General features: G+C 44.3%; 60 protein-coding genes (2 of these 60 running past the window's edge). All 60 read right to left on the bottom strand.

Features of this window, described 5'->3' with window-relative positions:
• Positions 1-522, bottom strand: the beginning of a protein-coding gene (locus PODO_RS17750) for a M16 family metallopeptidase (RefSeq protein WP_036688449.1). The gene continues 747 nt to the left of window position 1, outside the view; only the first 522 of its 1,269 coding nucleotides appear in the window; its start codon is at positions 520-522; its stop codon lies beyond the left edge, outside the window.
• 78 nt (positions 523-600) lie between these two features.
• Positions 601-1,584 (bottom strand): polysaccharide deacetylase family protein, encoded by a 984-nt coding sequence (locus tag PODO_RS17755; RefSeq protein ID WP_038571918.1) that lies wholly within the window; start codon positions 1,582-1,584, stop codon positions 601-603.
• 235 nt (positions 1,585-1,819) lie between these two features.
• Positions 1,820-3,922 (bottom strand): polyribonucleotide nucleotidyltransferase, encoded by a 2,103-nt coding sequence (pnp, locus tag PODO_RS17760; protein ID WP_036688453.1) that lies wholly within the window; start codon positions 3,920-3,922, stop codon positions 1,820-1,822.
• A gap of 293 nt (positions 3,923-4,215) precedes the next feature.
• Positions 4,216-4,485 (bottom strand): 30S ribosomal protein S15, encoded by a 270-nt coding sequence (rpsO, locus tag PODO_RS17765; protein ID WP_036656390.1) that lies wholly within the window; start codon positions 4,483-4,485, stop codon positions 4,216-4,218.
• Positions 4,486-4,633: 148 nt separating this feature from the next.
• On the bottom strand, positions 4,634-5,581 hold the full coding sequence (locus PODO_RS17770) for a bifunctional riboflavin kinase/FAD synthetase (protein WP_038571921.1): 948 nt from the start codon (positions 5,579-5,581) through the stop codon (positions 4,634-4,636).
• A 37-nt stretch (positions 5,582-5,618) separates the two neighbouring features.
• Complete coding sequence (truB, locus tag PODO_RS17775; RefSeq protein WP_038571924.1) at positions 5,619-6,533, bottom strand: tRNA pseudouridine(55) synthase TruB; 915 nt, start codon at positions 6,531-6,533, stop codon at positions 5,619-5,621.
• Complete coding sequence (locus tag PODO_RS17780; RefSeq protein WP_038571927.1) at positions 6,530-7,507, bottom strand: DHH family phosphoesterase; 978 nt, start codon at positions 7,505-7,507, stop codon at positions 6,530-6,532. Before PODO_RS17780 ends, truB begins: the two co-directional genes overlap by 4 nt.
• A 72-nt stretch (positions 7,508-7,579) precedes the next feature.
• Positions 7,580-7,927: a 30S ribosome-binding factor RbfA gene (rbfA, locus tag PODO_RS17785; protein WP_036688461.1), complete on the bottom strand. Its 348-nt coding sequence runs from the start codon at positions 7,925-7,927 to the stop codon at positions 7,580-7,582.
• A gap of 18 nt (positions 7,928-7,945) precedes the next feature.
• Complete coding sequence (infB, locus tag PODO_RS17790; protein ID WP_036688463.1) at positions 7,946-10,606, bottom strand: translation initiation factor IF-2; 2,661 nt, start codon at positions 10,604-10,606, stop codon at positions 7,946-7,948.
• Positions 10,599-10,889 (bottom strand): L7Ae/L30e/S12e/Gadd45 family ribosomal protein, encoded by a 291-nt coding sequence (locus tag PODO_RS17795; RefSeq protein WP_370511500.1) that lies wholly within the window; start codon positions 10,887-10,889, stop codon positions 10,599-10,601. Before PODO_RS17795 ends, infB begins: the two co-directional genes overlap by 8 nt.
• A gap of 25 nt (positions 10,890-10,914) precedes the next feature.
• Complete coding sequence (rnpM, locus tag PODO_RS17800) at positions 10,915-11,223, bottom strand: RNase P modulator RnpM (protein ID WP_036688467.1); 309 nt, start codon at positions 11,221-11,223, stop codon at positions 10,915-10,917.
• Between the two features lie 28 nt (positions 11,224-11,251).
• Positions 11,252-12,349, bottom strand: a complete 1,098-nt coding sequence (nusA, locus tag PODO_RS17805) for a transcription termination factor NusA (protein ID WP_036688470.1) — start codon at positions 12,347-12,349, stop codon at positions 11,252-11,254.
• 26 nt (positions 12,350-12,375) lie between these two features.
• A complete protein-coding gene (rimP, locus tag PODO_RS17810) occupies positions 12,376-12,843 on the bottom strand; it encodes a ribosome maturation factor RimP (RefSeq protein ID WP_036688473.1) in 468 nt (155 codons plus the stop codon).
• A gap of 199 nt (positions 12,844-13,042) precedes the next feature.
• Entirely contained in the window at positions 13,043-17,371 is a 4,329-nt protein-coding gene (locus PODO_RS17815) for a PolC-type DNA polymerase III (RefSeq protein WP_038571931.1), read from the bottom strand.
• Positions 17,372-17,640: 269 nt separating this feature from the next.
• The gene (gene proS / locus PODO_RS17820; protein ID WP_036688477.1) at positions 17,641-19,089 is read right to left on the bottom strand and encodes a proline--tRNA ligase; all 1,449 of its coding nucleotides are present in this window, start codon (positions 19,087-19,089) and stop codon (positions 17,641-17,643) included.
• 25 nt (positions 19,090-19,114) lie between these two features.
• A complete protein-coding gene (gene rseP / locus PODO_RS17825) occupies positions 19,115-20,389 on the bottom strand; it encodes an RIP metalloprotease RseP (RefSeq protein ID WP_038571933.1) in 1,275 nt (424 codons plus the stop codon).
• Between the two features lie 247 nt (positions 20,390-20,636).
• Entirely contained in the window at positions 20,637-21,776 is a 1,140-nt protein-coding gene (locus PODO_RS17830) for a 1-deoxy-D-xylulose-5-phosphate reductoisomerase (RefSeq protein WP_036688483.1), read from the bottom strand.
• Positions 21,777-21,799: 23 nt separating this feature from the next.
• Positions 21,800-22,603 carry a phosphatidate cytidylyltransferase gene (locus PODO_RS17835; RefSeq protein ID WP_038571935.1) on the bottom strand — a complete coding sequence of 268 codons (804 nt, stop codon included), beginning with the start codon at positions 22,601-22,603 and terminating at the stop codon, positions 21,800-21,802.
• 20 nt (positions 22,604-22,623) lie between these two features.
• A complete protein-coding gene (locus PODO_RS17840; RefSeq protein ID WP_036688488.1) occupies positions 22,624-23,391 on the bottom strand; it encodes an undecaprenyl pyrophosphate synthase in 768 nt (255 codons plus the stop codon).
• Between the two features lie 78 nt (positions 23,392-23,469).
• Positions 23,470-24,024: a ribosome recycling factor gene (gene frr / locus PODO_RS17845; protein ID WP_036688489.1), complete on the bottom strand. Its 555-nt coding sequence runs from the start codon at positions 24,022-24,024 to the stop codon at positions 23,470-23,472.
• Complete coding sequence (pyrH, locus tag PODO_RS17850) at positions 24,024-24,752, bottom strand: UMP kinase (RefSeq protein WP_036688491.1); 729 nt, start codon at positions 24,750-24,752, stop codon at positions 24,024-24,026. Before pyrH ends, frr begins: the two co-directional genes overlap by 1 nt.
• Before the next feature lie 102 nt (positions 24,753-24,854).
• Complete coding sequence (tsf, locus tag PODO_RS17855) at positions 24,855-25,505, bottom strand: translation elongation factor Ts (protein WP_036688492.1); 651 nt, start codon at positions 25,503-25,505, stop codon at positions 24,855-24,857.
• A 132-nt stretch (positions 25,506-25,637) separates the two neighbouring features.
• The gene (gene rpsB / locus PODO_RS17860) at positions 25,638-26,339 is read right to left on the bottom strand and encodes a 30S ribosomal protein S2 (protein WP_036688493.1); all 702 of its coding nucleotides are present in this window, start codon (positions 26,337-26,339) and stop codon (positions 25,638-25,640) included.
• 161 nt (positions 26,340-26,500) lie between these two features.
• A complete protein-coding gene (locus PODO_RS17865) occupies positions 26,501-27,157 on the bottom strand; it encodes an endolytic transglycosylase MltG (RefSeq protein WP_038571938.1) in 657 nt (218 codons plus the stop codon).
• On the bottom strand, positions 27,154-27,732 hold the full coding sequence (locus PODO_RS17870) for a hypothetical protein (protein ID WP_038571941.1): 579 nt from the start codon (positions 27,730-27,732) through the stop codon (positions 27,154-27,156). The genes PODO_RS17865 and PODO_RS17870 overlap by 4 nt, the downstream gene beginning before the upstream one ends.
• Before the next feature lie 49 nt (positions 27,733-27,781).
• Positions 27,782-28,096 (bottom strand): hypothetical protein, encoded by a 315-nt coding sequence (locus tag PODO_RS17875; protein ID WP_036688496.1) that lies wholly within the window; start codon positions 28,094-28,096, stop codon positions 27,782-27,784.
• A 51-nt stretch (positions 28,097-28,147) separates the two neighbouring features.
• A complete protein-coding gene (locus tag PODO_RS17880; protein ID WP_038571946.1) occupies positions 28,148-29,551 on the bottom strand; it encodes a flagellar assembly protein A in 1,404 nt (467 codons plus the stop codon).
• Between the two features lie 29 nt (positions 29,552-29,580).
• On the bottom strand, positions 29,581-30,369 hold the full coding sequence (locus PODO_RS17885; protein ID WP_036688498.1) for a FliA/WhiG family RNA polymerase sigma factor: 789 nt from the start codon (positions 30,367-30,369) through the stop codon (positions 29,581-29,583).
• A 90-nt stretch (positions 30,370-30,459) separates the two neighbouring features.
• Positions 30,460-30,870: a hypothetical protein gene (locus PODO_RS17890; protein ID WP_370510564.1), complete on the bottom strand. Its 411-nt coding sequence runs from the start codon at positions 30,868-30,870 to the stop codon at positions 30,460-30,462.
• 2 nt (positions 30,871-30,872) lie between these two features.
• Complete coding sequence (locus tag PODO_RS17895; protein ID WP_036688499.1) at positions 30,873-31,370, bottom strand: chemotaxis protein CheD; 498 nt, start codon at positions 31,368-31,370, stop codon at positions 30,873-30,875.
• Positions 31,363-31,956 carry a chemotaxis protein CheC gene (locus PODO_RS17900; RefSeq protein ID WP_370510568.1) on the bottom strand — a complete coding sequence of 198 codons (594 nt, stop codon included), beginning with the start codon at positions 31,954-31,956 and terminating at the stop codon, positions 31,363-31,365. Before PODO_RS17900 ends, PODO_RS17895 begins: the two co-directional genes overlap by 8 nt.
• 36 nt (positions 31,957-31,992) lie before the next feature.
• Positions 31,993-32,454: a chemotaxis protein CheW gene (locus tag PODO_RS17905; protein ID WP_036688501.1), complete on the bottom strand. Its 462-nt coding sequence runs from the start codon at positions 32,452-32,454 to the stop codon at positions 31,993-31,995.
• A 27-nt stretch (positions 32,455-32,481) separates the two neighbouring features.
• Complete coding sequence (locus tag PODO_RS17910; protein WP_038571949.1) at positions 32,482-34,554, bottom strand: chemotaxis protein CheA; 2,073 nt, start codon at positions 34,552-34,554, stop codon at positions 32,482-32,484.
• A 34-nt stretch (positions 34,555-34,588) separates the two neighbouring features.
• Entirely contained in the window at positions 34,589-35,920 is a 1,332-nt protein-coding gene (locus tag PODO_RS17915; RefSeq protein ID WP_038571952.1) for a protein-glutamate methylesterase/protein-glutamine glutaminase, read from the bottom strand.
• A gap of 33 nt (positions 35,921-35,953) precedes the next feature.
• The gene (locus tag PODO_RS17920; protein WP_038571955.1) at positions 35,954-36,835 is read right to left on the bottom strand and encodes a MinD/ParA family protein; all 882 of its coding nucleotides are present in this window, start codon (positions 36,833-36,835) and stop codon (positions 35,954-35,956) included.
• Positions 36,832-38,226, bottom strand: coding sequence for a flagellar biosynthesis GTPase FlhF (gene flhF / locus PODO_RS17925; RefSeq protein ID WP_038571958.1), 1,395 nt, complete (start codon positions 38,224-38,226; stop codon positions 36,832-36,834). The genes PODO_RS17920 and flhF overlap by 4 nt, the downstream gene beginning before the upstream one ends.
• Positions 38,223-40,256, bottom strand: coding sequence for a flagellar biosynthesis protein FlhA (gene flhA, locus PODO_RS17930; RefSeq protein ID WP_036688509.1), 2,034 nt, complete (start codon positions 40,254-40,256; stop codon positions 38,223-38,225). The genes flhF and flhA overlap by 4 nt, the downstream gene beginning before the upstream one ends.
• A gap of 18 nt (positions 40,257-40,274) precedes the next feature.
• Positions 40,275-41,369, bottom strand: a complete 1,095-nt coding sequence (flhB, locus tag PODO_RS17935; RefSeq protein ID WP_036688512.1) for a flagellar biosynthesis protein FlhB — start codon at positions 41,367-41,369, stop codon at positions 40,275-40,277.
• A gap of 22 nt (positions 41,370-41,391) precedes the next feature.
• Positions 41,392-42,177: a flagellar biosynthetic protein FliR gene (fliR, locus tag PODO_RS17940; RefSeq protein ID WP_036688514.1), complete on the bottom strand. Its 786-nt coding sequence runs from the start codon at positions 42,175-42,177 to the stop codon at positions 41,392-41,394.
• 9 nt (positions 42,178-42,186) lie between these two features.
• Entirely contained in the window at positions 42,187-42,456 is a 270-nt protein-coding gene (gene fliQ, locus PODO_RS17945) for a flagellar biosynthesis protein FliQ (RefSeq protein ID WP_036688516.1), read from the bottom strand.
• Between the two features lie 21 nt (positions 42,457-42,477).
• Positions 42,478-43,239: a flagellar type III secretion system pore protein FliP gene (gene fliP / locus PODO_RS17950; protein WP_036688518.1), complete on the bottom strand. Its 762-nt coding sequence runs from the start codon at positions 43,237-43,239 to the stop codon at positions 42,478-42,480.
• Positions 43,236-43,760, bottom strand: coding sequence for a flagellar biosynthetic protein FliO (locus tag PODO_RS17955; RefSeq protein ID WP_036688521.1), 525 nt, complete (start codon positions 43,758-43,760; stop codon positions 43,236-43,238). The genes fliP and PODO_RS17955 overlap by 4 nt, the downstream gene beginning before the upstream one ends.
• Positions 43,761-43,769: 9 nt before the next feature.
• The gene (locus PODO_RS17960) at positions 43,770-44,135 is read right to left on the bottom strand and encodes a response regulator (RefSeq protein WP_036688523.1); all 366 of its coding nucleotides are present in this window, start codon (positions 44,133-44,135) and stop codon (positions 43,770-43,772) included.
• A gap of 26 nt (positions 44,136-44,161) precedes the next feature.
• A complete protein-coding gene (fliY, locus tag PODO_RS17965; RefSeq protein WP_036688526.1) occupies positions 44,162-45,466 on the bottom strand; it encodes a flagellar motor switch phosphatase FliY in 1,305 nt (434 codons plus the stop codon).
• Positions 45,456-46,454: a flagellar motor switch protein FliM gene (gene fliM / locus PODO_RS17970; RefSeq protein WP_036688529.1), complete on the bottom strand. Its 999-nt coding sequence runs from the start codon at positions 46,452-46,454 to the stop codon at positions 45,456-45,458. Before fliM ends, fliY begins: the two co-directional genes overlap by 11 nt.
• A 39-nt stretch (positions 46,455-46,493) precedes the next feature.
• A complete protein-coding gene (locus PODO_RS17975; RefSeq protein WP_036688532.1) occupies positions 46,494-46,961 on the bottom strand; it encodes a flagellar basal body-associated FliL family protein in 468 nt (155 codons plus the stop codon).
• Positions 46,958-47,182: a flagellar FlbD family protein gene (locus PODO_RS17980; protein ID WP_036688535.1), complete on the bottom strand. Its 225-nt coding sequence runs from the start codon at positions 47,180-47,182 to the stop codon at positions 46,958-46,960. Before PODO_RS17980 ends, PODO_RS17975 begins: the two co-directional genes overlap by 4 nt.
• A gap of 89 nt (positions 47,183-47,271) precedes the next feature.
• Positions 47,272-48,090, bottom strand: a complete 819-nt coding sequence (flgG, locus tag PODO_RS17985) for a flagellar basal body rod protein FlgG (RefSeq protein ID WP_036688538.1) — start codon at positions 48,088-48,090, stop codon at positions 47,272-47,274.
• A gap of 104 nt (positions 48,091-48,194) precedes the next feature.
• Positions 48,195-48,578, bottom strand: a complete 384-nt coding sequence (locus PODO_RS17990) for a TIGR02530 family flagellar biosynthesis protein (RefSeq protein ID WP_036688541.1) — start codon at positions 48,576-48,578, stop codon at positions 48,195-48,197.
• Positions 48,575-49,072, bottom strand: a complete 498-nt coding sequence (locus PODO_RS17995) for a flagellar hook capping FlgD N-terminal domain-containing protein (protein ID WP_036688543.1) — start codon at positions 49,070-49,072, stop codon at positions 48,575-48,577. The genes PODO_RS17990 and PODO_RS17995 overlap by 4 nt, the downstream gene beginning before the upstream one ends.
• Before the next feature lie 33 nt (positions 49,073-49,105).
• Positions 49,106-50,587: a flagellar hook-length control protein FliK gene (locus PODO_RS30100; protein ID WP_052097111.1), complete on the bottom strand. Its 1,482-nt coding sequence runs from the start codon at positions 50,585-50,587 to the stop codon at positions 49,106-49,108.
• Between the two features lie 24 nt (positions 50,588-50,611).
• Complete coding sequence (locus tag PODO_RS18005) at positions 50,612-51,529, bottom strand: MotE family protein (RefSeq protein ID WP_036689098.1); 918 nt, start codon at positions 51,527-51,529, stop codon at positions 50,612-50,614.
• Between the two features lie 39 nt (positions 51,530-51,568).
• Positions 51,569-52,012: a flagellar export protein FliJ gene (fliJ, locus tag PODO_RS18010; protein WP_038571963.1), complete on the bottom strand. Its 444-nt coding sequence runs from the start codon at positions 52,010-52,012 to the stop codon at positions 51,569-51,571.
• Between the two features lie 9 nt (positions 52,013-52,021).
• Complete coding sequence (gene fliI / locus PODO_RS18015) at positions 52,022-53,335, bottom strand: flagellar protein export ATPase FliI (RefSeq protein ID WP_036688546.1); 1,314 nt, start codon at positions 53,333-53,335, stop codon at positions 52,022-52,024.
• Positions 53,328-54,176 (bottom strand): FliH/SctL family protein, encoded by an 849-nt coding sequence (locus PODO_RS18020; protein WP_038571966.1) that lies wholly within the window; start codon positions 54,174-54,176, stop codon positions 53,328-53,330. Before PODO_RS18020 ends, fliI begins: the two co-directional genes overlap by 8 nt.
• Positions 54,169-55,185 carry a flagellar motor switch protein FliG gene (fliG, locus tag PODO_RS18025; RefSeq protein WP_038571969.1) on the bottom strand — a complete coding sequence of 339 codons (1,017 nt, stop codon included), beginning with the start codon at positions 55,183-55,185 and terminating at the stop codon, positions 54,169-54,171. The genes PODO_RS18020 and fliG overlap by 8 nt, the downstream gene beginning before the upstream one ends.
• Before the next feature lie 4 nt (positions 55,186-55,189).
• Entirely contained in the window at positions 55,190-56,776 is a 1,587-nt protein-coding gene (gene fliF / locus PODO_RS18030) for a flagellar basal-body MS-ring/collar protein FliF (protein ID WP_038571972.1), read from the bottom strand.
• A 34-nt stretch (positions 56,777-56,810) separates the two neighbouring features.
• The gene (gene fliE / locus PODO_RS18035) at positions 56,811-57,122 is read right to left on the bottom strand and encodes a flagellar hook-basal body complex protein FliE (protein ID WP_036688553.1); all 312 of its coding nucleotides are present in this window, start codon (positions 57,120-57,122) and stop codon (positions 56,811-56,813) included.
• Positions 57,123-57,155: 33 nt separating this feature from the next.
• The gene (gene flgC, locus PODO_RS18040; RefSeq protein ID WP_036688555.1) at positions 57,156-57,602 is read right to left on the bottom strand and encodes a flagellar basal body rod protein FlgC; all 447 of its coding nucleotides are present in this window, start codon (positions 57,600-57,602) and stop codon (positions 57,156-57,158) included.
• Between the two features lie 6 nt (positions 57,603-57,608).
• Positions 57,609-57,671 carry the 3' end of a flagellar basal body rod protein FlgB gene (gene flgB, locus PODO_RS18045; RefSeq protein WP_038571975.1) on the bottom strand. 345 nt of this gene lie beyond the right edge of the window, so 63 of the gene's 408 nt are visible here — the last part of the coding sequence; its start codon lies beyond the right edge, outside the window; its stop codon occupies positions 57,609-57,611.

A 57,671-nucleotide genomic window follows, 5' to 3' on the forward strand; every position in this document is an offset into this window, starting at 1 on the left:
CATGTACGCCCGAAGATCATCCGGCTTCATCTCCATCAGCCGTTCCTTCAAGCCAAGGATGGAATACGCTAGCGGATGGTCCTTGTAGGCAGCAGCACACATTAAATCATGTACAAGATCATCCGGCGTGTCTTCGCACATGGAGATTTCCTCAAGGATGACATTCTTTTCTTTCTCCAGCTCTTCAGCGTCCATCCGTGAACGGAAGAACATATCCGCTAATACATCTACAGCGATGGGCAGATGCTCATCCAGTACTTTAGCATAATAACATGTATATTCCTTTGAGGTAAACGCATTTACATTGCCCCCGATGGCGTCAAACTGCTCAGCAATATCCTTGGCGCTGTACCGATCCGTACCTTTAAAAAGCATATGTTCTACAAAATGGGATATCCCGTTGTTTCCAGGGTGTTCATTCCGAGAGCCTGTCTTTACCCAGATTCCGAAAGAAACGGACCGGCCAGTCGGGATTTTCTCCATTACCACTCGTAAACCATTGGATAACACTATTTTTTCCACTTCAAGTCCTCCTGGCAAATAGCCATGTTCTATCTAATTTAATTACACGTGCCTATAATCCTACCAGAAATACAGCTCTCACTCAACATTAGAGGGGATCAGCCGCTCTGCTGAGAGCGTTTGAGTAACTGTGCCTAACTGCAACCCTTTTGCTTTGATTCCACGTATCATGGCCCTCAGAGCTTTGGAGGATGAGGCTGTGGGATGCATTAAGACTAGAGTGCCTGGTTCCGCTTTGCTTGTGATTTTGGCAACTACAGATTCAGGAGAAGGATTACGCCAATCCACGGTATCCACGGTCCATAGTACGGTCTTGAGCCCTAAACTGCTGGCAATTTCTACTGTCTCCTGATCGAAATCACCAGAAGGGGGTGCGAACCATTTATTAGTGACTCCAAGCGATTCCTTTAACAGCTTTTGTGTCTTCTCAATTTCTACAGTAGCTCGCGCACGACTTAAAGTACTCATATTAGGGTGGGTATAAGCATGATTCTCCATCTCATGACCACGTTTTAGCATTTCTTTAGCCAGCTCCGGATTTTTACTCAGCCAGCTCCCATCCAGAAAAAACGTAACTTTAACGTTCTCTTCATCCAAAACATCCAACATTGGCACAATGTACTCATTTCCCCACGCCACATTAATCATCAACGATACCATCGGTTTGGCCGGATTCCCACGATATATGGGTTCAGCTCCCAGTTGATTCAGTGATATCTGTGGTTCAATCTGCCGATACACAAATTTTATAGGTTCTTTTGGCGCCAAAAGAGCATTCCGATATGTACTCTCTACATCAATCTCAAGTCCGTTATAACCCGGAATCGCCTTCCATACCCGATCAACCACGGCATTCACTGGAGGGGCATTAAGTTTGGCTGCGGCGGTCTCAATCCGTGTCCGAAGATCATTGTTCTCCGGCTTAGAAATATCCTTCCACACAGCTAGGTCATCCTGCGGCTTCAATTGCGCAAGCATGTCCTTTACCGGTCCCTGAGTGCTGCCAATTCCTATCACGATCGCAATACAAGCAACCACTAAAGCCACTTTTTCCGTCTTCATGACGACTTCCTCCCCGGCAGAAACGACTTGTAGTCCGTTCCACACGAATACAAAGACACTTTGTCCCAATCTATGAGACAAGAGAGGAATTTATGTCATAAGAACAGAGGCAAGAGGCGTGATAGTGATGCACTTTACTTTATTTCATATAAAAAAAGAGCCAGAACGCAATCGCTTCTGTCTCCTTTTATTATGCTATTAGGTACCTTAGAAAAGGTACCTCTACAATTGAAACTTAAGCTTTAGCTCCAGTTTCCGAAGTCAATACCGCTTTACGCGACAGGTTAACCCGGCCTTGTTGGTCGATTTCCGTAACTTTAACGGTAATTGTATCCCCGACAGCTACAACATCTTCAACCTTAGCTACGCGCTCAGTGGACAATTGGGAAATGTGTACCAATCCGTCTTTACCCGGAATTAGTTCAACAAATGCTCCGAATTTCTCAATACGTCTAACTGTACCCACATAGATTTCTCCGACTTGTACTTCACGCACTAGTCCTTCGATAATCGAACGTGCCTTTTGGATCATCTCTTCATCTGAAGAACCGATAAAGACACGGCCATCTTGTTCGATGTCGATTTTTACGCCGGTTTCTTCAATAATTTTATTGATAATCTTACCACCAGCACCGATAACATCACGGATTTTGTCCGGATTGATGTTGATAATAATGATTTTTGGAGCATATTTGGACAGATTAGGTCTTGGCGCAGAGATCGCTTCATTCATTTTGTCCAAGATGAACAGACGGCCTTCTTTAGCCTGCTGAAGTGCATCCTGAAGAATGTTGCGGTCGATACCGGCAATTTTAATGTCCATTTGAATAGCTGTAACACCTTCTGCTGTACCAGCTACCTTGAAGTCCATATCTCCGAGATGATCTTCCATACCTTGAATATCCGTCAGGATGGAGACATGCTCTCCGTCTTTGATCAGACCCATTGCTACTCCGGCTACCGGTGCTTTGATTGGCACACCAGCGTCCATCATAGCCAGAATGCTGGCACAGATACTTGCCTGGGAAGTAGAACCGTTAGATTCAATCGCTTCTGATACTAGACGAATCGTGTACGGGAATTCAGTTTCACTAGGTATAACCTTGGATAATGCACGTTCTCCAAGTGCTCCATGACCGATTTCACGGCGTCCTGGTGCTCTAAGCGGACGAGCTTCCCCTACGCTGAACGGCGGGAAGTTGTAATGGTGCATGAAACGTTTCGTTTCAGTAGGATCGATTCCGTCGAGAATTTGCACATCACCTAGTGCTCCAAGGGTACAAACGCTAAGGATTTGTGTTTGTCCACGTGTAAACAGACCGGAACCGTGTGTACGCGGTAACAGACTTGTATCACATTCAATCGGACGGATTTCATCAAGTTTACGTCCATCTGGACGAACCTTATCATGTGTGATTAGACGTCTTACTTCATCCTTCACGATATCATGTAGGACTTCTTTAACATCTTTCAGAAGCTCCGGTGCTTCTATGTACTTCTCTACGAAATACGCAACCGCTTCATCATTAACGACATCAATCGCTTCCTGACGCGCATGTTTTTCAGCTATTTTAACGGCTTCCACCAGACGAGCCTCAGCAAATGCACGGACCTCAGTATTCACGTCAGCATTCACTGTATGCAGCTTCACAGCCATTTTTTCTTTACCAGCCACTTTAACCAGTTCTTCAATGGTTGCAACGATCTTGCGGATTTCATCATGACCGAACATAATCGCTTCGAGCATCACATCTTCCGTCACTTCGTTCGCTTCTGCTTCAACCATCATGATTGCATCCTTCGTTCCAGCAACCACTACATAAACATCACTGATTGCTTGCTGAGACATATCCGGATTGATCACAAACTCTCCATTAATCCGACCTACAGCAACGCCGCCGATTGGTCCATCAAAAGGCACATCGGAAATACTAAGTGCAGCTGAAGTACCGATCATAGCAGCAATATCTGGTGCGCAGTCCTGATCCACACTCATTACCATGTTCAATACCTGAACATCGTTACGAAATCCTTCAGGGAACAGTGGTCTGATTGGACGGTCTGTCAAACGGCTTGACAGAATCGCTTTCTCACTCGGTCTACCTTCCCGTTTAATAAATCCGCCAGGAATTTTACCTACCGCATATAATCTTTCCTCATAGTTGACTGTAAGCGGGAAAAAATCCAGATCCTTAGGCTCTTTCGAAGCCGTAACGGTACATAATACCGAAGTATCCCCGTAACGCACCATAACAGCTGCATTTGCTTGTTTAGCCAGGCGGCCCGTTTCCAGCACAAGGCGTCTTCCACCCAGCTGCATTTCTACACGTTTTTCCATAAATACCTCCTTGAATAGTAGTAGACCCGCAGTCTAAAATAGCAGGTTCACATATCGATCTAAATGAATTGGAAAGGCTTGTCCCAAAGGGAGGCTACCTATTCTGTATGCATATAAGAAGAAACGGCTGGGCCTTACTGAAAAGTAAAGCCGCCGTTTTTGCGAATAATCTCATCGATCCTAATATTAAGTTTTCCCTAAATTTTCAAAAAGCAACCCAGCTGTCCCGCTGTCGCTCCGAGAAGGACATACGGTATACAACCAGGCTGCTTTAAGAGTAATCTTATGGAAAATTAACGACGCAATCCCAGTCTTTCGATCAGGGCGCTGTAACGTCTGATGTCTTTGTTTTTCAAATACGCCAGAAGTTTACGACGTTGTCCAACCATTTTCAACAATCCGCGACGGGAGTGATGATCTTTCTTGTGCGTACGCAAGTGGTCAGTCAAATTAACGATGTTCTCCGTTAGGATAGCAACTTGCACCTCAGGGGATCCAGTATCGGATTCGTGAGTTTTGTGCTCGTCGATCAATTGATGTTTACGTTCTTGAGTTAATGCCATCCTGTTCACCTCCTTCAATATAATCGCCACTAGCCTCGTCACCGTCGGTGAGAACGTGCAACCAAGCTAAGGTTATGATGCTGTAAGCCAGCAACGTTACTTAGTATAGCATCTCCATTAACAAAAGTAAACGGCTTGTCCGGGATGACTATAAATTATACTCCAGAATCTTCTTCGCGGTTTCTGCATCCTCGCCAATCTGAGTAATCAATGCCCCAATGGAGTCAAACTTCCGTTCTGGACGAATGTAAGATACCAATTCTACCTTAAGCTCTTGATCATACAGGTCACCCTCGAAGTCAAACAGATGTACCTCAAAGCTCGGAGTCAACACACCCTCATGAAAGGTTGGTTTAACGCCCACATTCATAACCCCGTACAGAACTTTATCCTTATAAAAGACTCGAACCGCATATACACCTTTGGTCGGAATGACAAAATGATCACTGAGCTTCAAATTGGCAGTTGGAAAACCAATTGTGCGGCCTCTCTTCTCACCATGCCCCACTTCACCACGCAGATGATAGCAACGTCCGAACCAGGAGTTTGCCAGTCCCAGATCTCCATTTTGGAGACTTTTGCGAATGCCGGAGCTGCTAACCTTTTCGCCTTCAAGCAGAAAAGGAGGAGCAACTTCCACATTCATAACACCTTCACCCAGCTTACGAAGCATCTCAACATCGCCTTCACCTTGGTAGCCAAAGCGAAAGTCAAAGCCAACAACTGCAGTTACAATATGTAGCGGCAAAAGCATAACAGAGACAAAATTCTGTGGACTAACCCGGGAAAGCTGCTCATTAAATTCAATAACATACAGGATATCTACACCCATGCTGGCAAGAATCTCTTGCTTTTCAAAGGGTGGCGTCAAGTACCCTTCATAATCCCCCTTACCCATAACATCTTTGGGATGAGGATGAAATGTAAGGACTGCAGCCGGCACACCTTGTTTACGGGCTAAGGCCACAGCGGATGTAATGACACTGGCATGTCCACGATGCAGGCCGTCAAACTGCCCTAGAGCAGCCACTTGAGGTTGTGCCCATTCGGCAGCAGTCTCCGGCGACATCGGATAGGTTAACGTTACGGTTCTCACGCTGTTTCTCACCTACAATTCACTTGGTAAAATTGATTTAAGCTTGTGCAAACACTTTTACTGGGGCAATAGCACCTGTCTCTTCCAGCTCATAAATGCCAAGAAACAATCCCTGAAGATCGTATAGCCGAATTTGACCTGCTGTCTTCACTTCTGGAGCAATGAACCGCGAAGACAAACGTTGACCCTGCAGTGCTGCCTTCTTCTTCTCATCCATAACGGTATGCTTAGGCAAATGCGAAATTGCCTCATCAGCAGCGATTAAATGATCTTCTAATGTTCCGGCTTCCTTGTGCGCGGCAATATCCTCAAGGGATAAACAATGGCTGGCAGAAATTCCTGCCGACATTGTTCTCTCCAGCTTCACCATTACACCCGGCAGTCCAAGCGCACGACCGATATCAACACAAAGTGTTCGAATATACGTGCCTTTGGAGCATAATACCCGGAAAGTGATGTCGGGATGATTACCTTCCCAAGTCATATCCGTCATTTCGATTTCATAAATCTCTACTTCACGACTTTTTCGTTCAACGGTCTTGCCTTCTCTAGCCAATTCATAAAGACGTTTGCCATCCACTTTCACCGCAGAGTACATGGGAGGAACCTGAGAAATTACACCTTTGAAAGAGGCAAGCACTGCAAGAATCTCTTCCTCAGATACATGAACCTCATCTACACTTTCCGTAATGGTTCCAGTTAAGTCTTCAGTATCACTGGACATCCCCAGTCTCAGTGTTGCCACATATTCTTTGGGCAGCTCCTGAATATACTCCACAACGCGAGTCGCACGTCCCAGACAAAGCGGCAATACACCAGTCACTTGGGGATCTAGTGTCCCCGTATGACCAATCCGTTTCATGCCGAGAATACGGCGTGCCTTGGCTACAACATCATGTGAAGTGAAGCCTGCCGGTTTATAAACCGCCAGAACACCTTCTAATTCACTCATAAATGACGTCTTACCTCCTCAAGCACCTGAGTTATTGCCTCTTCAAGCGTAGCTTCTATACGCGCACCTGCAGCACGGGTATGACCGCCGCCGCCAAACGTTTGCGCCAATGCAGCCACGTCTACTTTACCGGCAGAACGTAGGCTAACCTTGACCGCATGTTCATGAATAACTTTAAAAAGAATGCCTACTTCCACGCCCCGTATATTACGAGGGTAGTTTACGATTCCTTCCAAATCTTCATTAGCAGCAGCACATTCGATCATATGCTCGGGTGTAACATATAGCCAGGCAATATCCCCTTCAGGAGATAATTCCAGCGTATTTAAGGCTTTATTTAATATTTTAACCTGTGGCAGCGTCATTTCTTCAAGCAATGTCTCAGCGAGTTCAGGACCGTTAACTCCAAGGGATAATAGCTCAGATACAGCTGCCATTACTTTTGGTGATGTGTTGGTATAACGAAAACCACCGGTATCTGTTAACAGACCCGTATATATAGCTGTGGCGATATCAATATCCCATTCGATCTCGAATGTCTTCAGCAGGTCGAACAATATTTCCGCTGTCGCAGCTGCATCCGGTTTGATTAAATTAACGAATCCATAACCGTTATTTGTTGGATGGTGATCAATGTTCAGGATAAGAGCCTCATTCGCAAAATAGCGGTTTGTCAGCCCTACTCGCTGAAAATCCGCACAATCCACACAGATGACGTTGCTGTATTGACGGGGCGGTTCACTAGAGGCCATATTGATGATTTCATCCGAATGCCATAGGTATTCCATTCGCTTCGGGATCGGTCCTTCATTCAGCATAGTGTATTTTTTGCCCAGACATGAGAGAAGCCAGCCCACCGCAAGGGTGGAGCTGACTGCATCTCCGTCCGGCTGAACATGCGACACTACAAGGTAATCGTCGTGTTCCAGCAGAAACTCACGGGTCTGCTGGAGACTTTGTTCATAGCTCTGCATTCGCCGTCTCCTTTTTAAAGGTTGTTCAAAATAGCATAACGCTATTTTGAACCCCACTTTAATCACTTATTTCTAATCGTTCTTATGAAGCTCTCCAAGAAGCTTCTCAATATGACTGCCATAAGCGACAGATTCGTCGATCTTGAAGATCAGCTCCGGTGTATGCCGAAGGCGAATGGCCTTGCCAAGCTCTGAGCGAAGAAAACCATTGGCTTTCTCAATCGCTTTAAGCGAGTCTGCCTTCTGCTCTTCATCCCCGAACACGCTTAAGTATACCTTGGCTTGCGATAGATCGTTAGTCACATCTACGCCAGTTACAGTTACAAAACCGATTCGAGGGTCTTTCAGACCGCTTTGGATAAGTTGACTAAGCTCTTTCTTGATCTGCTCGCCCACTCGTCCTGCTCTAATTTTAGACATCTATATTCACCTCTTCGCTTAGCGCTCTACAGTTTCCATAAGAAACGCTTCGATAATGTCGCCCTCTTGGACGTCATTATAGCGTTCCAAAGTTATGCCACATTCATAACCTTGCGCCACTTCTTTGGCATCATCTTTGAAACGTTTCAAAGTATCAACCTTACCTGTGAACACTACGATTCCGCTACGGATCAAGCGCATTTCAGCATTACGGGTAATTTTACCAGAAGTAACCATACATCCTGCAATGGTACCCACTTTGCTGATTTTGAACACGCTGCGAACTTCAGCGTGACCGATAACATTCTCTTTATAGATAGGATCGAGCATACCTTTCATGGCACTTTCGATTTCTTCAATTACGTTGTAGATAATGTTGTGCAGACGAACATCTACTTTTTCTTGCTCAGCAGCTGCTTTGGTCTGTGCGTCTGGACGAACGTTAAAGCCGATAACGATAGCATTAGATGCTGCTGCAAGCGTAATATCGGATTCAGTAATCGCACCAGCACCGCTGTGAATGATCTTCACGCGTACGCCTTCCACTTCGATCTTAGCCAAGGATCCTTTAAGCGCCTCGACTGAACCTTGTACGTCAGCTTTGATAATCACGTTAAGGTCTTTGATCTCGCCATCTTTAATGTGCTGGAACAGATCATCCAAAGTTACACGGGTGTTCGTATTCAGCTCAGATTGACGTTGGGAAGTGGAACGTCTATCAGCAATCGCACGGGCTTTACGCTCGTCTTCGAATGCCATAAACGGATCGCCAGCTTGTGGCACCTCAGTCAAACCAGTAATTTCTACTGGAGTAGATGGTCCAGCTTCTTTAATCTTACGACCTTTATCATTGACCATCGCACGTACACGTCCGAAGCAGTTACCTGCTACAAAGGCATCGCCGACTTTCAACGTACCGTTCTGAACGAGTATACGAGCAACTGGTCCACGGGATTTATCAAGCTCAGCTTCTATAACAGTACCGCGTGCCCGTTTGTCAGGGTTCGCTTTGTACTCATTAACTTCAGCTACGAGCAGGATCATTTCCAGCAGTTCTTCCAAGTTAATACGTTGTTTCGCAGAGAGGTTAACGAAGATGGTATCTCCACCCCACTCTTCAGGAACAAGTTCATAACTTGTAAGCTCTTGCTTCACCTTATCAGGATCTGCGCCCGGCTTGTCGATTTTATTAACAGCGACAATAATCGGAAGTCCAGCAGCCTTAGCGTGTGCAATAGCTTCAACGGTCTGAGGCATAACACCGTCATCAGCAGCAACTACGATAATTGTCATATCCGTAACCTGTGCACCACGAGCACGCATAGCAGTAAATGCTTCGTGACCAGGTGTATCAAGGAACGTGATTTTCTTTTGATTAATTTCGACTTGATAAGCACCGATGTGCTGAGTGATTCCGCCGGCTTCGCCTAGAGTCACATTTGTCGAACGAATAGCATCAAGCAGTGTAGTTTTACCATGGTCAACGTGACCCATAATAGTAACTACTGGAGGACGAGTCTGAAGATCCTCTTCATTGTCATTCTCTTCCACTGTTTCGAAGCTGTCCTCATCAACAGGAATCTTCACTTCTACTTCTACGCCAAATTCAGCAGCGAGTAGCAAAATGGTGTCGATATCAAGTTCTTGGTTGATGGTAGCCATAACACCCATTGAAATCAGCTTTTTGATTACTTCAGAAGCATCCTTGTGAAGCAATTTCGCTGTTTCACCAACGGTCATGCTGCCACGAACGATGATTTTCTTAGGTGTGTTATCGATCTTCTCGCGGTGTACCATTGGTTGGTTCTTGCCACGACCATTCTTACCACCACGACCGCGGTAGTTACCACCTTTACCATCATCAAAACGTCTTTGATTATTATTCGGTCTGCCACCAGTTGTGTTCTTTTTAGGACCTCTGTCATCACCGCGTGTGAAACCTCCGCCTGTGCCAGATTGACCTTGTGGACGGCTGTCAGTGCGTGGTGCACTGTTTTGTCCTTGCGGACGGCTGCCACTTGTGTTGCTTCCTTGTGGACGGCTTCCACCAGTGTTGCTGCCTTGTGGGCGGCTACCACCAGTATTGCTGCCTTGCGGACGGCTGCCACTTGTGTTGCTTCCTTGTGGTCGGTTGCCGCCAGTATTACTGCCTTGCGGACGGCTGCCACCGGTATTGCTACCTTGTGGGCGATTGCCGCCGGTAGTGCTGCTTTGCGGGCGGCTGCTACTAGTACTGCTAGTACTGTTAGTACGTGGAGCACCGCTTTGTTGCGGACGTGCATTCTGCGTTGAACCTGTTTGTGTTCTGCGGGAATCTTGTCCGCTTTGGGGCCTTGGGGACGTCGTCGATTGGTTGTTGTTTTGGTTACTGTTCATACCTACCTGCTTTTCCTGTTGATTTTTGTTGGCATTCTGAGCACTTTGAGGTTCGGCTGTTACCGCACCGGTTGTTACCGGCCGGCTGCTGGTGCCGGTATCCCGCTTGGCTGCAGCGTTTGATTTGATATCCTTAAAGAACTGTTCAACTTTGTTCACGGATCCATTCTCCATGACACTCATATGATTATTCACGGGGACATTCAAACGCTTCAGAATAGTAATAATTTCTTTACTGCTCATGTTTAGTGACTTTGCGTATTCGTACACGCGCAATTTATCTTTGTTCTCTTCTTTAGTCAATAAATCCACCTCCGACAGTATCTCCGAGTTGCTTGGAGATCATTTCCGCGAATCCTTTATCCGTAATGGCCAGTACTACACGCTGGTCTTTACCAATACTTGCACCGAGTTCATCCCGGTGAAATGCGATTACTAGTGGAATATCGTAAGTTCCGCATTTATCACGGAACTTTTTTTGGGTATTATCTGAAGCGTCACCTGCCAGAACGACCAGCTTCGCCTCTGAAGACCGTACAGCTTTGAGTACAGCCTCGTCACCGGTGACTATCTTGCCTGCTCTCATGGCAAGCCCTAAATAAGAAAGCGCCTTACTCATTATCCTCACTATCCTTTGCTGCTAGGAACTGCTCTTCCACGGATGTAAACTCCCGGGCTAGCTGGGCGTAGATTTCAGGACTCACTTGACATTTCAATGCACGGTCAAGTGCTTTGTTCTTTTGTGCCAGCTGAAAGCATTCAAGCTTGCCGCATATGTAAGCACCACGGCCTGACTTCTTACCCGTCAGATCAATCAGCACTTCACCTTCAGGCGTTCTTACCACACGAATCAGCTCTTTTTTAGGCATCATCTCTTGGGTAGCAACGCATTTACGCAGCGGCACCTTTTTTTGTTTCATACCAAACGCCTCCCGTCAAGCAGGTTAATTAATCTATGGAGACGGAATCCTGATGCATTTCATCAATAGAAGATTTCGGTCTGCCGTATTCCTGCTCCGCTTGAGTTTCACTCTTGATATCAATTTTCCAGCCGGTAAGTTTAGCGGCAAGACGTGCATTTTGCCCTTTAATACCGATAGCCAGTGATAATTGATAGTCAGGAACGATAACTCTCGCCATCTTCTCCGCTTCAAAGACTTGAACTTCAAGAACCTTGGAAGGGCTTAGTGCATTCGCAACATATTCCTGCACCAGATCAGAATAACGGACGATATCGATCTTCTCACCGCGAAGCTCAGTAACGATGGTCTGAACGCGTGTGCCTCTTGGACCTACGCAAGAACCAACGGGATCTACTTCTGGATTGCGGGAATACACAGCAATCTTCGAGCGGAAGCCAGCTTCACGAGCTACAGAACGAATCTCAACTACACCGTCAAATATTTCAGGAACTTCAAGCTCGAACAGACGCTTCAGTAATCCAGGATGACTGCGGGAGAGCATAATCTGCGGACCTTTTGTTGTATTCTCAACTTTTGTGATATAAGCCTTGATGCGTTCGCTTTGTTTGAACTTTTCACCTGGCATCAATTCGCTAAGCGGAAGAACCGCTTCGATTTTACCAAGATCAATGTAAATGTTCCGCATATCTTGACGTTGAACTAGTCCAGTAACGATATCATCTTCTTTGTCGATAAAAGCATTATAGATAAGTCCACGCTCTGCTTCGCGAATCCGTTGAGTTACAACCTGCTTAGCAGTCTGTGCGGCAATACGTCCAAAATCACGCGGTGTCACTTCAAGCTCAGCGATATCTTCCAGCTGGAAATGCGGGTTAATTTCTCTGGCTGCCGGCAATGAGATTTCAGTCCTTGTATCCAGGACCTCCTCAACAATTAACTTGCGGGCAAACACTTTAATGACACCTGTATTGCGATTCATGTCAACACGCACGTTCTGTGCTGCATTGAAATTACGTTTATAACTAGAGATCAGCGCCGCTTCAATCGCTTCAAACAGCACATCTTTACTGATGCCTCTCTCCCTCTCCAGCTCATTCATTGCTTCAATAAACTCCATACTCATGAATTTCCGGCCCCCCTTTCAAGACGTTAAAAAATAATGGCCAATCTCGCACTTGCGACCTTGGCGTACGGTACTGCATGTTCTTTTTTGCCCGCGGAGATGAGCAGTTCCTCGTTCTCGAACGAGAGCAAACGACCTTCAAATTCTTTGAGTCCTTGAATCGGCTCATAAACAGTCACATACACGTCCTTACCTACCGCTTTAGCTACATCCGCAGCTTTTTTGAGAGGACGCTCTGCTCCCGGCGAGGAAACCTCAAGGAAATATGCCTCAGGAATAGGATCATTCTCATCTAACTTCTGACTGAAATATTCGCTAATGATCCCGCAGTCATCAATATCAATGCCGCCTTCTTTATCTACGAATATACGCAGAAACCAATTGGAGCCTTCCTTCACGTATTCAACGTCCACCAGTTCGAAACCATTGTCGTCGAGATAGGGCCCGAGCATCTGCTCTACCGTTTGTTTAATTTTAGATTTGGGTGTGCTCAAAAGAAAATTACCTCCACGAACTTGTCTTTTGCTATATACCAAAGATAAAGAGTGGGTTTCCCCACTCTTTACACAACGGACTTATCTCATTATTACCAAAGAAATTATACCATAGGGAAACTGGACTGACAAGTGCTAGCCCTTGACTCCCCCTTTGGAGCACTCTTTTCTAGCCATGAAATAAGTGTTGTTAAAGCCTTTAAAATAGGGAAAGTTGATTGCTTTCCGGTAAGCCGCGGAAGCAGCCCATGCCAGTCAGCAGCTCAATAACCGTCTTACTTGCCTTTGATTTCTGCTGGAAATCTTCAATAGACAGGAACTCTCCAGCATCTTTCGCAGCAGCTATGTTGATAGCAGCATTCTCACCAATTCCCGCTAATGCGGAAAACGGAGGAATCAAACTCTTGTCATCAACAATAAACTTATTCGCTTCTGAGCGGTAAAGATCAATGTTTTTGAATGTAAACCCACGTGCCGTCATCTCCAAAGCCATCTCAAGGACAGGCAACATAGCCTTTTCCTTAGGCAAAGCTTGAAATCCTTTTTGCTCAATTTCTACGATCTGACGGCTGATGGCTTCATACCCCTTACAGCACAATTCAATATCAAAATCTGCCGCACGTACAGAGAAATAAGTCGCATAATATTCAATAGGATGATACAGCTTGAAGTAGGCGGTACGTACTGCAGAAATTACGTATGCAGCAGCATGCGCCTTCGGGAACATGTATTGAATCTTTAGACAAGAATCAATATACCATTGTGGGACCTTGCACTTTTTCATTTCCTCGATCCATTCGTCAGACAAACCTTTACCTTTACGAACACTCTCGGTAATTTTAAAGGCCAAGCTCGCATCCATTCCCGCTTTATAAATTAAAAAGAGCATGATGTCATCACGACAACCGATAACGGTCTTAATGTTACAAGTGTTATTCTTTATAAGCTCTTGAGCGTTACCAAGCCAAACTCCAGTACCATGAGACAAACCTGATATTTGCAGTAAGTCAGCAAAGCTGGACGGCTTCGACTCAATAAGCATTTGACGTACGAACTTGGTACCCATTTCGGGCACACCATAGGTCGCAACCGGTGATCTGATTTCGTCAGGTCTTACTCCAAGTGCATCTGTAGAGTTAAACATGCTCATTACTTTCGGATCATTCATCGGGATAGAAGTTGGATCAACACCTGTCAAATCCTGAAGCATCCGCATCATCGTCGGATCATCATGACCCAGAATATCAAGCTTCAGCAAATTCGCGTCAAAAGCGTGATAATCAAAGTGTGTGGTCTTCCATTCAGCATTGACATCATCTGCCGGGAATTGTACTGGCGTAATATCTTCTACCTCCATATAGTCTGGAACAACGACTATACCACCCGGATGCTGTCCCGTACTACGTTTAACGCCTGTACAGCCAGCCGCCAGACGGCCAACTTCAGCTCCACGCCAACGTTTCTGGTGCAGTTCTTCGTATTTTTTTGCAAATCCGAAGGCTGTCTTCTCAGCTACGGTACCAATCGTTCCGGCACGGAATACATTTTTCTCACCAAACATTTCTTTGGTAAAGTTATGTGCATTCGGCTGATATTCCCCTGAGAAGTTCAAGTCGATATCGGGGACTTTATCCCCTTTAAATCCAAGGAAGGTCTCGAACGGAATATCCTGGCCTTCACCTTTGAGCTTCTGACCGCAATCCGGGCAGACTTTATCTGGTAAATCGAATCCGCTCCGCACACTACCGTCAAGGAACCATTCACTATGGCGACACTCGGGATCTAGGCAAATATAATGCGCAGGCAAAGGATTAACTTCTGAAATCCCAAGAAATGTAGCGACTACAGAAGAACCTACGGAACCCCGCGAGCCTACGAGATACCCATCCTGATTTGATTTTTTTACGAGACGTTCAGAAATCAAATAGTTGGCAGAGAACCCGTATTTAATAATCGGTGCAAGCTCTTTCTCCAAACGGGCAATAACTACTTCAGGCAGCTCTTCACCGTAAATGGATTTGGCTGTATTGTAGCAGGTCTCGCGAATTTCTTCGTCCGCCCCGTCAATAATTGGTGTAAATAGCTTATCTGGAAATAGCTCCAGTTCTTCAAAACGCTCCGCCAGCTCAACTGTATTTGTGACAACGACTTCCATCGCTTTTTCAGCACCGAGAAATTCGAATTCAGACAGCATTTCATCCGTTGTGCGGAAGTGTGCATCCGGTTTGCGTTGGTCTTTAAGCGGACTAAAGCCTGTGATCCCATTAATCGTAATATCACGATACAGCTTGTCCCGGGGTTCAAGATAATGCACATTCCCCGTTGCGATAACAGGTTTATTCAACTGTTCCCCTATTTCGCAAACCTTGCGGACTACATCGCGAAGCTCATCAGGGCCTGCTACAAAACCCTTGTCCACCAAGTGCATGTACATGGTCAATGGCTGAATCTCCAGCACATCATAAAAATGAGCAACCTCCATGGCTTCCTCAGTCGTTTTGTTGAGTACTGCTTCAAAAAACTCTCCACGTTCACAACCGGAAATGACTAGCAGTCCATCTCTATGCTCTTCCAGCTTGGATTTTGGAATACAAGGTACACGTTTGAAATATTCCGTATGTGACATGGAAATGAGCTTATAGAGATTTTTTTTGCCTATTTGATTAAGTGCATAAATATTACAGTGGAACGGTCTTGTGTTCGAAAGATCATTACCCACATAATCGTTTAGCCGATCAAGGCGGGTCATGCCCTTCATCTTTTCAGCATCTGCGAGCAATCCTGTTAATATACCGCCGAGTGCTATGGTATCATCAATCGCACGGTGATGGCTCTCCAGAAGAACTTTATATTTATCGGCTAATGTGTTCAGCCTGTGATTCTTCATGCTTGGATATAGTAAGCGAGCGAGCTCAAGCGTATCAAGAGATGGATTCGGAAGATCAGGTTCACCTATTTTACGTAACGAGGCCTGAATAAAACCCATATCAAATCTGGCGTTATGAGCTACAAGGATACTGTCACCCACAAATTCAACAAACTTACGCAGTACTGGTTCAAGATCAGGAGCATCCTTAACCATTTCATCCGTAATATTGGTCAATTGCTGAATATGATAAGGGATTTTCTCATGCGGATTAACAAAAGTAGAATAACGGTCTACTTCTTTGCCTTCGCACATTTTAATGGCCGCCAGCTCCGTAATATTATTGCGGGTAATCGATAAACCCGTGGTTTCTATATCAAACACTACATAGGTAGCTGTCTTCAAGTCCAAAGGCTGAGCATTCTCGACAATATTCACAGAGTCATTCACAACATTAGCTTCCACACCATAAATCATTTTTATCTTATGCTTATGAGCTGCATGGTTTGCATCAGGAAAAGCCTGAACGCCACCATGATCAGAAATAGCAATCGCAGGATGACCCCACTGGGCAGCTGTTTTGACATAGGTAGTGATCGGAGTGACCGCATCCATCGTACTCATCGTAGTGTGAAGGTGGAATTCCACCCGTTTCTTAGGAGCAGTATCTTTACGTGCAGGCGGTGCCTTAACTTCCGTTAAATCCGAAGGGATCATCACGAGCTCAGGAATCTGCATAAAACGGTCATATTCTACTTTCCCGCGTGCTCTTACCCATTTGCCATTAGCTAGCTGACTCATAACCTTCAGATCATCTTTAGTCTTCGCGAACATCTTCATTTGTAGAGAATCCGTAAAATCGGTCAGACTGAAAGTGAACAAGGTACTGCCATTGCGAAGCTCCTTACGATCCAGACCAAAAATGGTACCCTGAATTGTAATTTTCTTCTCTTCATCTTGAATTTCAAGAATCGGCACAGCCTGTTCCTTAATTTCATACCCCACTTGAAGCTTAATTACTTCATTAGGATCGCTATCATCAGCAGGAGCTTCTGTTTCCACAGCAGTCATCATCTGCTCAACAATCTCGCGTTGTTCTTGCTGAAGCTTTTGCTGAAATTCTTCGAATGCTTCAACATTATTATTTTCGTTCTCCGCCATTAGTAATTTAACTTTTAAGGAGAGACCGAAATACTTATCATAAAATTTAATAATTGCTCCATCGATGCCTTTTTTGCGAGCCAACTCCATAGAAGTGGAATCACTCATCGTCAGCATTAAAGTGTCATCTTTAAGCTCTTGGGTAGAACGTGTCAGCCAGCCATTAACCGATGGAATCTCCCGATGCACCCACTCCAAAAACAGTCCCCAATATTCTTGGACAAGCTCCGCTCTACTAACCTTCTCATCATATAGGAACAAAAAGCTTACTTTAGCTATATGCTGTAGCTTCTCCCGCATTCTAAGGCTAAATGTCCGATATACCTGTGCTGGAACCAGACTTTCTTTCGTAATAACGATTTGCCAGTCCCGGTTGCCGCGACTGATCTCAACACGTTCTATATACCCGTCTAAAAAGTAGGGATCCATGATTGCAGGCGGAATTTCACCCTGCTTCATCAAGAGCTCGAACCTTTTTCTTCTCTCCTGGTTTTGTTCCATGCTTTCCTCCCACCTTTAATAACCCAGTTAAAACTATCCATGATATACAGTGAAAGTACAATATGATAAGAAGAAACGATGTTGTCGCCTTTTAAAGACGATAACTGTTTCTCGTAAAAATATAAGGATAATTTATAGCGAATTCCTATAAATTCTTATATTTTAAAAAGCTTCTGGTTTCAAAAAGCATTGGGTTCTTACGGCCCGCCGACTCCTCTCTCCAGAAGCTAAATTAAAATACTACAAGACTGTTGATCGGTGCCTAAAGATTAATATGCCTTTGCAAAAACCACAGTATGCTTGGCTGGTTGGCCACAGCAAATGCAGACTTGCTTAGTCTCCGCTGGATCAAAAGGAATATTGCGGCTACCCGCACCTGTCTCTTCCTTAACTTTGGACTCGCATTCTTCGGAACCACACCATCCAGCTAGAGCAAATCCACGTTTTTCATCCATCGAAGCCTTCATTTCCTCCAAGGAATCCACAGAATAGAAGTGGTCCTCGCGGAATTTCAGGGCACGTTCGAACATTTCGTTGTGAACCTGTTCAAGCATTGTTTGAACCTCTTCTACGAGGTTTTCCTGTTGAATAACCTTCTTCTCACCGGTGACACGTGAGACGAGAACGCAGACGCCATTCTCCATGTCGCGTGGTCCAAGCTCCAAACGTACTGGCACTCCACGCATTTCATATTCATTAAACTTCCAGCCTGGAGTAACATCTGAACGATCATCCACACGTACACGAACGCCAGCATTCTTCAATTCCTTGAACAGCTCGTCCGTCCGCCCAATCACAGCTTCGCGGGTCTTAGGAGGTCCGATAGGAATCATAATAACTTGCGTTGGAGCTACCTTAGGCGGCAGAACAAGACCGCGGTCATCTCCATGTACCATAATCAAGGAGCCAATCAAGCGAGTGGTTGAGCCCCATGAAGTAGTGTGTACATACTCCAAATTATTGTCACGGCTTAAATATTGAATCTCAAAAGCTGTGGCAAACTTGGTGCCGAGGTAATGTGAAGTAGCAGCCTGAACAGCGCGTCCATCCTTCATCATCGCTTCAATAGAATACGTATCTACCGCACCGGCAAAACGCTCGGAAGGTGTCTTTTGTCCAGTAATAACCGGAATGGCAAGATAGGTCTCGACAAAATCACGGTAGTTATCCAGCATCCGCATAGTTTCTTCACGAGCTTCCGCTTCATTCTCATGCGCGGTATGCCCTTCTTGCCAAAGAAACTCAGTCGTGCGGATAAATGGTAATGTACGTTTCTCCCAACGAACCACGTTCGCCCATTGATTGATAAGTACAGGAAGGTCACGATAAGATTGAATCCATTTAGAGTACATGTGGCCGAACATGGTCTCTGAAGTAGGACGAACTGCGAGACGTTCCTCAAGTACGTCACCACCCGCTTCTGTTACCCATGGCAGCTCTGGATTAAAGCCTTCAATATGATCCTTTTCCTTCTGAAAGAAACTCTCTGGAATGAACACTGGAAAATAAGCGTTTCGATGCCCAGTTTCCTTGAGGCGACGGTTCATTTCCTCCTGAATATGCTCCCATATTTCATAGCCTTCTGGCTTAAATACAATACAGCCACGAACAGGAGAGTAATCCATCAAGTCTCCTTTTTTAATAACATCAATATACCAGCGTGAGAAATCCTCGCTTTGCGGCGTGATTTCCGTAACGAATTGTTTATCTTTAGCCATGTAATGGAATGCCTCCCGAAGAAAATTAGCCGCTGATCAAACGTAAAATATCATTATACGTAACAGCAATCATTAATAAAAATAGCAGTGCAAAACCTACAAAGTGAACCATGCCTTCATGACCCGGATCCACAGGTTTGCCACGCAGTGCCTCAACACCTAGGAATGCCAGACGGCTTCCATCGAGTGCCGGAATCGGCAAGAGGTTAAATATCCCCAGATATAGACTCAAAATAGCGGCCCAGTATGTAAGATACTGAATACCTTGTTGAGCAATTTGACCGGTTACCTCAAACGTACGAACCGGACCTCCAATATCATCCATATTGAATTTATTGATCAATTGTTTAAAGCCCAAAAAGATAGCTTCTGTCGTATCGACCATAGCTTTTCCTGAACCTGTTATCGTCTCGCCAAAACCAGCTTTACGAGTAGGTAGCTCAGGAGTGATGCCTATTTTACCGCCTTCTTGTCCTTCCATACTACGAGGAACTAGCTTAACGTTAAGGGTTTCTTCTCCCCGTTGCAGCGTCCAGTTCATTTCTTTACCTTTGGACTCCGAGGTCAAGCTAATCATTTTTTTGTAATCAGCACCGATTTTCTCACCATTGATGGAGACAATGATATCGCCCTTTTGGAGTCCTGCTTCTTGCGCCGGCATTCCTTCGGAGACGTCGCCAATCTTAACAAAAGTAGGATTTTCAACTTGAATCCCGACCATTTGCAAATGAATGGCGAAGAGTACAAAGGCTAACAGAAAGTTCATCACAGGACCCGCAACGATAGCCAACGCACGCTGACCCACGGTCTTGCTGCCGAATTGACGATCTTTAGGTGCAATTTGTGTCTGTTGCGTCCCTTTAATCATCATCGCTTGCGGATGAACATCATAAGTAGTAACTTCTCCGTCCACATCTAAGGTAATCTGCAATTTATCTTCGAGATCGGTACTCAGCGCCTCACCACGGATAACATTTCTACGGGTGTCTAGTGCATCCAGATAAATGTTTTTAACTTTATTGTCTTGTCCGAGCCTTACCGCAATGGTCTGTCCAGAACCAATCTCGACAATCTCAGGATCTTCACCAGCCATGCGGGCATAACCGCCAAAAGGCAGTAAGCGAAGAGTGAACTGAGTCTCATTCCGTTTATAAGAAAACAGTTTCGGACCGAAACCGATAGCAAATTCCCTCACGAGAATACCGGCGCGTTTGGCAAAATAATAGTGACCCCATTCGTGTACAGTCACAAGTACAAAAAACATGAGCACCGTTAAAAAAACGACCTGAACCATTTCCAAACGTATCATCCCCCTTTAGGTGTAAGACCGAAGTATGTCCTCTTAATTTATCATTATTCTCCGATCAGGCACAAGAGAATCAACTGTCCCAACCTATTTTTAGGGCAAAGTAAGTATTTCCAGTCAAGCAATAACGCCATCAGTGTTCCTTAAGGAGACGGTACGCGTTTACGCGAGAAATATAAGGATAATGTATAAAGTGAAACTTATACTTTCTTATATTTTTAAAAGGAGATCTTTCTACGTTCTACAGCGTAGCTGCCAGCTCTCGAACACGTCTATCACAGGATTCAATTTGTTCCAGATTCGGATTATGCTCGTTATTATGACAATCTAGCACTTCTCCGATAATCTCCTCAATACGCAGGAACGAGATCTCATGACTTAAGAATCGAGCAACTGCTATTTCGTTCGCAGCGTTGAAAGCAGTAGTCGCCGTTCCACCAGCTTTTCCGCAATCTATCGCTAGCTTCAGTGCAGGGTAACGTTCAAAGTCCATTTCACGGAAGGTCAAACGTCCTATCTCAGCTAACGACAAACGCTGTGCCGGAGATTCCCAACGATCTGGATAAGTAAGTGCATATTGAATCGGGACACGCATATCGGGATTGCCAAGCTGGGCAATAATACTGCTGTCACGGAATTCAACATAAGAGTGAATGATGCTCTCCGGGTGCAGCAGCACATTCACTTGTTCATACGGAAGACCGAATAACCAATGCGCTTCAATAACCTCTAAGCCCTTGTTCACCATTGTAGCAGAATCTATCGTTATTTTCGCGCCCATGCTCCAATTCGGATGACGAAGCGCATCTTCTACCGTCACATCCTTAAGCTGATCACGCGTAAAGTCACGGAATGAGCCGCCGGATGCTGTTAAAGTGATGTAGGCAATATCTGAGATATTCTCGCCATTGAGACATTGATAAATAGCTGAATGCTCACTATCAATCGGCAACAGCTTAACTCCCTTACGATTAGCAAGATCAGTGACCAAATGTCCGGCCGTTACTAATGTCTCCTTATTGGCGAGTCCAATATGTTTGCCGGCTTCAATTGCCGCTAGTGTTGATTGAAGCCCTACGCTTCCCATAACAGCCGTTACGACCATTTCGGCATCGCCGCCAGCCGCCACTTCAACAAGCCCTTCATTCCCGCTGTAAAGCTCTATACCAGAAGGTAGGCTGGATCTAATCTCATCTGCCAGCTCTTTCGTTGCCACAGAGACTCTACGCGGGTTAAAACGACGAACTTGTTCCAGTAATAATGCTGTATTTGTTCCGGCCGCCAAGCCATCTACTTCAAAAGAGTCTGGGTGCATTGCGATGACATCTAGAGTCTGAGTGCCGATCGAACCCGTCGAACCTAGAACACTTATTTTTTTCATAGTTATACTCTCTCTCCCTTCGTTTAATAGTAAGGCATAAGCATTACAATATGTACGAATGGAAATACGATAATCCAGCTGTCACATCGATCAAGAATACCGCCATGCCCTGGCAAAAGTGTACCTGAGTCTTTAATGCCATACGCACGTTTATAAGCTGACTGCACAAGATCTCCAAGCTGTCCTAATATCGCACAAGAAAGCCCAATAAGCAACGCTCGTCCTATCGTCAAGTGTTCAGGAGCAAGCAGCGCAAACACGATAGAAATAAGCATCGAGATCAGTACCCCGCCAACAGCACCTTCCACCGTTTTGTTAGGACTGATGGCCGGCCAGAGCTTGTTCTTGCCAAAGCTTCTGCCTACAAAATATGCCCCCGCATCACTGCCCCAAATGCAGAACAGGAGCAAAAAAGTCCAGAACAAACCATGTCCGTCATCCGATGCACGAGCCACGGCCATATAAGAGAAGCCCATTCCAATGTATACTATACCAGTAAACAGCAAGGCTGTTACTCGAATATCTAATTTATTTTTAGTAAAAACGGTGACCAGAAGGAACAATAACAGCAGAATCCAAATCCCTTGCTCCCAGGACAACGGCGCAGTAACACCAAGCAAATTCCATGGGATCATGAAGCTTAGAATAGCTGCGTAACCCAGAACAGTAGTACCGGAAAGCGTAGGAATACCTATCATTTTGACAAATTCATAAAAACCTATAAGAGCCATAGCAATAAGCAGAACCTGATACGGCCAGTTTCCCAGTACACATAACCCTAAAAATAATACTCCGGCAACAATTCCGGTAATCAATCGCTGCTTCAAAGGTTCCATCTCCTAACAAGCTACTTCAGTCCACCATAACGGCGTGTTCGTCGTTGATATTCAGCAACGGCCTGATGCAAATGCTCTTTGTCGAACTCAGGCCAGTACACATCAGTAAACCACAATTCACTATAGGCAATCTGCCATAACATAAAATTGCTAAGCCGAATTTCTCCACTTGTTCGTATCAACAAATCAGGATCGGGTAAACCAGCAGTTAATAGTCTGTTGTTAATCAACTCTGATGTAATTTCTTCTGGCGACAATATACCAGCTTGGATATCTTTCCCTAAACTGCGCATACAGCCTTCTATTTCATTGCGTCCACCATAGTTAAGAGCAAAATTTAAGATCAATCCAGTATTCTCTTTTGTTCGAGCTACCGCCTCTTCCATAGCCTTACGGGTATATGAAGGTAAAGCGTCAGCGTCACCCATCATGCGTACTTGAACATTCTTCTCGATTAGCTCATCAAGCTCAATCGCCAGAAACTCCCCAGGCAAACGCATCAAGTAATCGACTTCTTCTTTCGGGCGTATCCAGTTTTCTGTCGAGAACGCATACATCGTTAAGTATTTAATACCTAATTCGTCTGCAGCGATCGTAGCACGTTTGACAGCCTTCATGCCGTTTTGATGACCCATAACGCGCGGTAAGCCGCGCCGTTTAGCCCAGCGTCCATTACCATCCATAATCACAGCCACATGCCGGGGAATGTTATCCGGTGAAATCTCGACTGACTGTTGCCTGTCTTTACGGCTCAGCCACGCTTGAATCCGTTTGATCATTTCCGTTTCCTCCAAGCTCTTATCAGAAAGAGACAAACCCCACCATTAACGGAGGGGCCTTAAGTCTCTTGAATATCATTAAACTTCCATAATCTCTTTTTCTTTGGAGACAAGCACTTTGTCAACTTCGGCTATGAACTTATCCGTTGTTTTTTGAATGTCTTCCTGATGGCCACGGGACTCATCTTCAGAGATACCGTTTTTCTCCATCTTTTTAATATCATCGTTGGCATCACGGCGAATGTTGCGGATCGCTACTTTCGCTTCTTCACCAAACTTCTTAGTCAGCTTAACCAAGTCCGTCCGACGCTCTTCAGTCAGCGGAGGGATAGAAAGACGAATAATGGTGCCGTCATTGGCTGGCGTCAATCCGATATCGGATTTCATGATCGCCCGTTCAATATCAGACATCGATGTTTTGTCCCACGGCTGAATCAACAGTGTCCGGGAATCCGGAGTACTTATGTTGGCCAGCTGATTAATTGGAGTAGGTGCTCCGTAATATTCAACTTGAATACGATCGAGAAGCGATGTTGTTGCACGTCCTGCACGTAATGTTGCCAAGTCACGTTTCAGCGATGAAATCGCTTTGTCCATACGCTCTTCGGCATTTTTTTTGACCGATTGTGGCATTAATCTACACTCCCTTTAACAATCGTTCCGATCTTCTCACCGAGAACGACACGTTTGATATTGCCTTGTTCTGTAATGGCGAATACAATGAGCGGTATATTGTTATCCATGCATAAAGATGAAGCTGTTGAATCCATAACACCGAGGTTTTTATTCAGAACATCCATATAAGTAAGCTGTTCGAATTTCTCAGCTGTACTATCTTTGAACGGATCAGCAGAATATACTCCGTCAACCTTATTTTTCGCCATCAGAATAACTTCTGCTTCGATCTCTGCCGCTCTAAGTGCTGCAGTAGTATCTGTTGAGAAGAATGGGTTACCTGTGCCTGCTGCAAAAATAACAACCCGGCCCTTCTCCAAGTGGCGAATCGCACGACGACGAATATATGGTTCAGCAATTTGCTGCATCGAGATCGAAGTCTGCACTCTTGTTGGCACATCAATTTGCTCCAATGCGTCCTGAAGAGCAAGTGAGTTCATTACTGTTGCCAGCATGCCCATATAATCTGCAGTAGCGCGATCTATGCCGCTTGCGCTGCCCGCGATCCCGCGCCAAATGTTACCCCCGCCACAAACAATTGCAACCTGAACGCCAAGTTCTACAACTTCCTTGATCTGTTCAGCGATGGAAATAATCATGTCGGCATCAATACCATATCCGTTTTGTCCTGCCAAAGACTCTCCACTTACCTTAAGGACTACTCTCTTAAATACCGGCTGTTCCAAATGTATACCCTCACTTTCTGCAAAAGACGGAACACTACGTGTACGTGTTCCGCTCTTCTGATGCTTGCCTTTATTCAATTCTTCATATTTATGATGAAGCTATTATTGATTAACTTGTGCCATAACTTCTTCAACAAAGTTATCCACTTTCTTTTCCAAACCTTCGCCTAGTTCAAAACGAGCAAAACGACGGATCGAGATGTTTTCTCCGATGGTGCTGATTTTTTCATTCAACAATTGGGAGATTGTTTTGTCTGGGTCTTTAACGAAAGTTTGCTCAAGCAAGCAATATTCTTCGTAATATTTACCAATACGTCCTTCAACCATTTTTTCAATGATTTTCTCAGGCTTACCTTCGTTCAAAGCTTGAGCTTTCAGGATTTCTTTTTCTTTTTCAACATCTTCTTGTGGTACTTCTTCACGACGAACATAACGAGGGTTTGCTGCAGCGATTTGCATAGCGATATCGCGAGCAAATTCCTTGAAGGAATCTGTTTTACCAACAAAGTCAGTTTCGCAGTTGATTTCTACAAGTACACCAATGCGGCCGCCAGCGTGAATGTAAGATTCTACAACGCCTTCAGTAGCAATACGTCCTGCTTTGTTTGCTGCTGCGGACAGACCTTTTTCACGAAGCAATTCTGCTGCTTTAGTAATATCGTTATTAGCTTCTTCAAGCGCTTTTTTACAATCAAGCATACCAGCGCCTGTTCTTTCACGAAGTTCTTTTACTGCTTTTGCATCAACTGCCATTGTTTATTCCCTCCAGGTAATTGTCGTTTTCTTACATTATTCAAGGCCTTTATCCTAAAAAAAGGGCAGTGAGAGGTTATCCACCTGCCAACCACCCTTTTCATTTAAGTTCTTGTATGTGCTAGTCGCTACTTAAGCAGTAGTTGTGTCTTCGCCTTGGTGAGCTTCAACAACAGCGTCTGCCATTTTACCAGTCAACAATTTAACAGCGCGGATAGCGTCGTCGTTACCTGGAATTACGTAGTCGATTTCGTCTGGATCACAGTTAGTATCAACGATAGCTACGATTGGAATACCCAATTTGCGAGCTTCTGCAACTGCAATACGCTCTTTACGCGGGTCAATGATGAACAACGCGCTTGGAAGACCTTTCATGTTCTTGATACCGCCCAAGAATTTTTCAAGACGATCTTTCTCTTTGCGAAGAAGGATAACTTCTTTCTTAGGTAGTACTTCAAAAGTACCGTCTTCTTCCCAAGATTCCAATTTCTTCAAGCGATCAATACGCTTTTGGATAGTTTGGAAGTTAGTAAGCGTTCCGCCCAACCAACGTTGGTTAATGAAGAACATACCGGAACGTTCTGCTTCTTCTTTTACGGAATCTTGAGCTTGTTTCTTTGTTCCTACGAATAGGATTGTGCCGTTGTCACCAGCGACGCTTTTTACAAAGTTGTAAGCTTCCTCTACCTTTTTGACTGTTTTTTGCAAGTCAATAATGTAAATTCCGTTTCTTTCAGTGAAGATATAACGATCCATCTTTGGGTTCCAACGACGAGTCTGGTGACCGAAGTGTACCCCAGCTTCTAGAAGCTGTTTCATGGAGATTACTGCCATCTTCACACACCTCCTAAGTTTGGTTTATTGTGTGTCTCCTCCGCCATGCGTCATCTTTCAGCAAGACTTTCTTCTGAAGAAAGCACCCCTTGTCGAAATCAACCGGCGTGTGTTTTAACACCGTCAATTACTATACCATATTATCTCAGTGTATGCAACGATCACTTTAAAGTTATTAATTTCTCTATTATGGAGTCAATACTCTCTCCCTTATTAAAGCTATAAGAACCGGATTGAATTTTCGTATTAATCTTTCGTTTGTTTGCAGCCTCTAGAAAAGTAGACTTATCCTTAATGACGCCAGCCTTCGCTAAAATATCTGTTGTTGCGGTCAATGTGCTGCCAGATGGAATTCGAACAGAAACACTAGCATTTGCTGTGACTTTAGGCGTTACAGGTGCTACAGCGGTTGGAGCGGCACTAGCCTTTGGAGTGATCTTTGGCTGCTCAACCTTCCCGTCAGTAGGCGTAGATGGCTTGTTTGGCGCAATGGCTTTATCAGAGCTCTCAGGTACTGTAGGTGACACTACCGGCGTGGGGGAGGCTGCAGCAGCCGGCGCAGAGGGGCTGATGTTCTCCTTGCTTACTACTGTCGATCCCTCGGTCTCTGTGATTTCCTCTTTATTATCATTCTCAGCTTCCCCCGAGGCAGATTCTGCAGATTCATCGATGACTTTCATATTCAATTTTTCAGCACCCTGTAGAACTTGTTCTTTGGTAAGTGGAGCCGCTCCACCGGAGATCATTAACTGAAGTAATAAAGCGCCAGTAATTAGTCCTGTGCCTAGTCCGAACAAGAATGAACGGTTCTTAATCATACCGATTCCTCCTGTTTGGCAAGTTGCAGAATCAGTTGCACTTCCCCTCGCTGAAGTCCAGCCGTCTTGGCAATGGAGTCTATCGATTTGCCCTGCTCATGCAGTTCAAACAATCTTGGGTAACGTAATTTTATCGAACTAATAGGTTTCGCTTTCACATCTGGCGACACTGAACTCATCTCTGCTGGCAGAGACGTATCTTCGTTAACACCAACTTTAACCTTCGAACCTTGTTCAACCGTCACTGCAAGTTCTTTCAAACCCTTCTCTTCCTCGGCCACTCGTGCTTCTAGCTTTAAAGAGCTGTTCTGCAACTCTACCACTTGACTCTGTAATTCATTAACCTGTCCCTGCAGTAAATTATGATTAGTTTGCGATTGTTGTTTAATACTACTAACTAATTGTACCAGTTCCTCATTCTCGCGCTCTATGTCTGCCATATATAGCTCAAGCGCAGCCTCTGTTTCCTTGAGGCTTTGCTGATTAGCTTTTCCTTCCTTTACACGTGCGGGAAGTAAAAGGGCATAAAGAATAGCAGCGACACCTACTAGCACAATATAAACCCATGGTTGCAAGTGCCTTATCTCCTTTTACATTTCAGATGTAGATTCATGTGGATTCTTATTAAAGACTTAGATCAATGCGTTGGCCTTTGTAAGGATGCTCGGCATCACGGGTTGCAGGCGAGTTCGAGTGTTTATCTGAAGAAGAATTTCCACCTGAATGAGGATTGCCTTTTCCACCGCCATCCCGTAAAGCTGATTCAGAAGACTCATCCACTTCAGTGCTCCGCATGGCCAATTCCTGACTTTGTTTTACATTTTGCCCAGCCAATTGATGTTGGTCGATAGCAGGACGTTGCTGAGATTCATTCTGAAGCTTGCCCGCCTCCGTGGTGCGAGGCAAAGCAATTTGCAGTTCTACCGGTTTTAGGCTCATCTTAACCCTTCTCTCACAAGTAATGGCCGGCCGCAAATGCTGCCCGCCCGATTAATTGTACGGCGTTAAAGATATATCCCCATCACTGTAAATAAACACAACCCGCTCCGTAGCATCCTTAACAAATCGGGTATATCTGCTGATCATGATCTTTGAACCGCCATAAATGGTTTTGATAACCTCAACTCTCGCTCTACCTGTATCTTCTAACATTCTTTCTATCTCTAGCACTCGTTCTTTAATTCTTTTTTCTTCACGTTGATGGGATTGTTTAGTAGCATTTAATTTGACGCGAAGCGCCACTTTATCCGCAGGGAGCTGACCGTTAGTAGCCAATTGATTTAATAGATACAAAGCTTTAGAGGTTTTATCCTCGTTCTCCAGCAGCTGCCGCAACTCTTGACGAAGCTCGTTAATCTCATTTCTAAGCTCTGGAACCACGCCTACCTCAATCACAGTCGCAGTGGACATGGTGTTACCTATAGTTCGTGCTACAACTCTTTCTCCAGACTGAACGATTCCACCCACAATCAAACCTTTAGAGCCGTTACAGATAACATCTCTACCCGCACGTATATTGGAATGCATAATACTCTGAGAAACAATTACATCTTCCCCAGCGGTTACGTTTCCATCTTGAATAAAAGAAACCTTCACACTTTTCCCAGCAGTAACTTGGCCTTTGTTATATCCGATAATTCCACCAGTAATTTCAATGGAACCCCCAGAGATTAACTCTGCACCTTCAACGCCGCCTACAACCCGAATATCACCGGCAGACTTTACAGTGAAGCCTGAAAGGACATTCCCGCGTATGACGACTGTACCTACAAAATCAATATTTCCAGTGCTGTAATCCACATCACCATTCACTTCATATACAGGAAACACATTGATTTTCCCGTTATCAGTTAACGTTACCAGTCCATCAATCGCTGCATACATCGAAGTGCCGTCATTATCAATGAGTACATTTTTCCCGATTTTAAAATGAGCTTCCTTTCCAGCCTTGAAAGCAAGCTCATCACCAGTTACAGTCATCCCTAGCTTTCCAGGCTGGGCAGGGATAATTTTAGCTATTAACTTTCCTTTAAGCACATTACGAAGCCGGACCAAGTCCTTGTAGTCGACCTTACCATCCGCTTTCTCAAGCGGTTTGCGGTCCTCTTCCAGATCTACTGTAAGCATAACTCGTCCATCCGTGCCATGCACAGCAGGATAACCTGCAGCAATCGGAACTTTACTCCAAAAAAACTCCTCAGGATGACTACTAATACGTTCGACAACATCACTCTTGATACCGTAGCGAATATTGTGACTGTGCAGGAAGGCTTCCAGTTCTGTAGATGAGCAGGAAAAATTCTCATCCTTTTTGGAGAACTGCAAATACGCGATTCCTTTGTCCTCCGAAAAAGTTATACTCAAGTACTGATTCAAAGCATATTGACCGATCAAATTTTGCTCCCCCTTGTCACCGCTAACGGTTAATCGTTCTGCATAAGGAGATCACGGTTCTTCTCGAGCGTTCCCCTCAGCCGCAAAATAGCTTTGGAATGCAACTGCGAAATTCTTGAAGGAGATAACGACATGACCTCAGCAATCTCACTTAAAGATAAATCTTCATAATATAAAAGGGACACAACGGTCCTTTCTTTCACCGTTAATTTCTCAATACCTTTGGTGAGCGCTTCGCGCAAGTAGAATTCATTTACCTTGCTATCCGGATTCTTAGCTTTATCGTCCACCAGTATGGACATTCGGGTCTCTGATTCCTCTTCACGAATCGGGTCTTCCAGTGAGCAAAGTGACATCACAGCCACATCCTGCAACATATTTTGAAATTCCAGTTCACTAATATTAAGGTATTGGCTCATTTCCTCGTCACTAACTGACCTTAAGTGCTTCTGCTCCAGCTGCTGATAAGCGTCCTCGATTTTTTTAGCTTTTTCCCGAACGGATCTAGGTACCCAATCACTTTGGCGTAATGAATCTAATATCGCACCACGCACACGCCAGGACGCATAGGTCTGAAATTGCAATCCTCGTTTGTAGTCGAATTTCTCAATCGCATCAATTAGTCCCATAACCCCATTGCTGGCTAAATCATCTTTTGATACATTTTTTGGTAATCCCACAGCCAAACGACTGGATACATAATCAACAATATGGAGATAACTCTCTATCAGCTTCTTTTTGGCTTCAGGGTCTCTGTGTTCTTTCCACTGTTCCCATAGCTCGTCAGTTTCCAATTGAGAAGCTTTACGCTCGTTCAATAGCTTTCACCCTTCCCAAAGTTTAGTCAGCGAGCATTCGCGGCGAAATGTACCTTCCAATAAGATCACCGATTCCGCCTCAGCCCTCACTTATTCTTCTTTCAGGTGACGAACGGCCTTGGCCAATTCTTCAGGATCCTTCATCGAAACTAGCTTAGGAGGTGTAAGAGGCTTAAATCCCTCGCTATTTTCGTTTCCTTGTCCTGGCTTCGGTTTTAGTAGATTGATTAATTCTTCATCCTCATTAGGGGTGCTGATGTCCAGCTTCGCCCCAAGTTCTTCACCGCCAGTGTCCACTTCATCCGGAGGCGATGTTTGAATCATAATAAAACCCAATACCCATCTTAAGAGAAAAGCAAGCAGAAACCAGATGATAAATGCAATTAGGCTTCTTAATAAACTAGTACCCAATACATTGTTACTGTAGGTTACAAAAAAGGTAAATATGAAACCTACCAAACCCGACACCAAGTTTATCAAAATGTTTCCAATCATATTCATAATTATAGTTCCTTAGCGCCTTTTTGCACACTGCGAATAAACAATATACCAGTGTTGCAGGCTATTTCTATCGTACGGCCATAATTGCCGCCTGTGTCTTCTGCGATTAACGGAATTTTTAAATTTTCAAGTGCTAGTTTACAAGATTCAACATTACGAGGCCCGATCCTCATGGTGTCGCTCCCCCCGGCAAAGGCAAACATTTGTGAACCTCCGGCCATCTTGGCTACGATCCGGCTCCGAACCGCCCCAAGCTCTAGCAGACGGGATAAGAGCTCCGGCACTGCGGTATCTGCAAACTTAGCGATGTTTAACTGCCCTTCCCTAGCAATCTCAGATGATGGGAGCATCACATGCGCCATCCCTGCGAGCTTTTTTCCAGGGTCAAACAATGTTAATCCCACGCAGGAGCCAAGACCTGTGGTACGAATTAAACTATCTTGGCTGCCAACGTTAAGATCCGCCATCCCTACTTTAATAATGCTTTGTTCTTCAATCATTTTCAAAAGGAACTCCTAGCGATTTGAAGATTTTCGGGAATGATTCCGGATCGGGAATAAGGAAAAATTGCCCTTCAATTTCGTTTTTCCCCTCAAAGAAGGTAGTGTCGATCAACAATGCATCGTCCCCCATCTGCCCGAATTGCAGCAGACCGTAGCTAAGGATGGCGCCAGCCATGTCCATAGCAAGGGCCGGAACCGTTGGATACATAGAAAGTGAGGTGAAGTCTGCTAGAGAAGAAAGATACGAACCTGCCAAAATATTGCCAATTTCGCTTAGCGCAGAAAGTTCCATTTCTCCAAGCTCTTCATCACTCGACAGCTCAATGCCTGCAATACGACTAAGCAAGTTCATTGCCGCTTCTGGTGACAGAATGAAAAACAGGTTACCTGGAGCTTCACCCTCCACACGTAGAAACACCGCATATACTAGTTCTTCGGCTCCGCCAACTTTATCAGTAATTTCTTCAAAGTTAAGGAGCTGTACCTTAGGAACAGCCATATCTATCGGCTTGTTCAAGAGCTGTGATAATGCGGTGGCTGCATTTCCAGCTCCAATGTTCCCAACTTCCTTAAGCACATCCATTTTGAAATCCTTATAGTGCTTAAATAATTCCACAGGTTAGCCCTCTAGGCTTTCTAATTGAACGATTTCGCTTTTGTTAAGCACTTCTGACAAGTTGAGCATAATCAGTAAGCGCTCGTCTCCAATCTTGGCCACCCCATCCAAATACTTCGCCTTGATGCCGCCAACAACATCAGGAGGTGTATCAATAGAATCTCTGTTCAGATCTATAACATCATTTGCAGAGTCTACAATGAAGCCTACTTCCATTTCATTAACAGATACGATGATGATTCTTGTCTGATCGGTGTGTTCAGCCTCTTCGATGCCGAAACGGCCCCGTAAATCAATTACAGGAATAACAACACCACGTAAATTAATTACACCTTTGATAAATGAATAGGTCTTAGGTACACGAGTAATGGGCATCATGCGCTCAATAGTTTGTACCTTCTCAACTTCAATTCCATATTCCTCTACGCCTAATTTGAACACTATCACTTTAATATCTTCAGCCATGGAATGAACCTCCCTGTTCTATCCTAGTTATTTAATAAAAGCGTTGGGATCAATAATAAGTGCTACTTGACCATCACCAAGAATGGTTGCGCCAGATATTCCTTGTACATCAGGCAAATATTTACCCAGATTCTTAATCACAATCTCGTTCTGGCCAATAAAATCCTGTACCGCTAAGGCAACTAGCCTTTCTCCCTTACGCACAACCACGATCTCTGTTTCTTCTTCAGTACTCTCATCATAATCAGGCACCGAGAAGAGGCGGCTAAGAGAAACCAGTGGAATATGCGAATCACGGAATTCCACCATTTTATTGCCATGAATTGTACGGATCTGGGATTGCTTCACAATTCCGGTTTCCACTATGGAGGTCAAAGGAATGGCATACTTCTCAGAGCCTAAACGGATAAGCATTGCAGCAATGATAGATAGAGTAAGAGGCAGCTGCACTGAGAAATTAGTTCCTTTACCTGGAGACGAATAAATCGTTACATTGCCGCCTAAAGAAGATATCTTAGATTTCACTACATCCAGCCCTACCCCGCGGCCTGAAACATCAGAAATGACCTCTGCTGTACTGAAACCTGGTGCAAACAACAACTGAAAAGCTTCATCATCCGACATACTGGCTGCCTGCTCTTGTGTTATAACACCCTTCTTCACAGCAGATTTCAGAACCTTCTCTGGATAAATCCCTGTTCCATCTTCCTCGATCTCAATAAAGACGTGATTACCACTGTGGAAAGCCCGCAAATAGACCGTTCCGGTCTCCGACTTACCAGCAGCAACACGATCTGCAATAGATTCGATACCATGGTCAACTGCATTACGCAATAAATGCACCAGCGGATCACCGATTTCATCAATGACCGTACGGTCTAGCTCAGTTTCTGCTCCGGTGATGATAAGATCTACTTTTTTGTCTAGTGACTTGGCTAGATCACGAATCATACGTGGGAATCGGTTAAATACTGTATCTACTGGAACCATCCGCAGCTTCATTACAATATTCTGGAGATCTCCACTTACCCGGCCCATATGCTCAACCGTTTCCGTGAGATCACCGTTTTGAACCTCAGAAGCCAGCTGTTCCAAACGAACACGGTCGATAAGAAGTTCACTGAATAAATTCATCAACACGTCCAAACGTTCAATATCTACACGAATGGTACGTGACGGTGCCCCACCTGTTTTGTGAGTTGCAGGTTTGTTACCCTCTTCTTTGGTTGGCAGTGGTTTAGCGGCAGAAGCGGCAGGTACAGCTGCTGCTGGCGCCTCAGTAGTCGTGGCTGCCACTTCAGAGGCTGCTGCTGCTTCCTGACCCAGCTGTTGCAGAGAATCTTGATCCAATGCTACTGCCGATACCTTGTCAATCTCAGACAGATTTAGAATCATAGCCTGAATTTGATCAGCACTTTTTTGAGTTATGTAATAGAGAGAGAAGCTTTGATCAAATTTCTCTTGTTCAATATCCTGAACGGATGGGAAGGATTTAACCACTTCACCTGAACGCTCCAAAAGATCAAACACCATATATGCACGTACTGCCTTAAGCTGACAATCCTTGCGAATGGTTACGTCCACATATAATACTTGATGTCCTTCTTGAATCGACTGTTCTAGAACAGAAAATTGAAACTCATCTAAATGAATCGGGGTTTCAACCGCTTGTGCAGCAGGTCCTGAGACAGAAGCTGCCTCACCACCCGCAACAGGAATCTCTCCCCGGACTATAGCCTGTAAGGAGGAGACGATAGACGAAACATCCGCTTTACCCTCGCCTCCTCCCGTAATATCCTCAACCATAGACTCCAAGGCATCCAAACTTTTGAACAACGTATCAAAAATGAAATCCTGCATGCGCAGTTTGTTGTTGCGTACCAAATCAAGAACATTTTCCATTTGGTGTGTGAGTGAAGCCAAATCTTCAAAGCCCATAGTTGCTGCCATACCTTTTAAGGTATGTGCAGAGCGGAATATTACCTGCACAATACTAATGTCCTCAGGATTCGCTTCCAGCCCCATCATGCTCTCGTTCAATGACTGCAGATGATCGTTCGACTCATCAATAAACATGGATAAATATTGGTTCATGTCCATCAGTGAGCACCTCCCCTTTGAGTTCGCTTTTCTGTTATTTAACAGCTTGCACCAGCCTTGGAGCAATTTCTTGCAAAGGCAGTACGTGCTGGACGCACTGTAATTCCACCGCAGATCGCGGCATTCCATATACGACACAAGTTTCTTCGCTTTCAGCAAAGGTTGAGGTTACCCCAGAGTCGTATAAGGACTTCATCATTCTTGCCCCGTCACTACCCATCCCTGTCATTAGTAACAGATGACGTTCTAACGATGTGAGCGGCAGCAATGATTCAAATAAAACATCCACAGAAGGTCGATGGCCATTACGCGCCTCTTCCTTTGTGAGTACAACCGCATATTGCCCTCTAGAGGATGGGACAACTTGTAAATGATAGCCTCCAGGTGCTATATAAGCAGCTCCTTTTTGCAATATCATCCCCTGCTCAGCTTCAAGCACTTCTAACGGGCTGAAGGTATTCAGTCGCTGAGCTAGTGATTTGGTAAAGTTAGGCGGCATATGCTGCACGATAACAATAGGCGCTGGAAAATCCTCAGGAATCTTCTCCAGAAATACCTTTAAAGCACGTGGTCCACCTGTAGAGCACCCCACAGCAACCAACTTTTGTAGATCATTACTCCCATACTTCCGGACCTGAGGATTTGCAGGAGCGTCAGAAGACACTTCCACTTTAGGTTTAGGCAACGGTTTTAGTGGGGTAGCGTTATTCTCTACTCTTGACCTTGCATTACTCTTTTCTGATAAAGGTGGTGGAGTAGAGATTAATGGTTTGGCTGCTCTTTTAGGAACAGTATGATCTAACGGCTGCTTCACCCGCGGTTTTTTGGTCACTTCATTTTTGAGTGAAGCTTTAGGTTCTACCTTGGGTTTGCCGGGCATCACTCTCGGTACAGTTGGCGGTACGACTTCTACTGGCGGTATGTCTGGCAACTTAAATGCAGAAGCACGTGCTTCTCGCTGCTCCCGGGCCATCATAGCCTCTTTCATTTGTTCCCTTAAGGATTCTCCCACTCCCATGATATCCTGAGAGTTGGTAATCGAAGGTTTACGAATAAAATCAAAAGCGCCCCATTCCAGTGCAAGAATGGTTTCCTTCATACCCTCTTCATTGATCCCTGACAGCATAATCACTGGCAGAGGGTCTGAGGCCATTATTATTTTCAGCGCTTCCAGGCCGTTCATTTCTGGCATTTCTACATCCATAGTAACCAGATCTGGACGAAGCTCATTGATTTTTTCGATAGCCTCACGACCGTTTTTTGCTGTTGCCGTCACCTGAAAGTCAGCGTCATTTTCAATTAAATCGGAAATGATCTTGCGCATAAATGCCGAATCATCAACAACCAATACTTTATATGGCTTCATATCATTTCCACCTCTGTCCCAAATTCAGAACAACTATTTACTCCGCTTTAACCATTTATGGATAAAGCCTTTAATCCCTTGGACTTTTGTGGTCTTTTTAGAATCAATGGTCAAATAACTTAGGGCAAGCCGATGTATATCTTTTGCAGCAATACTGTTTGGAAAAGCCAATGTGAATGGCGTTTGCCTTTTGACAGCTTGCACTACATGGGCATCTGAGCTTATATGACCAAGATAAGAAATATCTAATTGCAAAAAACGACTGGCGGCCATTCGGATCTTATCGCTTGTCGCTATGGCTTCCCTTTCATCACCTGCCTGGTTCACAATCAATTTAAAGGAAGTCTCAGGATAGGAACGATTCACAACCTTCATTAATGCGTATGCATCTGTGATAGCTGTTGGTTCTGGTGTAGTAACCACTAGGCAATCGTCGGCAGAAGTTATAAACTTCATCGTTTCCTTAGATAATCCAGCACCAGTATCGAACAAAATATAATCCATGCTGTCCGCGATAAGTGTTATCTGATTTGTGAAATAATCAAGATCAGACTCTGAAAGCGTGAATAGCTCATCCATTCCAGAGCCACCTGCTATAAAAGGGAGCGAATTCGGACCGTATTGAATAATCTGCTCGATATCCGCTTCTCTTTTTAACAAATGATAAAGATTATATCTCGCCGATACGCCCATCAACACATCTATATTAGCCATGCCGATATCTGCATCGAACAGCAAAACCCGTTTGCCCATAGCCTTTAAAGTTAGAGCGAAGTTAAGTGTAAAATTCGACTTACCAACGCCCCCTTTACCACTACACACCGTAATGATCCTGGCGGATGATCCCCCTCTTACAGCTACTTTAGAATCCTGACTGGATACAAGCTGTCTTAAGGATTGTGCCTGATCCATCATGTTTCACCTGTTCCAAGAAGCAACTCACTCAGCTGTCCTTTGGTAGCCATAAGCAGGTCATCAGGAACATTTTGACCATCGGTCATATAAGACAAGGTAAGCGGGAAGTCATTCAGGACATTAAAGAGCGGGCCGTAACTCCCCGTCTCATCCAGCTTTGTGAAAATAACCTTATCCAGCCTATATCTGCCGAAATGCTCTGCAATAAGTTTCATATCACGGCTTTTCGAGGTCAGGCTAAGCACAAGATAGGTTTCACTTCTCAATTCCTTCGCAAGCAAGCTTTGCAGTTCTGCTACTAGCATATCATTGCGATAATTTCGGCCAGCTGTATCCATTAATACTAGATCACAACTCTCCAAGCGAAAGAGTGCTCTTTGCAAATCTCCTGGCGATTGGACAACCTCCAGTGGAACATTGAGGATAGCAGCGTAGGTTCGCAACTGTTCAACAGCTGAGATCCTATACGTATCGGAGGTGATAAAACCTACCTTGCGTCCGTGCTTAAATAGCTGTTCTGCCGCAAGCTTAGCTATGGTTGTGGTCTTTCCAACTCCAGTGGGTCCTGCAATATATACAATTTGAGTATCCCGGGCAATTCCATCAGCAATTCGTCCCGTCAGGAAACCATCAATCTGTTCTTTAAGAGATCCCATAAATTTCTCTGGTCCCCAAGTACGCCCTTCATCCACCCAACGTTCCGAGATGTTACTGATCCATTCCTCAACAAGCACAGCATCCATTTCTTGCTCTAATAAAAGATCCCGTAGCTCCTGCAGACTGTCTGGCAGTTCTCTTCCACCTGAGGATTGTCTGGCAATTCGCTCCATCCAGAGCTTCATATCTCTAATCTCACGAAGAACATCATTTTCGAGAGCAGTGGCAACCTCTGGCGATTGTTCTAATCCTAATGATTCATACAACGCTGATATAGAAGGTGCATCTTCCAGATTTAATTCAGGAAGTTTTTGCTCAGGTTCTGGCTCCGGATGCTTGGCTATCGATTCTTGTACATTGATAGCTTCCGATAAGGCTGCAGCAATCTCTGCAAACGTCCGTGACTCTTCTGGCTTTTCTAATGAAACAGAAGGTACGGAAGGTATAGAAGGTGTTGAAGGTGTAGTGGAAGCAGATGAAGCTTTTTGATAAGCCTGTGGTACTGCACTCCGTGGAATGTTCATCGCTGGCGCAGCCGGCTTTTTTGGAACATTATTCTTCTCTGCCTTTTCTACTGCTGCTACAACTTCTATTTTTTTCTTCTTAAATAACCCTAAAAATCCGCCGATTTTGATTTCCTTTGTACTTAAAATGACGGCCTCGCTCCCAAGCTCGTTGCGAATGGAAAGCATGGCGTCAGGCATCGAATCGACCACGTAACGCTTCACTCTCATAAATTCACCACTCCGACGCTTTGTATTTCAATGTTAGGCTCTAGCTCGCTATAAGACAGTACAGGAATATCCTGCATCGTTCGTTCAATCACCTGCCGCAAATACATACGAATGGTTGGTGATGTGAGCACTATTGGCTGTTGCCCTGTCTGCAGCAATCGATTAATCTGTTCACTTAACCGCTGATAGATCGTTTGTGTCGAAGTTGGATCTAGTGCCAAATAACTTCCCTGTTCAGATTGCTGCACACTCTCGGAAATTTTCTTTTCAAGATTAGGCCCCACCGTGATGACTTTCAGCGTCTCTCCTACTTGTGAGAATTGCTGGGTAATCTGTCTGGACAAGGACTGACGAACATATTCAGTGAGAATATCAGGATCCTTGGTGTATGTCCCATAATCCGCCAATGTCTCAAAAATCGTAACCAAATCTCTGATCGATATTTTTTCACGAAGCAGCTTAGCAAGAACCTTCTGCACATCCCCAATCGCCAATACGGAAGGAATAAGATCGTCGACGAGCACTGGATAATTATCCCTAAGGTTGTCCACCAGCATCTTAGTTTCTTGTCTTCCTATCAGCTCATGTCCATGACGTTTGATTAACTCCGTCAGATGTGTTGCGACAACAGATGGAGGGTCTACTACAGTATAGCCGGACAATTCAGCCCGCTCTTTAACCGATTCATCAATCCATAATGCTGGAAGCCCAAAGGATGGTTCGATGGTCTCAATACCGTTTATAGATTCATCATCATATCCTGGACTCATTGCAAGGTAATGATTAAGTAATAATTCACCACCGCCAACTGTATTTCCTTTAATTTTTATGACATATTCATTCGGTTTTAGTTGAATATTGTCGCGAATGCGAATAACAGGTACTACAAGACCCATTTCTAGGGCACATTGCCGTCGAATCATGATGATACGATCTAGCAGATCGCCTCCCTGACCTGTATCCGCCAAAGGAATAAGACCATAACCAAACTCGAATTCAATGGGATCAACTGACAGCAAATTAATGACACTTTCCGGACTTCGTACCTCTTCAATCTGCTTCTCTTCAACAAGTTGCTCTTCGGCAATCTGTTTCTTATTTAAATTTTGTCCCATACGGTAGGCTGCAAAAGCCAGCAATCCGGCCAATGGGAGCGTTGTAATCATATGTATGGGTGTAAAGAGTCCAAGAAAAGCTACCGTAACTGCGACAATATACAACAATTTCGGATAGGACAACAACTGTCCTGTCAGCTCTTCTGCAAGATTACCTTCCGAAGAAGCTCTAGTAACAATCAAGCCGGCTGCTGTCGAAATAAGCAAAGCTGGAATTTGACTGACAAGACCGTCCCCGATGGTCAATACAGAATAAGTGGATAACGCAGTAGCAAAGTCCATCCCGTGAACCATCATACCGATAATAAATCCACCGATGAGATTGATCAGCAAGATGATAATACTCGCAATCGCGTCTCCTTTAACGAATTTACTTGCACCGTCCATGGCTCCGAAAAAATCCGCTTCGCGTTCTACGTTACGCCGGCGCTCACGTGCCTGGGTTTCGTTAATCATGCCTGCGTTAAGATCGGCATCAATACTCATTTGTTTACCGGGCATCGCATCCAAGGTAAATCTAGCGCCTACCTCAGCTACGCGCTCTGAACCTTTGGTAATAACAATAAACTGTACTACTACCAAAATCAGAAACACGATAAATCCAACCGCAATCTGTCCGCCAGCGATCCAGCTACCGAAAGTAGATACCACTGAACCGGCATCTCCGTAAGTCAGGATCAGTTTTGTAGTCGAGATGTTAAGTGACAGACGAAAAAGTGTGGTTACTAGGAGCAGTGAAGGAAAAATTGAAAATTCGAGTGCATTTTTCGTATTCATAGCAACCAGAATGATAATTAATGCGATTGAGATGTTAATAACAAGCAAAACGTCCAATAGCCAGGACGGGATAGGCAGAATCATCATAAGCACGATCCCGATGATGCCTAGCAAAACTGTTAAATCTTTAGCTTTCAATGTCCTAACCCCCCCGCCTTATCTCCTCTTACCTTTAAGCTTATATACATATGCCAGCACTTCAGCCACAGCCTGGAACAGATCATTTGGAACGACATCTCCAATCTCTGCCCTTTGGAATAATGCCCGTGCCAGCGGTTTGTTTTCCATAGTCACGACGCCGTGCTCTTTAGCCAGCTCCCGGATGCGAAGTGCTACATAATCCTGACCCTTTGCTATAATCTGCGGCGCTTCCATCTTGGTACCGTCATATTTAAGCGCAACAGCAAAGTGCGTAGGATTCGTAATGATTACATCCGCATTTGGAACTTCCTGCATCATACGCTGCATGGCCATTCTACGTTGGCGTTCCCTGATCTTACCTTTGATTAGAGGGTCACCCTCCATTTTTTTGTATTCATCCTTGATATCCTGCTTGGACATTTTCAGGCTTTTTTCATGCTCGTACTTCTGATACATGTAGTCCAGAAAAGCCATAGCCAATAGGGCAGCCCCGATTTTCAAACCAAGACTCATCGTCAGCTTGGCCGCAAATTTAAAAATCCCCTCCGCACTGATATGCGACAGGGATGCAAAGTTCTTCTTTTCTCCCCATAAAGTGCTATATACCAGATAAGCAATAATTAGAAGCTTAAATATGGATTTCAGGAACTCGACAAACGAACGCATGGAGAAAATATTTTTGAACCCTTTTATCGGATTAAGCTTGCTGAATTTAGGGGTGATCCCCTCTCCCGTGGTCATAAAGCCCACCTGCGCCAGATTGCTTACCAGCGCCATAACAAAAACTATTCCAAGTAATGGAGCTAGCAAAATCAGTATTTGTAGTCCATATTGATTAAATAGCAGCGTTATATTCTCAGGAGTAACCTCCAGTGTCATTTGATTCTGAAATACATCCATATATAGCTTCATGAAGCGTTCTTTCATAAAACCACCAAACATCATCAAGCTAACTACTGCTGATAACAATACAACTGCACCGGATAGCTCAGCACTTTTGGCTACTTGACCCTTTTTACGAGCATCTTGCCGTTTCTTCGGGGTTGCTTTTTCCGTCTTTTCACCGGCGAATTGTTGAAGATCCAGTCTATACCGCTTCGTCTTAGGCATAATACGCTCCCCTTACGGTCACCTACGGACTCTTCCCCATGAGATTCAATAAATTCTCCATGGATTCGAACATGATATCGAAGAGATTCTGAAACAGCACAGCCAGACCAGGCATCAGCACTAAAAGCAGTGCAAGACCTATAATGATTTTGAGCGGAACCCCAATAACAAATACATTATATTGCGGAGCCGTTCTCGCCAAGAAAGCAAGGCCAACATCAGTCAGAAACAGCGCAGTTACTAAAGGAGCCGACATTTGAAAAGCGAGTACAAAGGACTGAGCAAATGTTCGAACCAGAAACTCTGATAAACTACCGTCAATCATGCCTAGAAATAAATCGTTATTCATAGGAACCCATTTATAACTGTACACAATAGCATCTAGCAGATGGTGATGACCATTCATGCTCAGAAACATTAGCAGGGCTATCATATATTTGAAATTACCAAGAATTGGTGCAGACGTTCCAGTCATAGGATCGATAACATTAGCAATACCGAAGCCAATCTGAATATCAATAAATGAACCTGCTGTCTGAATCGCCATAAACATCAAATATCCAACGAAACCTAGCAATAATCCTATTAATACCTCTCTGGCAATCAGCAAAATATAACTGAAATCCTGCGGGATCGTAAGCCCTGTTCCGTTAGCACTAAAGACAACCAATGCTACAAAAAAAGAAATGCCAATCTTAAAGGTTGTCGGGACTCCTTGTGAAGAAAATACAGGAACGACAACAAAAAAAGCGGTTATTCGACAAAAAATAAGCAAAAAGACGGGTAAACTTTGCAGTATGGTCTCCATGTTCATTGATTAACCAATATACATATAGAGATTACCCAAAATTTGGCTTGTAAAGTCAATCAGCTTCGTGATGATCCACGGACCAAATAGCAATAAAGCCAATAGCACTGCGACGATTTTGGGAACAAACGCTAGCGTCTGTTCCTGAATCTGTGTCGTAGCCTGAAAAATACTGATTATTAGCCCTACCACCAGACCAAGAATCAGCATGGGTGCGCTGACTTCCAGCACTAAATATACGGCTTGGCTTGCTAGCCCGATTATAAACTCCGTACTCATCCCTCATGCCTCCTCTTTAGGTCAGGTGTTAAAACTAAGAAGTAGTGATTTAATGACTAAGTACCAGCCGTCTACCAGTACGAAGAGCATTATTTTAAAAGGTAATGAAATCATAACCGGGGGAAGCATCATCATCCCCATGGCCATCAGTGTGCTCGCCACAACAATATCAATAATCAGGAATGGTATGAAAATTAAGAAGCCCATTGTAAAAGCCTTTTTCAATTCGCCAATTGCAAAAGCTGGCACCATCACCGTCAGTGGAATATCACTGTATGTAGCCGGTTTAGTAGATCCGGTATAACCGGTGTATTTCATAAATAACAGAAGATCTTTGGTGTTCGTCTGTTTAAACATAAATTCTTTCATCGGATCAGCAGCTTTATCAAAAGCCTCAGTTTGTGTGATTGTCCCCTTCATATACGGCTGCAACGCATTTTCATTCACTGTGGCCAGCGTTGGTGACATAATGAACAGGGTCAGAAACAGAGCAAGTCCTACCAGCACCTGGTTTGGAGGCATAGCCTGAGTACCCAGCGAGGTTCTCACAAAGCCTAATACGATTACAATTCTAGTAAAGCTAGTCATAAGAACCAGAAACGCCGGAGCAATACTCAGAACCGTTACAAGAAGAAGAATTGATATGGAACTGGTACCACTGCTTGAACCTTCATTACCGACCTGAATATTAACATTAGGTATAGGATCAGCATGTATCGGCGTCATCATAACCACACTGATAATACCGAACAGCAGAATAGCAAGAATTAGCTTCTTTTTCATATATTCCTCGACTCATCCTTAGTAACATCATCCCGAAGCAGCTCTTCCATTTTCTCTTTACGCTCTGGTGCAGAACGAAGCTTGGATTGCAGAGTCTCGTAAAAAGATGATGTTTCACTAAGTTCAATTTCCTGAGATGGAACCTCCCCACGCAGCTTTACCTTTACCTTGGCAATAAGCGGTGCGAGGAAATTATTCTGGTTAGAGGACTGATCCTCAAATGCCGCAATGATCAATGCTACCTCATCCGGATCGGTGACTTTATCCAAAATGGATATATTTTCACCAATCCCGATTAAGTAAAGACTGCTTCCCAGTTCGATAACCTGCATCGACTTATTAGGTCCAAGCCCTATTGCACCAAGCGTTCTTATAGAACGGTTGCTCATAAAGGTCTGATTACGTCGTCCAAGAAAACGAATCAGTACCACTATAAGTACAATGATTATCGCCAGGACAATAATAACTTTAAACAAATTCAGCAGGGTGTTACTGCTTCCGAGCGTTTCGGAATATAACATGACTTTATCCTACACGCCCAACGTTTTGTTAATAGCTTCGATAACCCGGTCAGCTTGGAAAGGCTTCACTATAAAGTCTTTAGCTCCTGCTTGGATTGCATCGATAACCATAGCCTGCTGGCCCATGGCTGAACACATAATAACCTTTGCAGCCGGATCTACTTTTTTGATTTCTTTCAGGGCGGCGATTCCGTCCATCTCAGGCATAGTAATATCCATCGTGATGAGGTCCGGACGCAGTTCCTTGAATTTTTCTATCGCTTGAGAACCGTCCTGAGCTTCGCCCACTACTTCAAATCCGTTTTTCGACAAAATGTCACGGATCATCATTCTCATAAATGCTGCATCGTCCACGATTAGAATTCGGTTAGCCATTTTTACAAAATCCTCCCTAAGTATGCTTATTGTAATTTCTGAATTCGGTCCCACTGGCTGACGATATCCGTAACGCGTACGCCAAAGTTTTCGTCGATAACAACGACTTCACCTTTGGCAATAAGCTTGTTGTTAACCAAAATATCTACAGGCTCACCTGCGAGCTTGTCCAGCTCAATAATTGAGCCTTGTGACATTTCTAAAATATCTTTGATCTGCTTCTGGGTCCTTCCTAATTCTACGGTTACTCTAAGCGGTATGTCCATCAATAAATTTAAATTATTTTCATCAATATGACCAAAGGCCCCACCATTCAGATTTGCAAATTGCACAGGCTGTACATTTACATTGCGATTTGCCTCAGAATTAAGCGGTGGTGTCTGTCCATATGGCATCCCTTGCGGTGGCATACCGTATGGTGGCATCCCAGGCATTCCGTACGCTGGCATACCCGCTGGAGGATAATAATACCCGCCTTCTGGCATCCCTGGATACGCTGGCATACCCTGCGGTGGATATGGTGGTTGCGTTCCTCCTGCGGGCTGTGAGGGCGCCTGTTGCACCGGAGGTGCTGGAGGTGGTGTCTCCGCAGAATTAGTCATAGCAGGTGTTTCAGCCATTGTGACCGCTGCCTCCTCCTCTGCCGGACTAACATCACCAAGTAGCATGGATACCATATCTTTTGCGAACTGAACAGGCAAGAGCTGCATAATAGTAGAATCTATCAAATCACCAATTTTAAGCCGGAACGAAATACGAATTAGGGTTTCATCGTCTGGCAGACTGCCTACTCCTTCTCCGCTGGACATATTCAAAATGTCGATACCCGGAGGCGAGATATTAACAAAACGATTAAAAATCGTAGACATCGATGTAGCAGAAGAACCCATCATTTGATTCATAGCTTCTTGCACAGCGCTAATATGAATTTCATTCAACTCTTCATCCTTAGGTTCGCCGGCACCGCCAAGCATCAGATCGGCAATGACCTGTGCATCCCTAATCTTAATAACAAGTGAGTTAATCCCTTGAAACCCATCCACATATTGAACGTGAACAGCTACATGCGGTTTAGGAAAAGCAATTTCAAACTCCCCGCGTGTAATGATCGAAACTTGAGGGGTTGTAATATCTACTTTTTTCCCTAGTAAAGTGGAAAGTGCTGTTGCTGCACTGCCAAACGTTATATTACCAATTTCGCCCAAAGCATCCTGTTCAAACGGTGTTAGATAGTCATCTACCGTTTTCTCCGTAGGAGCTAATGAGCCCTCCGCAGATTGTCTCAGAAGGGCGTCGATTTCTTCTTGGGATAAATAATCTTTACTCGTCAAATTCTTCAACTCCTTCATTGACAATTTCGTCTATTTGCACGGCTACCCGATCTTTAACCATTCCGGGACTTCCGATGAACTTAAGCTTCTCCCCTACCTTAATTGACAGTCCAGAATCTACGTTTCTGTTGAGAGAAATCACGTCACCGACACTAAGCCCTAGGAATTCAGATATGGATAAGCTCGATTCTCCAAGTTCAGCAACAATCGGCAGCTTCGCTTTATGAACTCTAGCTCTAATGGCCAGTAGCTCATCTTCATCCCGCGTCTTCTTCTCTGTCACAAACCATTGGTGAACAGAAAGTCTGGACATGATAGGCTCTAGAACGACATGCGGTATACAAAGATTGATCATGCCTGTTGTATCTCCAATTTTGGTACTTAGAGAGATTAATGCAATGGTCTCATTGGGCGATACAATCTGCATGAACTGCGGGTTCGTCTCAAGAGCTTCCATCCGCGGATGAATATCCAGCACCGTTTTCCAAGCCTCCTGCAGACTCTCAAAACATCTACTAAAGATACGCTCCATAATCGTTGTTTCGATCTCAGTTAGAGCATTAATCTTAGAAGGTGCAGTTCCAAAGCCCCCAAGCAACCTGTCCAGCATAGCAAAAGCAATGTTTGGATGAACTTCCATTACCATGCGGCCCTCTAAAGGTTCAGCTTCAAAAATGTTCAATATCGTCATTTTCGGTATGGAGCGAATAAATTCATCATAAGGGAGCTGCTCTACTTGAACGACATTAATCTGAACGAAGGTGCGCAATTGGGCTGAAAAATACGTTGTAAGATAACGGGCGAAATTGTCATGTATCCGTGTAAGACTGCGGATATGATCTTTGGAAAAGCGGACAGCCCGTTTAAAGTCATAAGAGCGGATTTTCTTCTGAGTTTCTTCCTTTTTAAGTTCATCGGCGTCCATCTCACCTGAAGAAAGTGCAGCAAGCAGAGCATCAATTTCGTTTTGTGATAGTACATCAACCAATTCAATCACCCCCCTATCAAAGAATTATCAGGAATAAAGCTACACAGAAGCCAAAAGGAATTTGGTGATTTCGATCTGAGTAATTTGGCCCTCAGTCAATGTCTTATTGATCAGATTAATAAGCTTACTGCTAAGCTGATCTTTTCCATTCGCTCCATTAAGGTCCTCAGGTTTGGTATCTGCAAGCGTCTTGATAATTATTGGTTTGATTTTGATCTCTTTTATTTTTTCGAATTCTTCCTTTGATTTCGCAGAACTCAGTTGGAAGGCGAAATCTACTTGAAGGATAAAATCGGGATCAGCAAGATTTGTTTTGATATCAATGATCTCTGCCGTCAATTCGACGATTTCATCTGCAGTTAAATGTTTTGTTTCCACATTTTGAACAGCAGCACTTACCTCGTTCGTATCTTTCGGAAAGATCCTGTCCAATAGTAAAAATGCGGCGACCACGATCAGAGTAATCGCTAGTAATATCGTGATGAGCCACGGCATCATCTTTTTCATGTTAGCTCCTCCATTGACTGGATTTTAATGGTGGCAGCATATGTGCCTATGTCCCTGTTATAATCCCGGATCTTCGTAATAACCTCATCGGCTTTTTCGAGAACGATCAGTCTTTTTCCGGTTACGAGCGTAATGTATGTATCCGGGCTTTCTTCTACCATTTCGACCAGTAGGGCATTGATCCACATCGGTGTTCCATTTAATCTTGTTACCGATATCATAACAGGCCTCCTAACAAAATAGGGGGAGGAGTAACTCCCCCACGACTCCGCATGAACCATTTAAGAAAATATAGAATTTATTGATTAAATTAACGCTTCAGGTTTACTACTTCCTGCAGCACTTCATCAGAAGTTGTGATGATACGGGAATTCGCCTGGAATCCACGCTGTGATACGATCATTTCTGTAAATTCATTGGTAAGATCCACATTGGACATTTCCAGCTGTCCAGAGATGATTGCCCCGGTGCCATCTTCTGTATTGTTCGCTGTAGTCGGAACTAGTTCGCCTTCTGCATTCGCATTAAGTGTCATACGATACAGATTGCCTCCGATTTTCTCCAGACCAGATGGGTTAGTAACCTTGGCTACACCAATCTTCACCCCAGCTCCAGTCGTTCCATCTTCCATGGTCTGAACAATTGTTCCATCATTAGAGATAGAAAACGCCGTTACATCGTCACCTAATTGAATGATCCCACCGTCGGAATCTAAAACATGAAGTCCGTCAGCGGTAACAAGATTACGCGCAGCGTCAATGTGGAAATCTCCGGCGCGGGTCAAAAATGCAGTATCTTGATCCTCAGTAAGCTTAACCAGAAAAAAACCATCTCCATCGATACGTAAATCTGTTGGGTTGTTGGTGGTTTGAGCACTACCAGCCAAATGTAGGGTATCTATAGAAGCAATACTAACACCTAGTCCAACTTGTTTCGCATTTACCCCACCTTGACCATCCTCACCCGGTGCAGTAACACCAGAAACGGTTTGGCTCATAATATCCTTGAACATAACACGTCCGGATTTAAACCCGATAGTGTTGACGTTAGCAATATTATTACCGATTACATCAAGCTTAGTTTGAAAGCCTCTCATTCCTGAAACCCCTGAATACATTGATCTTAACATGTTTAATGTCCTCCCAGATTATAGAGTCCTAATAACTTTCCAAGTGAATTGGGACCGCGTCAGTCGGTCAGCGGCCGCCTCGGCTTTCCGTTAGGACCAGCCTATTATGAAATCACTATTGCACTATCGATTTGTGTAAATACATTATCTTTGATCGAGTTACCATCCATAGCAGTAACTACTGTGCGATTAGGAACGCTAACGATAAACGCCAAATCCTTCATTAATATCAAGGATTCTTTACTTCCTTTAGCAGCAGCTTTGTCCACAGCAGATGAAATTTGATCCAGCTGACCGCTACCAAGCTCTATCCCTCTTTGTTCTAGGCGCTTAGCAGCATGATTGCTGAATTTTAATAGTTTCTGTTGCAGCAAACTCTCAAAAGAAGCTTCCCCCGCCACAGACTGCTTAGGCAGCGAAGATCGTTGTAACGTTGTAGAATGCAGGGACGCAGGATACAGCTGGCCTATAGTAAGCCTGTCACTCATATGCTCGCCCCGCTTCCTCCGCTATTCTCCGGAGTATTACTATCTGTACCAGAACCGCTTTCTGGCGTTGCTGCGGCATTCTGAATTTGTGTAATATCGGTTAAAGCAATTCTGTCTTTTCCCACAACCGCATATTGAATACCATTGCTAACAACGATAGATTCAACATTACCTGTCTTAGGCAGCTTTGTGGCGGTGTCTGTCCAAGTAATATCTTTACCAATCAACCCGGATACAGATCCAAGGGACTGATTCATAGCATTAAGCTGAGTAGAGATATTCATCAATTGCTCCACGGATGTAAACTGGGCCATTTGCGCAATAAATTCTTTATCTTCCATCGGTTGCATCGGATCTTGATTTTGCAGCTGAGTAATCAAAATCTTCAAAAACTGATCCTTACCTAAAGTAGAATTACCCGTTGTCCGTGCACTAGAGTCGGGAGTTGTATAATTCCACTGATCTTTAGTAGAGACCGGAACTGTTGTCGCCATAACCACTCACCTCTCTTTCGTTTGTTATTAGAGTTAAGCCTTAGCAGAAAAAGATCCACCTTGGGACTGATCTTCTTGTCCCGCATTTGAAACCCAGTCCTTCCATTCACCATTCAGCTCTGCGGCAAGAACGGCATCACTGGCTTCCTCTCTGCTTTCTTTGGAACGTCTACCCTGCTGTCCACTTCCGGAATTAGGTTGGCGTCCTTCCTGCCCCCATTGCGAATTAAGTGGGGTATTATTTTGCGTAACTTCCAGCTTCTCCACTTGAAGACCCTGAGATTGCAATGCAGCGCGAAGCTGGTTCATTTGTTGCTCCAGCATATCTTTAGCACCGGTATGTTCAGTCATGAACTGGGCAACTAAATGACCATTTTGCATTGTGATCTTAACATCAACTTGTCCGAGATTTTCTGGAAAAAGGGATATAGTCGCTTCAGCGATCCCACCTTTTTGCACAATCTCTAATTTGCCTGTAATGAAACCTGTCATTTCTTGAGCAAATTGCTGAACCGGAACAGGCGCAGCTGGCACTTCAGCCTTCAGCGGTGCTGTAATTCCTCCGCGCAGAGATAACTGACCCGCAGTAACAACCTCATGATCCCCTTCGTTAGCTGTAATTCCTAGCGTGGAATCTAGAGTGGATTCTGTTGACTTCGTTTCCCCGGTTACACCTGTCTTGATTAACGGCGTGTTCGCAGTCTCTGCTTCAGCTTCTTGCACAGTTCCTGAGGTCACTGGCGAGCTGGCAACCGTATCATTTTTCACTACAACAGCTTCTCCGGAACGATTGCTCACATTCTGAAGTGTTTTATCCGTTGGATTATTTTTGCTTTCAGTGATAGCAGGCTGTTCTACGGAAGAAACAGAAGCAGCATTCACATTGCTTGTCTTTCCCTTCCCTTTATTAGTGTTAGAGGAGGACTCTTCTAAAAGCGCTGTGAAATTATTCAATAAACTGATTCCCTTAGCTGCTACTTCCTCATTGCCACTCACTGCAGCTTCCTGAATCATAGAAACTAAACTTTGCAGGTCGTCTTGAACTGCAAATCTCAATGTATCAGCATTCTGTGCCAATGGGGACAAGCTTCCAGCCACTTCTGCTTCCGTTGTAGCAGTGCCATCTTCTGCGGCATGGCTTCCAGATAAAAGTGCAGATACCTGAAGAATCCAAGCCTGTAAGGCTACCAACAGAGCAGGATCACTACTGATACTTTCATCCAGCTTCTCAACATCAGCAGCAAGTTTTTCAAGGAGATCACCCTTCTGAGTGTCTTGCCCTGCTTGCTCTTCTCCAGTCGGCTGCACTTCCTTTAACAGGCCTTGCAGCAAAGAAGCTAGATTTCCCAATAGGGGTTCAGCTGGAGTCGACGAGGTGTTGGCATTGCCTCCCATGGTTTGTACCAGGGTTTGAGCAAATGGTGCAGCTGTCGTTGTTGTGCCCGTTGTAGTCGATGTACTCCCATTTACTGCAGTTGTGTTTGCACTCACAAGCGATTGAACGACTAAACTCATTTATTTTTCACCTCCTTTCCCTATCTATTTAGCACCCATCAGACGATTAACAATTTTCGCAGTTTGCGCGCTATCATTTTTAGTCATTTCTCCCAAAATAGATGAACGAACACTATCACTTACGGTATTCATAATCGTCACAACCTTATCAGGGCTAATCTTGTACATTTCTCCTAGTAACGATGCTGCATTAGCAGGAGTCATTGAACTGAAGGTCTGATTCAACTTTTCCTTATCCAAATTCGTACTGGTTGTCGCAGTTGCTGTTGTACCGGCGTCTTTCTTCAATCTAGATTGAAGAGCTGCAATCGCCATGTCACTCGAAGATGTAGTTTCTTTTAACTTTATAGTTACATCTGCAGCTTTTTGCGGATCCATTTTTTCCAAAATCGCAGTTTTACTCGCTTTACTCATGACACTGAAGATCTGCACCATTTCTTCTGTAGTTAAATTCTCCATGATCGGTGCAGCCTTTGAAGCTTTCATGCCCGCATACAGCTTAGCCAAATCAGAAACCTGTTTCTGATAAGGATCCTCAGCTTCTTCTGTGCTTGCCTCTGCGGTTTCAGCTTCCTTCTTCATTCCTTCAATCTGTGACTCTAGCGCCTGAACCTTGGTATCCTGGGCAGTTTTTTCATCTGTAACCTTCTTCAGGTTTTCTTCCTGCTGGGCGAGCTGAGCTTTAAGCTCCTTAATCGTTGTCGCTGAGCTCACTTCCTGCTTTTTGCTTTCTTCCTTCGGTTTAGAAGGATCTGCAGGCGGATCAGGAACCCATTTTTCCAGGATAGGAATTTTATTCGCAACTTCAAGTACATTATTACGAATGTCCATATTAAAAAGCGTCAACAGTACTCCAAGCAGTACTAGCGTGAATATAATCGGTATCATTAAGAATAAGAACCGCTCAAATTTCCCCGCTGACCCTTCATTTTCAAGTTCCATATCATTATCAATATTAGCCACTAGCGGAAACCTCCCGGGTTAGAGGGATTTCATCGCGAAGCGGACGGTTGCCATCTCATCCAGTTCGTTTTGTTCCCGTAAAATCATACTTTGCTGAAACAATGTCTCAGCCTTGTCTTTTGCCTTCAACCATACTTTTTCATCTAAAACCTTAGTGCTTAACTGATCTTGTTTCTTCTGGACTTCTTGATGTGCACGGCTAATGTCCGTATGCTTACGGGCAATGCATTTATCCAGATATTCCACATACTCCTGCATTTCACGAATCTTAACCATAGGTGTCTTTTGCTCTGCGGCATTTTGTAAGGATAGCATGATAGCACTCCGCTGAAAGATGAGTTCATCCAGGCTTCTTTCCTGTGCCTGCAATTCTCCAAGCGCGCTTGAGAGCATCCATTCTGCCTGTGTCTTCTCATTGCCCTTCAAGTCAACGACTTTTTGAAAAGTATAATGAAACCTCATAATACCGAATCAACTCCTTGAGAACTGTGAAATTAAAGACTGTTGAACTTCAGCCAGCGTAACTTTTTCATTCACCTTTTGTTTGGTGAAATCCCATATACTGTCGATAAATTCCATCGACTCGTCGATTTGAGCATTAGAGCCTCTCTGATAAGCTCCAATATTAATCAAATCCTCTGAATCCTTGTAAACGGCCATAAGGCGCTTCACATTCTCCGCTGCTGCAATCTGTTCTTCTGGAGCAATATCCTTCATTACTCGACTTATGCTGGAAAGAACATCTATTGCTGGAAAGTGTCCTTTGTTAGCAATGTTTCGATTGAGTACGATATGTCCGTCAAGTATTCCTCTGACTGCATCTGCGATTGGCTCGTTCATGTCATCACCATCAACTAGTACCGTGTAGAAGGCTGTTATAGAGCCTGTAGGACCTGTACCAGCACGTTCCAGCAGTTTGGGTAAGCTTGCAAACACCGAAGGTGTATATCCCCGCATGGCTGGCGGCTCTCCAACTGCAAGTCCAACTTCACGTTGGGCCATAGCATAACGGGTGACCGAATCCATCATCAGCATTACATTAAGGCCGCGATCGCGGAAATACTCGGCAATCGTTGTAGCGATAAGCGCACCTTTTATGCGAATCAATGCAGGTTGGTCTGAGGTAGCAACAATTACTACGGATCGCTGCAAGCCCTCTGGTCCCAAATCTCGTTCAATGAAATCCAATACTTCTCTGCCACGCTCACCAATCAGAGCAATAACATTTACGTCAGCTGATGTATTCCGGGCAATCATCCCCATCAAAGTACTCTTGCCGACCCCCGAGCCAGCAAAAATACCGACCCGTTGTCCCTTGCCAATCGTTAGCAAACCGTCAATCGCTCTCACACCGATACTAATGGGCTCCTGCACCCGCGGTCTATTAAGTGGATTGGAAGGAATATTAAAGGTAGAGCTATGTGGCATTCGTGCTGGAATGAGAGAGCCATCAAGCGGCTGCCCCAGACCATCCAGTACTTTTCCTAATAATTCAGAACCTACTTGCACGCTAAGCGGCTTACCAGTGCCCACTACATCACAACCAGGTCCAATCGCCTGCAGTTCACCAAGTGGCATCAATAGTACCTTGTTATCACGGAAACCAACGACCTCAGCTTGCAGCGGTTTGTTTCCTTTAGAAGGGTAGATGTAGCATACATCACCTATACTTGCGTCAGGACCTTCCGATTCAACCATTAGACCGATTACCTGCGTCACTTTCCCATTGATCCTCACCGGATCGAGATTACGAAGTTGCTCCTTATAACGGTTGCTATTAAGCATCGTCTTCCCCATTTCTCTGCTCATCGGTGTCCAGCGCAATTCTTACCAGCTCTTTTTTGATCTCTGCGAGCTGAGTGTCGATTCGAGCATCTATGCTGCCAAAGGAAGAGCGGATAACACATCCTTGGTCTTTTACCGTTGAGTCGGGCAAGATTTGCAGTTCAGCCTGTGAATCAACAGCTAGTGATAATTCTTCCCGAGCAGCATTCACAAAAGCGAACTGCGCTGGGGATACACAAAGTGAGATCAAACCCTGTTCTCGCTTACGAGCCAGATTTTTGCGAATTAAGTCCATTGCGAATTGTGGTTCTATCGTTAATTGCTTGTCCACAATTTTTTCTGCAATATCACAGCTTAACTCTACTAAAAAAGGCTCCGCTTCCTGAATAATAACTTCTCTAGCTTTATAAGCCTCAGTCAAAACAGCACGCGCTTCTTCCATCATCTCTGCAATCTTATGCTTCATCTCTTCCTCAGCCTGAGAAACACCTTCCTCATAACCTTGCTGATGAGCTTCAGCTTTGATAGCTTCGATCAGATGTTCATCCTGCTCACGCCGTTGTTTCCACCACTCTTCAGCCTCCGCTTTCGAGGACTCTACAATCTGTTCCGCTTCAAGAGATGCATTCCGAACCTGCTCTTCAGCAAAATCCTGAGCGTCCTTAAGCATTTGCTTACGCGTCTCTTCTGCCTCTTCACGTGCGGGATCATGATAGTCAGTCTCGCTTAAAGTCTCCTCGGGAACGGGCTCCTCAGTTAGGCCCGCATATTGCCGGGCCTGTTCCAATCTTTTAAAGACATCAACCGGAACATACTGGGAGTGTTTGATCAGCTTAGACAATGATGTCATCTCCTCCGCCACGAGCGATGATAATTTCACCAGACTCTTCGAGTCTGCGGATCGTGCCTACAATACGAGTCTGTGCTTCTTCAACATCACGCAGCCGCACAGGACCCATGTATTCCATTTCTTCTCGGAACGTTTCTGCCATACGCTTGGACATATTTCTGAAAATAACATCCCGTACTTCTTCGCTGGCAACCTTGAGAGCAAGCTGTAGATCCGCATTATCAATATCACGAATAATGCGTTGGATCGAACGATTGTCCACATTGACAATATCTTCGAATACGAACATCCGTTTCTTGATCTCTTCGGCAAGTTCTGGATCTTGAATTTCGAGAGAATCCAGAATCGTACGTTCTGTCCCCCGGTCAACCCCATTCAAGATTTGTACAATCGATTCGATACCACCAGCATTTGTATAATCCTGAGTTACTGTAGCGGAAAGCTTCTGCTCCAGCACACGTTCAATTTGCGTAATTACCTCCGGAGAGGTGCTGTCCATAACAGCAATTCTTCTCGCCACCTCTGCCTGCTTCTCTTGAGGAAGCGAGGAGAGGATTGCGGCAGCTTGTTCAAATTGCAGATAAGACAATACAAGTGCAATAGTCTGTACATTTTCATTCTGGATAAAGTTGAGAATCTGATTAGGATCCGCTTTTCGTGCAAAATCGAAAGGTCTTACTTGCAATGTAGCAGTCAGACGATTAATGACCTCCATTGCTTTTGTTGACCCAAGCGCTTTCTCCAGAATTTCTTTAGCGTAGTTAATACCGCCTTGTGATATATATTCCTGGGCGAGGCATATCTGATGGAATTCAGACATGATCGACTCTTTTTCACTGCTGTCCACTTTGCGAACATTGGCAATTTCAAGAGTCAGCTGTTCAATTTCCTCGTCTCTTAAATGTTTGAAAATTTGCGCCGATACCTCGGGCCCTAGTGTGATAAGCAGGATCGCAGCTTTTTGACGGCCACTAAGTCCCTGCTGGCTAGCCTTTGCCATTAGTTCACCTCTGTTCGTCTGCAAGCCATGTACGCAGCAGATTTACGAATTCGTCTGGCTTCTTCTTGGCCAAACTTTCCAATTGCTTACGAACTTGACTTTCATTCGTCACGCTCTCCAAGTTAATAGAAGGAAATTCAGTAGGAACCTGCAATGGAATGTCTTCATCTTCCTCTTCCACAGTCTGTTTACGACTCCGGTAGATTAGATATCCTCCACCTGCTCCAACCAGCAATGCTGCTGCTCCGATAGCCCATATCATCCAAGAAGCGAGACCACCTTTAACGGTGTTGGCATCGGTGCCACCAAATTGTTGCGAGTAGACCGAAACCTTTTTGGTCAAATCAGCGTCTGTATATGTAGTACCTGAATCTGCAAGAGAAGCGCGAACAATATTCACCAAAATATTTTGAATTGCAGCTGATGTTGCATCATCTAAAGTTTTTTCTCCTGAAGGTGGTTCAACTGCAACATTTATGGTTAAGTCTTTAACAGTATACGGACTAGCAATAACATCTTTAGTAATTCGGTTAACTTCGTAGTTCCTCGTTTCAGAAGATTCCTCCGAGGTAGAAGTATCCGCACCCGCATCAGAAGGATAGCCCGTAACATCTTGAGAACCAGTGCCAGCCACTCCGCCAGTCGTGTTTCCTTGACCCGAATACGAATTACTAATTATCTGTGAACTGATCTCAATCCCCTTCATGTTCTCTGTATCCACAGGGGTAACAAGATCTTCCTTCCGGTTTTCCTTGTCAAAGTTCAACTTTGAGAACACAAGAACATCCACTTTATCAGGACCGGTAAGAGTGCTAAGGAATTGTTTCACATTTTTCTTTACTTCTTCTTCGAATTTTTTCTGAAGAGCGAAGTTTTCTTCAACTTGGTTTGTGACACCAGCCTGTCCACCTTTAGCTCTTGGCATTAATTCAATTTCATTATTTGCAATGGTAATGTTGTCAATTGGCAAATTGGGCACAGCAGTTTTCACAAGATTGAAATACCCGTCAATATTGTCTTGAGTAGGTCTAAATCCTGGATCAAATGAAAGCACAACGGATGCAGATGCCTGCTCCTGATCAGCCTGTGAGGCAAAAACTGTCTCTTTAGGCAAATTAATCAGCACTTTTGCATCTTTAATCCCTTGCATGCGTCTCATTAACTGTTCAACTTCACCGTTTAATGCATTATTGTACTTCACGTTAAACTCGCTATCTGTTGTACCAATCATCGATGAGTTTTCATCAAAGACTTTATATCCGATAGAACCACCTTGAACAATCCCCTGAGAACCGATATCCACCTTGACCCGAGCTGCTTCTGTACTTGGTACAGAAATACTCTTTCCATCTTGACTTAATCGGTATGAAACACCTGCTGAATCTAAGGCTTTCATTACTCCAGCCGAATCCGTACTGTCCAAATCTTGAAATGCTACTTCATATTCTGTTTTTGAAAGCTGCATGGTCATAACTACGATTATTATTAGAATGATAAACAATGTTGAAAAGAATAAAATCTTCTGTTTACCACTAAATCTGTTCCAATACAAGAGAACCTTCTCCCGATATTGGGCAAATCTTTCATTCACAGTGTCACCCCATCCGAAACTAAGCTAGGATTTATTATATTTGAGTTCTCATAATTTCTTGATAGGCTTCAATCACTTTGTTCCGGACTTGTGTAGTCAACTGTAAACTCAGTAGAGCCTGTTGGGAAGAAATCATCACTTCGTCAATGTTCACTTCTCCCAATACAAATTTATTACTCATATCCTTAGCTTGTTGTTCCTGATCAGCCACTTTATTGAGCGCATCCTCAAGATAAGAGCCAAAGCTCTCCATCGAATTAGCAGGAGTGGATGAAACTTCGGAAGATGTCGGTTTCATAGCAAGCTGCTGTACAGCCTGAACCCCATTAGATATATTCTGTATCAACTGTTTCCCCCCCTTAAGTTAATTAACATTCATTTATCTACCAATTTCGAGTGCCTTGCTTACCATAGCCTTGGATGCATTAAGCATCGTGACATTGGCATCATAAGAACGAGATGCAGATAACATATCAACCATTTCTTTGGTAATGTCTACGTTTGGCATATAGACATATCCTTCAGCATCCGCATCAGGATGGCTCGGATTGTATACCGGTTTCAATGGTGAAGTATCTTCTATGATCGACTGCACCTTAACCCCTTCATTGCTATTGTTCATTTTCGAATTTAGTATATTCGAGAATTTATTACTTTCGTTCGTTTCCAAAACAACCAACTTACGTCGGTAAGGAACAGCCTTGCCATCAACCACGGATGCTCTTGTAGTTTCAGCGTTGGCTACGTTGGAAGAAATTACATCCATCCGCAACCGTTGAGCCGTTAATGCAGATGCGCTGATCCCAAAACTACTACCAAAGTTCATACTCTCTTATCCTCCTTGAATTACGGCTCGCATCATCGAAATCTGGCTGTTAATCTGTTCAACATAAGA

This window comes from Paenibacillus odorifer (assembly GCF_000758725.1).
In the GTDB taxonomy this organism is placed as follows: Bacteria; Bacillota; Bacilli; order Paenibacillales; family Paenibacillaceae; genus Paenibacillus_AQ; species Paenibacillus_AQ odorifer.

What these genes read in the sequence shown, in the direction of transcription:
- frr (WP_036688489.1), bottom strand. Translation starts at nt 24,024, where the DNA reads ATGCCACAATCGGTCAAAAAAAATGCCGAAGAGCGTATGGACAAAGCG.
- PODO_RS17975 (WP_036688532.1), bottom strand. Translation starts at nt 46,961, where the DNA reads ATGAAAAAGATGATGCCGTGGCTCATCACGATATTACTAGCGATTACT.
- PODO_RS17890 (WP_370510564.1), bottom strand. Translation starts at nt 30,870, where the DNA reads ATGAATATGATTGGAAACATTTTGATAAACTTGGTGTCGGGTTTGGTA.
- PODO_RS17840 (WP_036688488.1), bottom strand. Translation starts at nt 23,391, where the DNA reads ATGATCAAACGGATTCAAGCGTGGCTGAGCCGTAAAGACAGGCAACAG.
- flhB (WP_036688512.1), bottom strand. Translation starts at nt 41,369, where the DNA reads ATGCCTAAGACGAAGCGGTATAGACTGGATCTTCAACAATTCGCCGGT.
- rpsO (WP_036656390.1), bottom strand. Translation starts at nt 4,485, where the DNA reads ATGGCATTAACTCAAGAACGTAAACATCAATTGATCGACGAGCACAAA.
- fliG (WP_038571969.1), bottom strand. Translation starts at nt 55,185, where the DNA reads ATGGCAAAGGCTAGCCAGCAGGGACTTAGTGGCCGTCAAAAAGCTGCG.
- PODO_RS17995 (WP_036688543.1), bottom strand. Translation starts at nt 49,072, where the DNA reads ATGGCGACAACAGTTCCGGTCTCTACTAAAGATCAGTGGAATTATACA.
- tsf (WP_036688492.1), bottom strand. Translation starts at nt 25,505, where the DNA reads ATGGCAGTTGATGCAAAAGCAGTAAAAGAACTTCGTGAAAGAACAGGC.
- PODO_RS17865 (WP_038571938.1), bottom strand. Translation starts at nt 27,157, where the DNA reads ATGATTAAGAACCGTTCATTCTTGTTCGGACTAGGCACAGGACTAATT.
- flgC (WP_036688555.1), bottom strand. Translation starts at nt 57,602, where the DNA reads ATGAACTTTGGTAGTAGTTTTGGGATCAGCGCATCTGCATTAACGGCT.
- PODO_RS17955 (WP_036688521.1), bottom strand. Translation starts at nt 43,760, where the DNA reads ATGTTATATTCCGAAACGCTCGGAAGCAGTAACACCCTGCTGAATTTG.
- nusA (WP_036688470.1), bottom strand. Translation starts at nt 12,349, where the DNA reads ATGAGTATGGAGTTTATTGAAGCAATGAATGAGCTGGAGAGGGAGAGA.
- fliI (WP_036688546.1), bottom strand. Translation starts at nt 53,335, where the DNA reads ATGCTTAATAGCAACCGTTATAAGGAGCAACTTCGTAATCTCGATCCG.
- PODO_RS17830 (WP_036688483.1), bottom strand. Translation starts at nt 21,776, where the DNA reads ATGAAAAAAATAAGTGTTCTAGGTTCGACGGGTTCGATCGGCACTCAG.
- proS (WP_036688477.1), bottom strand. Translation starts at nt 19,089, where the DNA reads ATGGCTAAAGATAAACAATTCGTTACGGAAATCACGCCGCAAAGCGAG.
- rpsB (WP_036688493.1), bottom strand. Translation starts at nt 26,339, where the DNA reads ATGGCAGTAATCTCCATGAAACAGCTTCTAGAAGCTGGGGTACACTTC.
- PODO_RS17795 (WP_370511500.1), bottom strand. Translation starts at nt 10,889, where the DNA reads ATGAGAGCAGGCAAGATAGTCACCGGTGACGAGGCTGTACTCAAAGCT.
- fliP (WP_036688518.1), bottom strand. Translation starts at nt 43,239, where the DNA reads ATGAAAAAGAAGCTAATTCTTGCTATTCTGCTGTTCGGTATTATCAGT.
- PODO_RS17780 (WP_038571927.1), bottom strand. Translation starts at nt 7,507, where the DNA reads ATGCAGAGCTATGAACAAAGTCTCCAGCAGACCCGTGAGTTTCTGCTG.
- fliJ (WP_038571963.1), bottom strand. Translation starts at nt 52,012, where the DNA reads ATGAGGTTTCATTATACTTTTCAAAAAGTCGTTGACTTGAAGGGCAAT.
- flgG (WP_036688538.1), bottom strand. Translation starts at nt 48,090, where the DNA reads ATGTTAAGATCAATGTATTCAGGGGTTTCAGGAATGAGAGGCTTTCAA.
- PODO_RS17900 (WP_370510568.1), bottom strand. Translation starts at nt 31,956, where the DNA reads ATGGATGTGCTTAAGGAAGTTGGGAACATTGGAGCTGGAAATGCAGCC.
- PODO_RS30100 (WP_052097111.1), bottom strand. Translation starts at nt 50,587, where the DNA reads ATGAGTTTAGTCGTTCAATCGCTTGTGAGTGCAAACACAACTGCAGTA.
- rbfA (WP_036688461.1), bottom strand. Translation starts at nt 7,927, where the DNA reads ATGTCTAAAATTAGAGCAGGACGAGTGGGCGAGCAGATCAAGAAAGAG.
- PODO_RS17875 (WP_036688496.1), bottom strand. Translation starts at nt 28,096, where the DNA reads ATGAGCCTAAAACCGGTAGAACTGCAAATTGCTTTGCCTCGCACCACG.
- rnpM (WP_036688467.1), bottom strand. Translation starts at nt 11,223, where the DNA reads ATGAAACAAAAAAAGGTGCCGCTGCGTAAATGCGTTGCTACCCAAGAG.
- PODO_RS17915 (WP_038571952.1), bottom strand. Translation starts at nt 35,920, where the DNA reads ATGAAGCCATATAAAGTATTGGTTGTTGATGATTCGGCATTTATGCGC.
- PODO_RS17920 (WP_038571955.1), bottom strand. Translation starts at nt 36,835, where the DNA reads ATGATGGATCAGGCACAATCCTTAAGACAGCTTGTATCCAGTCAGGAT.
- PODO_RS17910 (WP_038571949.1), bottom strand. Translation starts at nt 34,554, where the DNA reads ATGGACATGAACCAATATTTATCCATGTTTATTGATGAGTCGAACGAT.
- PODO_RS17980 (WP_036688535.1), bottom strand. Translation starts at nt 47,182, where the DNA reads ATGATATCGGTAACAAGATTAAATGGAACACCGATGTGGATCAATGCC.
- flhF (WP_038571958.1), bottom strand. Translation starts at nt 38,226, where the DNA reads ATGAGAGTGAAGCGTTACGTGGTCGATTCGATGCCTGACGCCATGCTT.
- truB (WP_038571924.1), bottom strand. Translation starts at nt 6,533, where the DNA reads ATGAGTGAATTAGAAGGTGTTCTGGCGGTTTATAAACCGGCAGGCTTC.
- PODO_RS17755 (WP_038571918.1), bottom strand. Translation starts at nt 1,584, where the DNA reads ATGAAGACGGAAAAAGTGGCTTTAGTGGTTGCTTGTATTGCGATCGTG.
- PODO_RS17905 (WP_036688501.1), bottom strand. Translation starts at nt 32,454, where the DNA reads ATGGCTGAAGATATTAAAGTGATAGTGTTCAAATTAGGCGTAGAGGAA.
- PODO_RS17990 (WP_036688541.1), bottom strand. Translation starts at nt 48,578, where the DNA reads ATGAGTGACAGGCTTACTATAGGCCAGCTGTATCCTGCGTCCCTGCAT.
- fliR (WP_036688514.1), bottom strand. Translation starts at nt 42,177, where the DNA reads ATGGAGACCATACTGCAAAGTTTACCCGTCTTTTTGCTTATTTTTTGT.
- PODO_RS17895 (WP_036688499.1), bottom strand. Translation starts at nt 31,370, where the DNA reads ATGATTGAAGAACAAAGCATTATTAAAGTAGGGATGGCGGATCTTAAC.
- pnp (WP_036688453.1), bottom strand. Translation starts at nt 3,922, where the DNA reads ATGGAAAAACGTGTAGAAATGCAGCTGGGTGGAAGACGCCTTGTGCTG.
- PODO_RS17815 (WP_038571931.1), bottom strand. Translation starts at nt 17,371, where the DNA reads ATGGAACAAAACCAGGAGAGAAGAAAAAGGTTCGAGCTCTTGATGAAG.
- fliQ (WP_036688516.1), bottom strand. Translation starts at nt 42,456, where the DNA reads ATGAGTACGGAGTTTATAATCGGGCTAGCAAGCCAAGCCGTATATTTA.
- PODO_RS18005 (WP_036689098.1), bottom strand. Translation starts at nt 51,529, where the DNA reads ATGGAACTTGAAAATGAAGGGTCAGCGGGGAAATTTGAGCGGTTCTTA.
- PODO_RS17960 (WP_036688523.1), bottom strand. Translation starts at nt 44,135, where the DNA reads ATGGCTAACCGAATTCTAATCGTGGACGATGCAGCATTTATGAGAATG.